We start from the raw sequence: 57,671 nt of genomic DNA on the forward strand, positions 1-57,671 counted from the left end.
CCGGCAGCAAACAGCACCGGCGCCTTGTAGCCGGCCAGCCATTCGACATGCGCCCGGTAACTGTCCGGCGCGAAACGGCCCTCGGCATCGAAATGCGTCACCGGGAAGGAAAGGAGGCCTGAGCCAAGCGCGGCCTTGATCTGTTCGGGGGTCATTTCGTGGGAGCCTCCCTAAAACTCGACGCGCCCTACTAAGCAAGTCATCACACACATGTCAATATCTCATAATATATGTTGTCATATGAGAGATGGATTTGGCTTTCTTCTCGCAAAGACCGAGTTGCATGCGGAATGCATCGCCGCAGAATGCAATGCATGCGCGACGCACCGGTATTGCGCGAAAGATGTATTATATGTTAGCCGATATTGTATGACATGCTGCAAAATGCGAGTGGGACGCCATTTCGCCGGCATGAGGGAGGACAGGCGATGGAACGACTTCTGATCACCGGTGCAGCGGGCCAACTGGGTCGCGTGATGCGTAAAAAGCTCGCGCCACTGGCCAAGACGATCCGTCTGTCTGATCGTGCGCCGCTCGATCCGCCCGCCGAAAACGAAGAATGCACCCAGTGCGATCTCGCCGATGCCAGCGCCGTCAACGAGCTTGTGGCCGGTTGCGATGCGATCGTGCATCTCGGTGGCATCTCCGTCGAGCGGCCCTTCTCGGAGATTCTCGACGCCAACATCCTCGGTCTCTACAACCTCTACGAGGCGGCCCGCGCCCACCATCAGCCACGCATCCTTTTCGCCAGCACCAACCACACGATCGGCTACTACCCGCAGAGCGAACGGCTCGGCCCAGATGCGCCTTACCGGCCGGACGGCCTTTACGGCGTCTCCAAATGCTTCGGCGAAGCGCTTGCCCGGATGTATTTCGACAAGTTCGGGCAGGAGACTGCCCTGCTCCGTATCGGCTCCTGCGTGCCGGAACCGGTCAACTACCGCATGCTCTCCACCTGGCTCTCGCACGACGATTTCGTCTCCCTGACCGAAGCCGTATTCCGCGCGCCCGTTCTCGGCTGCCCGGTCATCTGGGGCGCGTCGGCAAACGACGCCGGCTGGTGGGACAATTCGCACATCGGATGGCTCGGCTGGCGACCGAGGGACAATGCCGAGGTTTTCCGCGACAAGCTTGCCGCCAACACCCCGAAACCGCAGCCGCGCGACTCGCTCGTGCGTTATCAGGGCGGTGCCTTCGTCGATGATCCGATCTTCGAGGAATAGGCCTCAAGCCTTGGCAATGGATTGCGCCGATGATCGGCAATGGCGTATCCAGAAACGCAAACCAAGTTCGAGAAACGGCCACGCCCATGAGCAACGTCACCGCCCCCGACAACACAACGCCACAAGGCAAGACGCTGGTGGCCAAGATGACGGACGCCCTCAGCGGCCAGATCAGCAGCGGGCACTACAAGCCGGGCGATCGCCTGCCTTCGGAGGCGCAGCTTACCCAGGAATTCGGCGTGAGCCGCACGGTCGTGCGCGAAGCAATCGCGGCACTGCGCTCCGGCGGGCTGGTCGAAGCGAGGCACGGCATCGGGGTCTTCGTGCTGGAGCCGGCTCCGACGGCGGCATTGCCGTTCCACGGCATCGATCTGGCACGCGTCTCCTCGCTGATAGAAATGCTGGAGCTCAGAACTGCAGTCGAAGGTGATGCGGCCGCACTGGCCGCCCTTCGTCGCTCGCCGGCGCAGGAAGAAAAAATCGTCGAGGCGTTCGACAGCTTCTGTGCGAGCGCCGCCGAAGGACGCCCGACTGCGGAGGCCGATTTCAACTTCCACCTCGCGATCGCCCAGGCGACCAACAACCCGCGCTTCGGCCAGTTCCTGCAGATGCTGGGCACGGCGCTCATTCCCCGTCGGGCAGTATCGGAGAGCGGCGAAGAAACCGTGCTGGCGTCAGAGGAACTGTCGCGACTGATCGCGGAGCATGAGGCCATCCTCATCGCGATCCAGGACGGCGACGAGGAGCAGGCACGCACCGCCATGCGCCAGCACCTCAAGAACAGCCAGGTTCGTTATCGTTCGATGTTGCGCGCGGCGCGCTGAGCAGCAGGCGATCAGCACACTCAGGCACTGCCGAGCCGGCGTATGTTGCTCGCAAGTTCGGCAGCCAAACGAAGAGCGGCCGCGGTCGCTCCGGCCATCTGCGGCATGATCAGCCATTCGAGCGTCCACGCGGCCCCGGAGCGTTCCTGCTCGTGGACCAGCGCGTGATGCATACCGGAGAGCTGGGTCGCGTTGAACCGCGCCAATGACACCAGAACCTCGGCCGCGACCGGGTTCTGCTTGTGCGCCATCGCCGAGGAAGCACCGCCACCGGCGAGTTCGATTTCGTCGCCCTGCTGCGCCATCAACGCGATATCCTGGCCGAACTTGCCGAGGCTGCCGGTCACCAGCGAAAGCGCATTGGCAAAATCCGCCACCTCGGAACGCTGGCTATGCCATTGCGGAAAATCTGCGAGCCCCAGTTCTTCGGCAAGCGTCGCACGCACGTCGTCGGCCCGGCCCTCAAGTTTATCGAGCGTCCCGGCAACGCCTCCGAACTGGACGGCGAAGAGATCGCGGTCCATCGCCTCAAGACGGTCCTTATGATCGAGCAGCGGCTCGATCCAGCTGCGCAGCCGGTCCGATACCGTGATCGGGATTGCCGCCTGCATCCGGGTCCGCCCCATCAGCGAATGATCGCCCCATTCGCTGTCGCATTCCTCGAGCACCGAGACGACATTGCCGAGGCGGACGGCAAAAAGCTCGGCAACCGCCTTCATCCGCAACATCAGGCTGGTGTCGATGACGTCCTGGCTGGTCGCGCCATAGTGCACATATTCGGCAACTTCGCGACCGACGGCACCGCGCAATTGCCGGACGAGTTCTGGCACGACCACCCCATCCACACCCACGGCGCGCTTCAGCGCGATCACATCGGGCGAGAAAGCGCGGCAGGCCTCGGTAATCCGGTCGGCCGCACTCGCCGGGATGATCCCGTGCACGGCTTCCGCCCGCGCCAGCGCCGCCTCGAAGGCGAGCATTGCGTGGATGTCGGCGGAAGCCGAAAACTCGGCGGCAACCGCCTCATCACCCAGAAGCCCCGAGAGATAAGGATGGTCGAAGGCGGAATAGGTCATGGTTTCCCCGTTTCTGCTTGCCGAACGAAATGCCACCTGCTGCATGAGGGCATCCGAGCCCCCATGTCCAGGCGTGACATTCCTGTTCAGATGTCGAGGAAGACCGTTTCCTTCTCACCCTGCAGGTGAATGTCAAAAACATAATTAGGCGCCGCTCCGGTTGCGACAAGCGTCGCAACGCGATGGCGATGTTCAATCCGCGCAAGGAGCGGATCGAGAGCATTCGCTTCCGTCTCTTCGGGGAAGTACATGCGCGTGTGCAGCCCGATATTGATGCCGCGAGCGACGATCCAGAAGGTGATGTGCGGCGCCATCGGCCGGCCGTCCTTGAACGGCACGCGCCCAGGCTTCACGGTCTCGAAGGTGAAGACGCCGTCTTCGGCGCCGGTCGGACAGCGCCCCCAGCCGGAGAAATTCGGGTCCGCGGAGCCGCGCATTTCGGTTGGCGAGTTATGGAAACCTGCCGCATCCGCCTGCCAGATCTCGACGAGCGCGTCCTTCAGCGGCGCACCGGCGCCATCGATCACGCGGCCGGTTATGGTAATACGCTCGCCAAGCGTCTCATCGTTCACCATCCGTGTGCCGAGGTCGGTTTCATAGACGCCGCCAATGCCGCAGAAATTCGGGGTCAGCCCGATATGCACATAGGGACCGGCCGTCTGCGAGGGCGTCTCCTTGAGATGACCGAGTTGCTGCACCATCAGTTACCCTCCAGCCGGTTCTCGAACAGCGTCGAGCGGCGTCCGCGCAGCACGATGTCGAATTTGTAAGCGCGGGCATCGAACGGGATCGTGTTTGCCCAGTCGAGCGGCGCGATCAGTTGTTCGATCGCCTGGCGATCGGGGATCGTGTTGACGATCGGACACTTCCAGATCATCGGGTCACCCTCGAAATACATCTGGGTGATCAGACGCTGCGCAAAACCGTGGCCGAAGACCGAGAAATGAATGTGGGCCGGACGCCAGTCGTTGACGCCATTCGGCCAGGGATAGGGGCCCGGCTTGATCGTACGGAAGCTGTAAAAGCCGTCTTCATCGGTGATCGTGCGGCCGCAGCCGCCGAAGTTCGGGTCGAGCGGCGCGAGATAGCTTTCCTTCTTGTGGCGGTATCGGCCGCCGGCATTGGCCTGCCAGAATTCCAGCAACGCCCCCGGCACCGCGCGCCCGCGCTCGTCGAGTACCCGGCCATGAACGATGATGCGCTCGCCGATGGCGCTTTCGCCCGCCCGCGCGAAATTGTGGATCAGATCGTTGTCGAGTTCGCCGATCATAGAATGACCGAAGACCGGACCGGTGATTTCCGAGATCGTGCCGTCGAGCGACAGGAGCGCCTTCTGGGGCGAGCGCAGCACCGAGGTCTTGTAGCCCGGCGTCAGCGCCGGCGCGTGCCACCCACGGTCGCGCGGGAAGAAGGCGCCGGTCTCCGGCTTTCCGTTCGTTCTGTCGGACATCATCTTCTCCCGTCAGGCCGCCTTGCCGGCATCGATCTCGGCAAACACCTGCTTGGCGATCTTGATCGCGTGGTTGGCCGCCGGCACGCCGGCATAGATCGCCACATGCAGCAGCGCCTCGCAGATATCCTCGCGGCTTGCGCCGGTGTTGGTCGTCGCCCGCACGTGCATGGCCACCTCGTCGTCCTGGCCGAGGGCGGCGAGCAGGGCGATCGTCACGATCGAGCGCTCGCGCTTCGTCCAGGTCGGCCGGGACCAGACATGGCCCCAGGCCGCTTCGGTGATCAACTCCTGAAAGGGGCGATCGAATTCGGTGGAACCCGACTGCGTCCGATCCACGTGATTGTCGCCGAGCACGGCCCGGCGCGTGGCCATGCCCTGGCGATAGCGGTCGGAGGGCGCAGAAGCGTCACTCATGGGTCTTGTCTCCATGCATTGCGATTTCAAAGAAGGCGCGAAGCACCGCGGTCAAGGTTTCAGGGTTTTCGACGCAGGGAATGTGACCGGCATCGCGGATGACTTCGTAGCGGGCTCCCGGGATGAGGCGGGCAGTCGCAAGCACCACATCCGGCGGCGTCGAGCCGTCCTGGTCGCCGACGACACAGAGCGTGGGCACCGCGATGCGGGCGGCGGCCTCGGTGTAATCGGCATCGCGGATGGCGGCGCAGGTGGCGATGTATCCGGTCACCGGCTGGCGCACTAGCATGTTGCGGTAGCCGGCATAGGCGGTGTTTTCTGGCCGGCGGAAGGCCGGGGTGAACCAGCGTTCGAGCACACCGTCGGCGATCCCTTCGATGCCGTGTTCCTCGATGGCAGCGATGCGCGCCGCCCACATCTCGGCCGTACCGATCTTGTGTGCCGTGTCGCAAAGTACCAGCGCACGCACAAGATCGGGCCGGCGCTGGTAGAGCGACTGCGCAATCAACCCGCCGACCGAAAGACCGCATACGATCGCCTGCTTGACCGAGAGCATATCGAGCAGGCCGGCTAGGTCGTTGGCGTGATCCTCGATCGCGTAAGGGATCGGACCGATATCGGAGAGGCCATGGCCGCGCTTGTCATAGAGGACGATAGCATAATCGCCGGCGAGCCGGACGATGACGTCGCGCCAGATACGAAAATCCGTGCCGAGCGAATTGGCAAAAACCAGCACCGGACGCTCGCCAGTCGCGCCGATCACCTGGTAGTGGATCGTGATGTCGTTGATGCGGGCAAACTGCACGGGCTCTCTCCTCCGCCACCAAATTGGATATTTAATCTGGTTAGGTAAAATGATATTTCATGGCATTTCATTAACTTGAGGGTTATGAATTCCATGATCGACGCCCGGGTCAAGTTTCGCCATCTGCAGACTTTTGTCGAGGTCTCCCGGCAGAAGAGCGTCATGAAGGCGGCCGAACTGCTGCATGTCAGCCAACCGGCCGTAACCAAGACGATCCGCGAGCTCGAAGAGGTACTTGGCGTCGCGGTCTTCGAGCGCGACGGGCGCGGTATCAAGATAACACGTTATGGCGAGGTGTTCCTGCGCCACGCCGGTGCAGCGCTGACGGCCCTGCGGCAGGGGCTCGATTCCGTCTCGCAGGAACGCGACGGCGACGGCGTTCCGGTCAGGGTCGGCGCGCTGCCGACGGTCTCGACACGGATCATGCCGCTCGCCATGACGCTCTTCCTCAAGGAGGATACCGGCGCCCGCATCAAGATCGTCACCGGCGAAAACGCCGTGCTCCTCGAGCAATTGCGCGTCGGCGATCTCGATCTGGTCGTCGGGCGGCTTGCGGCACCGGAGAAAATGACGGGCTTTTCCTTCGAGCACCTCTATTCCGAGCAAGTGGTTTTTGCCGTGCGCGCCGGGCATCCGCTGCTTTCAGGCGCGCATTCCACCTTTGCACGGCTCGCGGATTTTCCGGTGCTGATGCCGACACGCGCCTCGATCATCCGCCCTTTCGTCGAGCGCTTCCTGATCACCAACGGCATCGCCAGCCTGCCGAACCAGATCGAGACCGTGTCCGATGCCTTCGGCCGCGCCTTCGTCCGGGCGAGCGATGCGATCTGGATCATCTCCACCGGCGTGGTCGCCAGCGACGTCGACGATGGCACGATCGCAATCCTGCCCATCGACACCAGCGAGACCAAGGGCCCGGTTGGGCTTACCATGCGCGCCGACGCGGCACCGACGCTGGCCCTGTCCATCCTGATGCAGACCATTCGCGAGGCGGCCACCGACGTCGCCTCCAAACTCTGAGCCGCACGCCCGGAATTCGTGGCTTTACAAGCCCCGGCCGGCGACCGAGATTGCAGGCCCAACAGACTGGTGACCTGATGCCGACCTCTCCCCTCCTCGTTGAACCCTTTTCCCAAAGCCACATTCCCGAAATGCTCGACTGGTTCTCGAACCTCGAAGCGCTGGTGCAATGGGGCGGCCCCGGCCTGTCCTTCCCGCTCGAGGCGGGGCAGCTCGATGCCATGATCGCGGAAACCTTTGGCGCCGAACCCGGGCGGTCCATGTTCGCCGGTCTGGTCGACGACAAGCTTGCCGGCCATGCGCAGGTAGCACTCGATTGGCAGAACGGTCTCGGCCGTCTCAGCCGGGTCGCCATCAATCCGCGCATGCGCGGCCAGGGCCTCGCCCAGCCATTCCTGCGCGAGGTAACCAGCCGCTTCTTCGCCAACCCCGCCTTCGAGCGACTGGAACTCAACGTCTACACGTTCAACGAGGCGGCAATCCGCACCTACCGCAGCCTCGGCTTTCGCGAGGAAGGCGTGCGGCGATCCTCGGCCAAGGTCGGTAACGCCCGTTGGGACACGGCGATCTACGGCCTGCTCAGGAACGAGTGGAACTGACGGCGCGGCGAAACGTCAGTACGGCAGCCCAACATAATTCTCGGCAAGCACCGTCTCGGCGGCAACCGAATGGGTGAGGTAGTCGAGCTCGGCTTCCTGGATGCGCTGGTCGAAATCCCCGGTGTCCGGAAAGCGGTGCAGCATCGTCGTCATCCACCAGGAGAAACGCACCGCCTTCCAGACGCGCGCAAGGGCCCGTGCGGAGTAAGCGTCAACGCCGGCATTCGAGCGGTCCTGATAGTGCTCGAGCAGCCCTTCGAAGAGATAATGCACGTCGCTGGCCGCGAGATTCAGCCCCTTCGCGCCCGTCGGCGGAACGATATGGGCGGCATCGCCGACCAGAAAGAGCCGGCCGAAACGCATCGGCTCGGCGACAAATGATCGGAGCGGCGCGATCGACTTCTCGAAAGACGGTCCGGTCACCATCGCCTCGGCATGATGCTGCGGCAGCCGCCGGCGCAACTCATCCCAGAAGCGGTCGTCGGACCAGTCTTCGATCTTTTCGCTCACCGCGCATTGAATGTAGTAGCGGCTGCGCGTCTGGGAGCGCATCGAGCAAAGCGCAAAGCCACGCGGATGGTTGGCATAAATAAGTTCGTGATCGACCGGCGGCACGTCGGCGAGGATACCAAGCCAGCCGAAGGGGTAGACCTTTTCGAAGGTGTGCAACGCCTTTTCGGGCACTGACTTGCGGCTGACACCGTGAAAGCCGTCGCAGCCAGCGATGAAGTCGCAGTCGATGCGCTGGGTTGCGCCATCCTTCTCAAAGGTGACGTAGGGCAGATGGCCGTCAAAATCATGCGGCTCGACATGGGCGGCCTCATAGATCGTCGTCGCGCCGGATCGCTCGCGATGCTCCATCAGGTCGCGCGTCAGCTCCGTCTGACCATAGACCATCACACGCTTGCCGCCGGTCAAATGCATGAGATCGATACGGTGGTCACGGCCATCGAAGGCGAGCGAGAAGCCGTCATGCGGCAGCCCCTCCTTGTGCATCCGCGCGCCGGCCCTGGCGCGATCCATCAAACCGACCGTCCCTTCCTCCAGCACGCCGGCGCGCACGCGGCCGAGGATATAGTCCTTGCTCACGCGATCGAGGATGACATTGTCGATACCGGCCTCCGTCAGCAATTGCCCAAGCAGCAGCCCCGATGGACCCGACCCGATGATGACGACCTTGGTGCGCATGCTCTCCTCCGGCATTGTCTTTCGGCAGAATTGTCTTTTGACAAAATCTGCGCGCGGCCGGCTTCGCTCTCAATGGACAAAGCCGCCATGAAATTGCACAAATCGAACATGGCTTCAGAGCGCGCGACATGAAGAAGACGGTTCCGACCTACGAGCTCTATGGAGAAAAGACCGGTGAACGGCCGGATTTCTGGCTGCATTGCGAGACCATCCCGTCACGAAGCAGCCTCTACCACTGGGAAATCGGGCTGCACCGGCACGAGAGCTTCTTTCAGATCTTGTACATTGCCGGCGGCTCGGGCGATGCGGTCTTTGGCAGTGGCGTGCACATGATCGAACCGCCTATGGTCATCACCGTTCCGCCGGCGCTTAACCACGGCTTCCGCTTCTCGCGCAACATCGACGGCTTCGTCTTCACCATTCTGGCGTCCCATCTGAAGACGTCGCCCGGCGAGCGCAACCGGCTCGGCTCCTGGCTCGCGGCGCCGCATATGACCCGGCTCGATGACCGCGAGGATGCCGCCTATATCGCAGCGACCCTCACACGTTTGGCCAAGGAATGGGAAACCAGCCGCAGCAATCGCGCGGACCTGCTGGATGCCTACCTCACCTCCGTCCTGACGCTGACGGCGCGCCTCGACGAGGCAAGCGACGAGCGGGACGATACGGCAGACAGTGAAAACGAACGAAGGGTCCAGCGCTTCCAGGCGCTTTTGCAGCAGCACCACCGCTCGCATTGGCCCGCCGCCGCCTATGCCCGCGAGCTCGGCCTGTCGCCGACCCATCTCAACCGGATCACACGCGCGATCGCCGGTCTCAGCGCTCACGAGATGATCGCGCAAAAGCTTGTCGGTGAGGCGAGGCGAGAACTCGTTTTCACCCGCGCCAGCGTCCAGGAAATCAGCTTCCGCCTCGGCTTTGCCGATCCCGCCTATTTCTCCCGCTTCTTCCTGCGCCAGACGGGCGTGACACCCCGCGCCTGGCGGCTGGCAGAGCGGGACAGGCTCGGCGCCTGACCCGCCAACAACACCGCCCTGAGCGGAAATTGCATACAATCCAAAAAGACTTTTGCAACGACTCAAAACGGGAGCAGAATCAAGGCTCGGGTCCGAGGGGGACCCGGAGGATATACGGAGGAAGACATGGCAGTACGCGATCCGTCGCCCTCGTTGTATAACGAGGATCTGGCACCGGCCGAGGAGCGTCGTTGGGGCGCTTTCAGCATCTTCAATGTATGGACATCCGACGTGCATAGCCTGTGGGGCTATTACCTCGCAGCAAGTCTGTTCCTGCTCTGCGGCAGCTTCGTAAACTTCGTCATCGCGATCGGCATCGGATCGCTGGTGATCTTCTTCCTGATGAGCCTCGTCGGCAATGCGGGGGTGCGCACCGGCGTGCCCTTCCCGGTTCTTGCGCGTGCCTCCTTCGGCACCTTCGGCGCAAACGTACCCGCCCTGGTTCGCGCCGTCGTCGCCTGCTTCTGGTATGGCGCGCAGACGGCCGCGGCGTCCGGCGCCATCGTCGCCCTTCTCGTCCGTAACGAAAGCATGCTGGCCTTCCACCAGAACAGCCACATGCTCGGCCACTCGACGCTCGAGGTGATCTGCTACGTTGTCGTCTGGTCGCTGCAGCTGCTGATCATCCAGCGCGGCATGGAGACCGTGCGCAAGTTCCAGGATTGGGCAGGCCCCGCGGTCTGGATCATGATGCTGATCCTTGCCGTCTATCTCATCATCAAATCGGGCACCTTCTCCTTCGGCTCGGAAATTCCGCGCGACGTGCTCATCGAGAAAACCAAGGATGCGGGCGTGCCCTGGGAGCCCGGCAGCTTCCCCGCACTTGCGGCGGTCGCTGCCACCTGGATCACCTATTTCGCAGCTCTCTATCTGAACTTCTGCGACTTCTCGCGTTATGCGACCGACGTAAAGACGCTGCGCAAAGGCAATCTCTGGGGTCTGCCGATCAACCTGCTTGCCTTCTGCCTGGTTGCCGGCGTGACGACGACGGCCGCCTTTGCCGTCTATGGTGAAGTGCTGCTGCACCCGGACCAGATTTCGGCGAAGTTCGACAGCTGGTTCCTGGCGCTGCTTGCGGCGCTCACCTTTGCCGTCGCGACGCTCGGCATCAACGTGGTGGCGAACTTCGTGTCGCCCGCCTTCGATTTCGCCAACGTCTTTCCGCGGCAGATCAACTTCAAGCGCGGCGGCTATATCGCAGCCTTGATTGCCCTCATCCTCTATCCGTTCGCCCCTTGGGAAACGGGTGCGGCGCATTTCGTCAACTTCATCGGATCGACGATGGGGCCTATCTTCGGGGTGATGATGGTCGACTACTATCTCATCCGCAGGGGGCAACTGAACGTCGAAGCGCTCTACCATGAGGACGGCGAGTTCCGCTTCCAGGGCGGGTGGCACGGCAGCGCCTTCGTCGCCTTTGCGATCGGCGCTCTGTTCTCGTCGATCCTGCCGACATTCACCAACATCCTGCCGGCCTGGTGGGGAATCTATGGCTGGTTCTTCGGCGTCGCGATCGGCGGGGCGATCTACTACGTGCTGAGGATCGGCGAACGCAAGCCGGCCTTTGCCTCCTAGCTGTCCAGCGCCGCACCCGGTCAGACGATCGGGTGCGGCCTCCAGGCCATCACGAGCCTCGGCCCGGGCGACCCAGAATCTGGCGGACGCCTTCCTTGGTAAAGGGCTGGGCCAATTGCTTCAGAAAGCCCCTTGCGATCTGCCCCTTGATGCCGATGTCGGTGGAGGATGGGCGGTTGGGATTGTAGTAGGTCCTGAAAATCAGATCCCAGATCACGACGTTCTCGCCGTAGTTCATGTTGCCTTCGCGAAGGTCTTTCGAATGGTGCCAGCGGTGAAGGCGCGGCGTGCTGAAGAAATAGTCGAAGACACCGGTGCGCATATCGACATTGCAATGGGTAAGGATGCCCATGAACGCCGTAACGGCCCCAAGCCACCAGAAAACATGGAGCGGTGCGCCGAGGAAATAAAGTGGGATCTGGCTCATCGCGAGCTTGAAGACCGAATCGGCGACGTGGAAACGGCCGGTATTGATGACCCAGAGCCGCACGACACTGTGATGCAGGGCGTGAAACCGCCAGAAGAACAGCTTTTCATGGGCGATGCGATGCGCCCAATAGAGACCTAGTTCGGCGATCACCACGGCCAGCGCCACCTGAACCACCATCGGCCAATCGGCCGGCCACAGCCCGAACTTCAGCGCGGCAAGCGGCTGCAGGATGTTGGCGGCATACATGGGGAAGACGGCGGCGATCAGGCCCGCCAATTGCAGCAGCCCCTTCGTCGCCAGCGTATGCCCGATGTCGTTCACCGTCTCGCCATCCGATTGCAGCCAGCGCCGCTCGTAGGGGATGTAGCGCTCGAGAAGGAACAGGGCAAAGACTGCGACGGCATAGACCGTCGCGAAAGCGATCATCGGGTGCGTGCTTGCAAAGGCGAAGTAGGAACCCAGCAGGCCAGAGAAGAACACCAGAGGCCAGGACAGATATCGCAACATTCGCTTTAGCAGGTACCCGGCCTTCGCAAGGGCGCGGCGGCGCTCTGAAATCATCAACGACGCTCCATCCAATCCAACAATTCGCGGCATGTGCGCGGGCGGCCGTCGCTGACGCGCCCATCGGAACATGCATCCAGGCGATAGTCCGGCTCGGACCGATCGCCCCACTTCTTGCCGCCATACATGCGCCGGATCTCGGCGCAGGTGCGCGGCGTTCCGTCACTTAACCGACCATCACGACAGGGATCGTACAGATGCTGTGCGGTCCGCTGCGGATCGTCCGCAATCCACAGCCCTTTGTCGTCGGCATGACTCGAGCCCGCACCGAACAGTAGCATCCACATTGGCAAGACGACCAACCGCATCGACAACCGTCCTTGTTTGAAACGTCATTGCCGAACTCTGAGGGGAGCGGATTACACGAGCATTGCGGGAAGCCGGAGGATGCAACCGGACACAGGCCGAAGCATTGACTGCGAAAAGAGAATCTGGAATTCTCTTTTCGCAGTCAGAAGGAGACGCACCGATGCGCCCGATGAACAGCGAAGCCTCGCCGGCCCAATTGGAAAGCCTCGCATCACTGGACGCAACCGACCAGGCCCGACTTGTTTCAACCGGCGCGGTCTCTCCGCTTGAACTCGTCGATGCCGCGATAAAGCGCATCGACCGGCTGAACCCGCACCTCAACGTCCTTGCCTCCGACGACTTCGATCTTGCCCGCAAACACGCCCGGGAGATGCGGCCGACAGCGGGCATGCCTTTTGCCGGCGTGCCGACACTGCTGAAAGACCTGCTCGCCTATCCCGGCCACCAGGCCGGTTTCGGCTCCCGGTTGTTCAAGGGGCAACCCGCTCAAGGCGGATCGGACTATACCGCGGCGATCGACGCGGCCGGCCTGATTGTCCTCGGCAAATCGACGACATCGGAGTTCGGCCTGCTCGGGACCACAGAGACACTCGCCCATGGCGCGACGAAGAACCCCTGGAACCCGTCCCTTTCGACGGGCGGATCGTCGGGGGGCGCCGTCGCGGCCGTCGCCTCCGGCATGGTGCCGATCGCCCACGCGTCCGACGGTGGCGGATCGATCCGTGGGCCTTCCTCCTTCTGTGGGCTCTTCGGCTTCAAGCCGAGCCGCGACCGCACGGTGAATGCCGGCCTGCCGCCGACCATGCCCACGGCGCGGCTGATCGGCGACCATTGCGTCAGTCGATCGGTACGCGACAGCGCCACCTGGCTTGCCGCAACGGAACGCAAGGACGTGCCCCAAGCCCTGCCCTCGATCGACGACCTGAAGCGCGGATCACGGAAGCGGCTGCGCATCGGCGTCTATCGGCGCGATGCCTTCGGGCACGGCGTTTCCGCATCAGCCGAAGACGCGCTGAACACCGCCATTTCGGTCTGCGAGGCGCTCGGCCACGACGTCATCGCGTGCGATGGCCCCGATGTCGACGCGCGGGAAATCAGCCAGGCATTCTTCGCGCTGACCGGCACCGCCCTCGCCGGCCTGTTCGACCAGATCGCGGCCATGATGGGCGGCGCCTTCGACGAAACCCTGTTCGAGCCATATACTGTCGAGCTCGTCCGACGCGCGCGGCGACTGTCGGAGGCAGCCATCGCGGACACCATGAGGGCGACGGCGATCGCCGAAGCACAGGCAAACCGGACGATCGCCGCCTATGACGTGCTACTCTCTCCCACCGTTCCGTTCTCCGCCTTCCCGCTTGGGACGGAGGGCCCGACTGAGGATCCGGACCAACTCATCGCCTTCACCGAACGGCTCGCCGGCTTCACCAATGTGGCTTCCTTCGCCGGATGGCCGGCCATGTCGGTGCCGCTTTGCTGGACGCAGGACGGACTGCCGCTCGGGTGCCACTTCGCCGCTGCAACGGGCGAGGATGCGCTACTCTTCTCGCTTGCCTTCCAGCTGGAAGAAGCTATGCCCTGGCAGCCAAGACTGGTCGCGCTTTCGGAAAGGCTCTCATGCCTCAGCGCCTGAAACAGGAAGTGCGCGAGCGGCTCATTGCGGCCGCGGCTGCGGTATTCGCCGAGCAGGGCTTCGAGAAGGCAAAGCTTGCCGATGTCGCGGAGCGCGCCGGTACGAGCCCCAGCAACATCTACAAATATTTCGCCGACAAGGAGGCTCTGTTCCATGAGGTCGTGACGCCATCTCTTGCCGGGAAATTGCTGCGGCTTTTGCGCGCCCGCGTGCGGGAGCTGCGCTCGATCGGCAACTGGCTGACGGCAGATGCCCGGGGCTCGGTGCCTGCCCGGGCCCTTCTGTCCTTCTGGATCGAACAGCGGTTCGCCGTCCTGATCCTGCTTCGCGGCGCGGACGGCACACGCTTTGCCCATGTCAGAGGCCTGATGGTGCGCGAGATGACCCGGCTTGCGTCGCGATACATGATCGAGACCCAGGGCGAAGCAGCACTTTCGCCGCTGATGCGCTTCATGCTCGAGCGCACCTTCACCAGAACCATAGACACGATCTCCGACACGCTCGGAGCGCACGAGGACGCACCATCCATTCAGGTCGCGATCGATCTCTTCTGGCGCTATCAGCTCGCAGGGCTGCAGTCGCTGATGGCGCCGGCAAAACCTTGAGGCGCGGCGATGCTATCAGTCGCCGGAATAGCGCTCCTCCCGCCACGGATCGCCGCGCATGTGATAGCCGTTCTTCTCCCAGAAACCGGCGGCGTCGCCGGCGCGAAAATCGATCCGCGTCAGCCACTTGGCGCTCTTCCACAAATAGAGGTGCGGAACGATCAGCCGCATCGGCCCGCCGTGGGTTCGGCTGATCGGCTGCCCCTCCCACTCCGTCGCCAGGATCGCATCTTCCGCGGCGAAGTCCTCGAGCGGCAAATTGGTCGTGTAGCCGTCATAGCTCGTCAGCATGACGTGGCTCGCCTCGGGCTTCGGCATCACCTGGTCCAAGAGGTCGCGGGTCGCGACACCCTGCCAGCGATTGTCATAGCGCGACCAGGTGGTGACGCAGTGCATGTCCGAAAGCCTGTCGCTTTGCGGCAGAGCCCTGAAATCAGCCCAGCCGAGCGACAAGGGATGCTCGACCACCCCCCTAACATCCAGCCGCCAGCTTTCCGTTCGAATGATCGGCTGCTGACCGAGGTCGAGCACCGGCCAGTCCTTGACCAGATGCTGGCCCGGCGGCAGCCGTTCGTCTTCCGGCCGGGTGACCCGCCCCGTCAGGAACTTGCCATCGACGGCCCAGCGCCGCTTCGTCGTCGTCAGCTTCGTTTCCGGCGGCTGCGCATCGTCAGTCATGATGGTCCACTCCCAGCACGAATTCACACCCCAGGCGAGATAGAAAGCGCGGTGTCGCGGAACGTCAAGCGCGAACACACGGCGTCGTTGGTTCGGCACCATGCGTACCGCCCCTTTGTGTATCCGTCAGCAACGGCAGATAACGCTCGACCACCTCCGGTGTGCCACATCCATGCGCACGTCAAACCAACCTTGAAACGCCAAACGGCCGCCTGCCAAGGTCACCCATGACCCGGACAAGCGGCCGTTTGGCTCGACTGCGATCAATCAGAACTTGATGTTCAGATTTGCCTTGACGCTCTGGTCGCTGACACCGCCGCCGAATTGGCCTGTATAAGTCAGGCCGAGGGTCGCCTCCGGCGCGACGGTGAAATCAAGGCCGGCTTCGAGCACCGCAGTATTCTCGGCGATCGGGACACCGGCGATGGCAAACGTGCTCGCCGGGGAGAACCCGTTCGACGACAGCGGCAAGGTGTCACCGAAGGCATGTCTCCAGCCGATGGTGCCGCGGGCCGTCGCCAGCACGCCGCCAAGGTCGAAATTGGACGCAGCGCGGAGACCAAGGGTCGTGAACGTCGTGTCCTGCGAGGCGTCCTTGCCAAAGAGAGCGGCAGCGCCACCCCGCTCGACAAAGCCGTCGCGGTTGAGATGCACATAGGCCAGGTTGGCAAACGGCTCCAGATCGACCAACCCGGCCTTGAAGGCATAGGCGAACTCGCCAAAGACCTGGCCCGTTCCGGCGCTGTAGTCGGCATTGAGGCTGTCCGTGAAGCCCGGGAACGAAACGGTGCGGCTGGTCTCGATATCGTGCCAGCTATAGGCGGCGCCGGTTCTCAGCGACGCATCGCCCCAACGTCCACCGGCATAGATCCCGAGATGATAGTTGTCGGAGGTTGCCGACGAGAACCGCGCGTCAATGTCCATCGAGGAACGCGAGTAACCGGCAAGCGCGCCGACGGTCCATTCGTCAACCTGCGTATCGGCACCGACGAAAAAGCCGCCGATGGAGCGATCTGCCTTGGCGGCGTTGCCGTCACCGTCGATCCGCCCCCAGGAACCGAAGCCCTGGCTCCAGACAGCAAGTTCACCGCTGTCGATCGCGCCGGTGATCTCGCTCGATTGCTTCGCCGCCACCGTGCCGAGCACGGTGCGCAGACGATCGTTTGCGGCATCGCGCAGGAACCGGCTGTCCTCGATCAGGATCGACTGGAACGAGCTGTGCACTTCGCCCGAAAGCAGATCGAAGGCCGTGCGCGCCGCTTCTGGCGTTGCGGCAAAGGCGACCGCGTTGAAGATGGGATTGCCCATGCCCAGACGATCGATCCCCCCACTGGTGGCGATCTGGTTGCGGGTCTGACCGACGCTGGCGAAGCTGATATCGTTGCGGGTCAGCTTGAGCGAAAGGTCGTTGCCGTCGCCGCCGGCGTAGTCAACCGTCGAATCAAGGAACACGAGGTTGTCGACGATCGACGCAAAGGTGCCGGTGATTGCCCCCGAACTCGTCTTGTCGATGAGAATGAACGGGCCGTTGATCGGATCCCAGCTCGCCGCCGTGTTGGGTGAAAGCAGGAGATCAAGCGTCGCACCGGAGATATCGACGCTGCCCGACACGATCACCTTGTCGGTGGCTGTGGGCGTACCTTCGATCTGCAGGACACCGTTGTTGGTGTAATTGCCTGCAATCGTCTGCGTACCGATCGAATTGCCCGGAGCATGGACGCCGCCGGCCTGAATGGTCGTGTTGCCAAGCGTGCCGGTGCCGCCGAGACGGGCACCGCGCCGGATCGTGGTCAGGCTGGAGTTTGCCAGCGAGCCGTTGACGATCAGGTTACCCGACGTGATGTCGGTTGCGCCGGTAAAGGTGTTCACGCCCGTCAGGGTGAGCTTGCCCGTGCCCGCCTGGGTCAGCGTGCCGTTGCCCGAGACGGCACCTGCATAGGTCACGTCGTTCGAGCGGTTGTAGATCAGCGCGCCGTTGTTGGTGATCGAGCCGACGAAGTTGCCGGTGCCACCGATCCAGCCGGTCGTGCCGCCATTGCCGAGCTGCAATGTGCTGCCCGCGCCGATCGTTACCGGACCGCGCGTACTGCTGTTGGCCGTCAGCGTCAGCGTGCCCGTGCCGATCTGCGAGAACGAGCCGGGACCTGTGATCGAACCGCCGTAGGTCAAATTGCCCGCGCTGTTGAAGACGAGCGCGCCGAAGTTGGTGACGTTCGATGCGATCGAACCACCGGTGCCGCCATCGCCGATCTGCAGCGTCGCGCCCGAGGAGATGCCCGCACCGCCGGTAAAGGTGTTAGCGCCGGTCAGGACCTGGGTGCCAGCATTGACGGAAATGCCGCCGGTGCCGGTGATTGCGCCCGAGAAGGTGCCCGTGGCGTTGTTGATGATCAGCGTCTTGCTGCCGAGCACCACCTGCCCGCTGCCGGCCAGCGACTTGACCTGTGCGGAGTCCGCCGCCGAGACGTCGAAGGTGCCATCGGCCGTCAGGCCGCTCGAGGCGTTGATCCGCCCCTGGCCGGACAGCGCAAGCGTGCCGCCGGCACCGATGCTGGTCGCACCGGTATAGGTGTTCATGCCCGTCAAGGTCAGCGTGCCGTTGCCGACCTTGTTGAGCCCGGTTCCGGTCCCACCATCCTGCAGCACCGAGCCGATCGTGGTGGCAACGCCGTTGCCGACATTGATCGTCGCCGCCGTGCCGCTCGCCGGATTGAAGGCGAGCACACCGCCGACGATGGTGTAGCCGCTGCCATCGGTCGTGGCGGAAAACTGCAGCGTGTCGAAGCTCTGCGTGCCGACGACATTGACGGTGCCGCCGCTGGCGCCGGCAAACACGCCGACCGATCCACCGTAGGTGCCGTTGACGCCGGCATTCAGCGGGCCGCCGGTCCAGTTGGTGCCGGCAGACGTCCAGGTGCCAGCGCCGCCGTTGACCGCTCCATTGCCGGTCGTGTCCGCACCGTCCCAGAACTGCATCGTCTGGCCGGTGCCGAGCACGGACAGGTTAACCTGCTTGGCGATCCCGGTCTGGAGCTGGTGGCTGGCAACCGTGAAGCCAGGAGCCGTCGATGTCGCAGCCGTCGTCGCAAAACTGCCCGCGAGCGAACCGTCATATTCGAACAGCCGGTAATAGCCCGCCGACGCCACCCGAGCGTCCAGCGCACCGCCGAGCTTCAAGTTGCCGCCGACCTTCACCAGATCGTTGTCGGTGCTGCCGACGAGGCCGGGCGTGTTCAGCTCGAACACCGATGTAGAGCCGGCGCCGAGCGTCAGATCGCCAGCGATCGTCAGCGTGCCCGGACTGTTGCCGGCCGAGAGCGTGCCATCGACGACGACATCGCCTTTGACCTCGCCCGATCCGCCGAGCGTGCCCCCGGTGCCGACATTGACGTTGCCGCCAAGCTGGCTGTTGACGTAGGTCGTGCCCGAGGTCACCGAGGTTGAGCCAGTGAACTGCGAATTGTCGCCCGTCAGCGTCAGCTTGCCCGTGCCGGCCTGGGTCAGCGTGCCGTTGCCCGAGACGACACCGGCGTAGGTCACGTCGTTCGAACGGTTGTAGACGAGCGCGCCGTTGTTGGCGATCGATCCGAGGTAACCGACGGTGCCGCCGATCCAGCCGGTGGTGCCGCCGTTGCCGAGCTGCAAGGTGCTGCCCGTACCGATCGTGACCGCAGCGGCCGTGCTGTGGTCTGTCGTCAGCGTCAGCGTGCCCGCGCCGATCTGCGAGACCGCACCGTCGCCGCTGATCTCGCCGCTATAGGTCAAATTGCCGGCGCGATTGAAAACCAACGCCCCGTGGTTGTTGATATCCGATACGATCGAGCCACCCGCACCGCCGTCGCCGATCTGCAGCTTCGCGCCGATATTGGTGACCGCCGTGCCGGTAAAGGTGTTGGCGCCGGAAAGAACCTGAGTGCCGCCACTGACAAGAACGCCGCCGGTGCCGTTGATCGCCCCGGAGAACGTACCCGCAGCGTTGTTGATGACCAGCGTCTTGCCACCCAGCAACACCTGACCGCTGCCGGCAAGCGAATTGATAATCGGCGCGCCCGCCGCCGAAACGTCCACGGTGCCGTTCGCCGTCAATCCGCTCGAGGCGGTGATCCGCCCCTGGCCCGAAAGCGAGAGCGTACCACCCGCTGCGACCGTGGTCGCGCCGGTATAGCTGCTGGAGGCGGTCAGAACCTGGGCGCCAGCCGCGATATTGACGCCGCCGGTGCCGGCGATCGCGCCCGAGAACGTGCCCGTGGCGTTGTTGATGTTCAAATCATTGCCGCCGAGCACCACCCGGCCGCTGCCGGTCAGCGACTTGACATTCGCCGCTGTCGCCGCGGAGACGTCGAAGGTGCCGTCGCCCGTCACGCCGCTCGAAGTGCCGATGCTGCCTGCGCCGGACAGGGCCAGCGTACCGCCCCCGTTGATGGTCGTCGCACCGGTATAGGTGTTCACGCCAGTCAGCGTCAGCGTGCCGTTGCCGGCCTTTGTGAGCCCGCTACCGGTGCCGCCGTCCTGCAGCACCAAGCTGATCGTGGTTGAAACGCCGCTGTCGACATTGATCGTTGCCGCCGTGCCGCTTGCCGGGTTGAAGGCAAGAAAGCCGCCATTGAGGGTGTAGCCGGTGCCACCGGTCGTGGCCGAAAACTGCAGCGTATCGAAGCTCTGTGTGCCGACAACGTTGACGGCACCGCCGTTCGCACCGGCAAACACGCCGACCGATCCGCCGAAACGGCCGTTGATATTGGAACGCGCCGCCGGGCCGGTCCAGTTGGTCCCTGTCGAAGACCAGATGCCGGCGCCGCCGTTGACCGCACCGTTGCCGGTCGTGTCCGCGCCATCCCAGAAGTGCATCGTCTGGCCGGTGCCCAGCACCGAGAGATTGACCTGCTTGTCGATGCCCGTCTCGACCAGATGGCTGGCAACCGTGAAGCTCGGCGCCGTCGATGTGGCATTCGTCGTCGCAAAATTGCCCGTGAGCGAACCGTCATATTCGAACAGCCGGTAGTAACCGGCCTGCGCCACCTGAGCGTTCAGCACGCCGCCGAGCGTCAGGTTGCCGCCGACCTTCACCAGATCGTTGTTGCCCGCACTGCCGACGAGGCCGCGTGCGTTCAGCTCGAACACCGATGTGGAGCCGGCATTGAGCGTCAGGTCACCGCCAATCGTCAGGGTGCCTGGGCTGTTGCCGGCCGAAAGCGTGCCACTGACGGCAACGGCGCCGCCGATCTGGCCCGATCCGCCAAGCGTACCGCCGGTGCCTACATTGACGTTGCCGCCGAGCTGACCGTTGATTAAGGCCGTGCCCGACGTCACCGACGTTGACCCACCGAACGACGAATTGTTGCCGGTCAGCGTCAGCTTGCCCGTTCCGGCCTGCGTGATCGTGCCGGTTCCGCTGATCGTGCCGGCATGGCTGATGTCGTTCGAGTGGTTGTAGACCAGCGTGCCGTTGTTGGTAATCGGACCGAGGAAATTGCCGGAGCCGCCGATCCAGCCGGTCGTGCCGCCATTGCCGAGCTGCAACGTGCTGCCCGTGCCGATCGTCACCGCACCGGCCGTGCTGTTGTTGGCCGTGAGCGTCAGCGTACCGCTGCCTACCTGCGAAAACGTTCCGTTGCCGGTGATCGAGCCGCCATAGGTCAAATTGCCGGAGCGGTTGAAGACCACCGCGCCAGTATTGCTGATCCCCCCCACAAGCGAGCCGCTGGCTCCGCCATCGCCGATTTGTAGCGTCGCGCCGGTATTTGTGCCGGTTTGACCAGTAAAGGTGTTGGCGCCGGTCAGGACCTGCGTGCCAGCCATGACGCTGATCCCGCCTGTGCCGCTAATCGTGCCGGAGAATGTGCCCGTCGCGTTATTGATGACCAGCGACTTGGTGCCGAGCACCACCTGACCGCTACCAACAAGCGACTTGACCGCCGGCGCGATGGCCCCGGAGACATCGAAGATACCGTCGGCCGTCAAACCGCTTGAGGCGTTGATGCGGCCCTGGCCCGACAGGGCGAGCGTGCCGCCAGCCATAATCGAGGTCGCACCGGTATAGGTGTTCATTCCCTCCAGCGTCAGCGTGCCGCTGCCGGTCTTGGTCAGCGAACCGTTGCCCGTAATCGCATTAGTGAACCGCCCGTTGGCGGTCTGGTCAATCGTCAGGCTGGCGGAATTGTTGAGTGCGACGTTGCCGAAGAGAGCCGGGGTCGCGGTCACGAAGCGGAAGGTGTTGACGCCGCCGTCGAAGATCATGGCGTTGGAACCGCCGACCCCGTTGATGGAGCCGGAAGCGCCGAGGGTTAAATCCACATTGCTGCCAAAGAAACCGGAACCGTTCGTGCCGCCGGTTCCGCCGGTGCCGGCCGATCCGCCCCTGACATTGCCGTTGACGATCACCGTGCCGCCGTTCAGCGCGCTTATACCGTGACCGCCGTCACCATTGCGCTTTGTACCCCCGCCGACGCCGCCGTTGCCGCCATTGCCGCCGGTGACGTCCGTGTTCACTGTCAATGTTCCACCATTGACCAGTGCTGCGCCATCGCCGCCGTCGCCGCCGCTGCCGCCCAGTCCGATGCCGCCGGACCCTGCTCCGCCGTCGCCGCCGTTGCCACCCTGTCCGCCTGTAACGGCCGCTCCCGTTATGGTTTCCGTGCCACCGGCAGCAACGATCCGTCCGTAACCGCCGGCGCCGCCGCCACCACCGTCACCGTTCGACGAGGCGCCGCCATCGCCACCGCGACCGGCGGCAATGCCAACGCTGCCGTGCGCACCGCCGCCCCCACCGCCGCCGCCGCCATAGTTGATGCCGGTGCCGCTGCCGTTTCCACCCGTTGCGCCGTTCGGGCTGCCGCCCGTACCGCCGGCGCCGCCACTGCCGGCAACTCCGGCACCTGCCTGGCTTCCCGTGCCACCGGCCGCACCCGGCCCGCCGCCGCCGCCGCCGTTTCCGTTGCTGGCAGCGTTACCGCCAGGCGTGCCCTGCAGATTTCCGTCGACACTGCCTCCTGCGCCGCCCGAACTGCCGCCGGCGCCGCCCTTGCCACCTGCATTCGCCAGCGGCGCGGCCGCGACCATGCCGAGAGCAATACCGGAGGCTGCAAACAACCACAGAGCGGTGCTGCTCATCAGCGAGCGCTGGCGACCGGCTGCAGCCCGACGCGACGGCGACCGCCGGTCGTTGCGCTCGTCGCTCTCACGACCGCTTCCCAAGCCCTGATTCTGACAATTGATTTTTTTCAAAGGCTTGCCCTCCGCCCGGCACCCTAAAATTCTCCAGGGTGCTGGCTGACACGACAACCCTACGGCGACAACGCCTTATCGACGAAGCAACCTACGGGTTCGACGAAACGACAAACCCCGATTTCAGCCTCTGTGGAAAATCTCAGATGCCGAGACGACTGCGCAATTCCTGCCTGTAGGTGCGGGACACGGTCCAGGTTTCGCCAGCTCTGCGCAGACGCACGACCCATGCCTGTCTGGTCGGACCGGAATGACGGTCGAGCTCGGTCACGTGCGCCAGGTTGATCACCGCCGTCCGATGGATGCGCAGGAAGTTCGCCTTGGGCAGCAAGCCGATCCAGAATGACAGCGGACGAAGATCCAGGACCGCGGCTTCGTCCTTCAGCGAGATCTGGGTGTAGTCCTTGGCAGAGCGAAGCCCGACGATCGCAGACAGCGGCACGCCGCGGGTGCGTCCCGGCATATGCAGATGGACGAGCGGGTCGATCTCGGCAGACGGAGTTGCACCAGCATCGTCCCGGTCGTCATATGTCGGCGTGCGCCGATAGCGCGCGATCCCGATCAGCTTTGCACAACGGACGAGCTGGTGGATTTCTTCGATCGGCCACCGACGCAACGCCCTCGTCGCATCGAAACCGATACAGCCACGCAACGTGCACTCGTGAAAGACGGGGACGCAGAGGACACTCTTGTCGTTCTGCCGAAGCATTTCCGCCTGAAGCGCCCGCGCCGGACGCGGTAGCCTTGCGACATCGTTGATCATGACCGCCTTGCCGGCGACCAGCCACTGATGCAGCCAGCCGATCATCGTCACCGGCGTCTGCTGCAGATCACCGACATGCGACGACACATCGCCTCGCACCCATTCGTCCGTGTTGCGGAAGCGCAGAAGATCATCGCTGTATTCGAACATCCACGCGCGGTCGGCGCCGGCAAGCTTGCCGGTTTCTTCCAGGATCGCGGCGATCGCCGTTTTGGCCGGCGAACCGATGAGGTGGGTGGCAGCCAGATAGGCCCAGTCGTGCGTGGGTTGCCCCACGGCGGGGCAAGGCGGCTCGTTCGTCGCGATCAGTTCGTAGGGCGGCAGGCTTATGGAATGATCGGACGGGTGCAATTGCTCATTCATGACGCTCGATAGGTAAAGGCGAAAAGGAATCGCTTTGTGAAATTTCCGGCTCCCCGGCGATCCGGGTCGTAACAGCGGCAGTAACGCCCAGACGTGACCGAGAGGCGGCGCTGGGCAAAATTCGAGAAAATATCCGGTTCTCGCGGTGCGATGACCCCCTCCATCGTCCAGAGCCCGACGCTCTTTTCCGTCGACATCCGCCCGCGCGGCCACTTGAGTTTGTGGGGAAAACAAATGCAAGTCTAAACTGCATTGCCTCACGGAAACATTTTTGGGTCAGTTTCGCGCCTTCCGGCGTCCCAGACCGGTTCTTCCCGGTGGCATGAGCTCCACCAAACCGTCCACGGCATGAAGAGCAGGGGACCTGCCTGCCCACGAGATACGTGGCCGGCCAAGGGCGCGCGCGTTGAGATCTCCGAGATCCGTCACTGGCCGCTTTGATCACCGGAGTCGGCGCCGGCAAGGCGCGCCAGGCCTTGCGGTGCTGGCGCGTTTCCTACCATTTCCGTATCCACAACGCGCGCGCAAGACATCAAGCGCCGACGCTGAAACAGCTACCTCAGCACCACACGCAGCGCCGCCTGTGTCTCCTTGAGCAACGGCAGATAGCGCTCCACCATCTCGGCTGCGGCCACATGTGCGGCCGGCGCACCGATGTTGAGTGCCGCAACGATCCGGCCACGATCGTTTTCGAGCGGGACCGCGATAGAGCAGAGGCCAAGCTCCAATTCCTGATCGATCAGCGCATAGCCCTGATCGCGCACGCGGCGGAACTCGGCGATCAGATCCTCGGGATCCGTCTTCGTATAGGGCGTGTTCGCCTTGAGGTTCGAACGCGAAAGGATCTCGCGTGCCTCCTGCTCCGGCAAGGCCGCGAGCCACACCCGCCCCATGGACGCGCAATAGGCTGGCAGGCGCGAGCCGGTCGTCAGATTGATCGACATCACCCGCTTCTGCGAGGCGCGAGCGATGTAGACGATTTCGGTTCCATCCAGCACCGAGGCCGAGGCGCTCTGGCCAGCGCGGTCGGACAGTTGGTCGAGATAGGGCTGGATAATCGTCGGCAGCGGTGTCGCCGAGAGATAGGCATGGCCGAGGCGCAGGATCTTCGGCGTCAGCGCGAAGAACTTGCCGTCATAGTCGGCATAGCCGAGCTCGGAGAGGGTCAGCAGCGACCGGCGCACCGTCGCCCGATCAAGCCCGGTGATCTTCGACGCCTCGGCGATCGACAGTTTCGGCCGCGTTTCATCGAAGGCCTCGATCACCGTCAGCCCTCGCGCAAAGCCGCTGACGAAGTCTGTTTCCCGCATCCTTTCCTCCCAAATCACACCGGTCGACTTTGTGCGATATACGAACAAAAGTCAAATATCGCACAAAATATTTGACCGATCCGGACGATCGGCGCTTATTGGCATGCGGAAGAGCTAGTCGCCGCCGCTAGACAGGCCGCAGGCGCCAACACAACAGCAGACGAAGAGAGGAAACATGGCGAAGATCGTTTCGCTCGCCGAGGCCGTCGGCGACAATGTCAGGGATGGCGACACCGTCGCCATGGAAGGCTTCACCCATCTGATCCCCTATGCCGCAGGCCATGAGGTGATCCGCCAGGGTCGCAAGGACCTCTATCTCGTGCGCATGACGCCGGACATTCTCTACGACCAGCTGATCGGCGTGGGTGCGGCGCGCGGCATGAAGTTTTCCTGGGGCGGCAACCCGGGCGTCGGCTCGCTGCATCGCTTCCGCGACGCGGTCGAAAACCAGTGGCCGCGGCGGCTGGAGATCGAGGAACATTCGCACGCGGCCATGGCCAACGCCTATGAGGCGGGTGCCGCCAACCTGCCGTTTGCGACGCTGCGCGGCTATATCGGCGCCGACCTGCCGAAGGTGAACCCCAACATCAAATCGGTCACCTGCCCCTTTACCGGCGAAGTGCTCGCCGCCGTGCCGGCGATCCGCCCTGACGTCACGATCATCCACGCGCAACGCGCCGACAGGAAGGGCAATGTGCTGATCGAAGGCATCGTCGGCGTGCAGAAAGAGGCGGTTCTTGCCGCCAAGCGCTCGATCGTCACGGTCGAGGAGATTGTCGACGAGCTCAACCCGCCGTCGCCCAATTCTCTCGTACTTCCCAGCTGGGCCGTCACATCGGTTGCCCATGTTCCGGGGGGCGCCTTCCCATCCTATGCGCACGGCTACTACCCGCGCTCCAACGCCTTCTACATCGGCTGGGACGAGATCGCCCGCGACCGCGACAGCTTCACCGCCTGGATCAAGGAAAACGTGCTCGACGCCGGGCCGGAAGATTTCGCCAAACATGCTGGCAGCAAGCCGGCAAAAGCGGCTTGAGGGAGGATAGGATGAGCGATTTTACCCCCACCGAAATGATGACGATCGCCGCTTCCCGAGCGCTCTCCAACGATGACGTCTGCTTTGTCGGTATCGGCGCGCCTTCGGCCGCCTGCAACGTCGCGCGACTAACCCACGCGCCTGACATCACGCTGATCTACGAGAGCGGCACGGTCGGCACCAAGCCGGACGTGCTGCCGCTGTCGATCGGCGACGGCGAACTCTGCGACACGGCCCTCTTCACCGTGTCGGTGCCCGAGATGTTCCGCTACTGGCTGCAGGGCGGGCGCATCACCACAGGCTTCCTCGGTGGCGCGCAGATCGACAAGTTCGCCAACCTCAATACCACGGTCGTCGGCCCCTATGACCACCCGAAGGTCCGCCTGCCCGGCGGCGGCGGCGCTCCGGAGATCGCCTCCAATTGCGGCCGCATCTTCATCACCATGGCGCTTTCGAAACGCGGCTTCGTCGAGAAACTGCCCTTCATAACTTCCATGGGTCACGGAGAAGGCGGCGACCACCGCGAACGGCTGGGCATGAAGACCAATGGACCAACCCGGGTCATCACCGACCTCTGCATCCTGGAGCCGGATCCTGAGACCAAGGAATTGACCGTCGTTTCGATTCATCCCGGCGTGACGCGCGAGCAGATCGTCGAGAATTGCGGCTGGGCCATCAAGTTCGCCGAAGAGGTGATCGAGACGCCGGCACCGACGGAACTGGAACTCAAGACCCTTCGTGACATCAACGCTCGCACCAAGAAGGCCCACCAGGGCGACAGGGAGGCTGCGTGATGGCCGAGGCTTTCATCTGCGACTATATCCGCACGCCGATCGGCCGTTTCGGCGGCTCACTCTCTTCGGTCCGGGCCGACGATCTCGGCGCAATTCCACTTCGCGCCCTGATGGAGCGCAACACCGATGTCGACTGGGACGCGGTCGACGACGTGATCTTCGGCTGCGCCAACCAGGCGGGCGAGGACAATCGCAACGTTGCGCGCATGTCGCTGCTTCTGGCCGGCCTGCCGGTCGGCGTCACCGGCACGACGATCAACCGGCTCTGCGGCTCCGGCATGGACGCGGTGATCGCAGCAGCGCGAGCCATCAAGTCCGGAGAGGCCGAGCTGTTGATCGCCGGCGGCGTCGAAAGCATGTCGCGTGCGCCCTTCGTGATACCGAAGGCCGATACCGCCTTTTCGCGCAATGCCGAAATCTATGACACGACCATCGGCTGGCGCTTCATCAACCCCCTGATGAAGAAGCAATACGGCGTCGATTCCATGCCCGAGACCGGCGAGAACGTCGCCGCGGATTTCCATGTCAGCCGCGAGGACCAGGATGCCTTCGCCGTCCGCAGCCAGGCGAAGGCCGCGGCAGCTCAGGGCAACGGCCGGCTGGCAAAAGAGATCGTTGCCGTGACGATCCCGCAGCGGAAGGGTGAGCCTGTTATCGTCGATCGCGACGAGCACCCGCGCGCTACGACGATCGAGGCGCTCGCCAGACTCGGCACGCCCTTCAAAAAGGAAGGCGGCACGGTGACGGCCGGCAACGCCTCCGGCGTCAACGATGGCGCGACGGCGCTGATCATCGCCTCGGAAGCGGCGGCGAAGCAATACGGCCTCAGGCCAATCGCCCGTGTTCTCGGTGGGGCAACCGCCGGCGTACCGCCGCGCATCATGGGCTTCGGCCCGGCTCCGGCATCGAAGAAGCTGATGGCCCGCCTCGGGCTCACGCAGGAGCAGTTTGACGTCATCGAACTCAACGAGGCTTTCGCCTCGCAAGGGCTCGCCACGCTTCGCGACCTCGGCATTGCCGACGACGATCCGCGCGTCAACCGCAACGGCGGCGCGATCGCGCTCGGCCACCCGCTCGGCATGTCCGGCGCCCGCATCACCGGCACGGCAGCACTCGAACTGCACGAGACCGGCGGGCGTTATTCGCTGTCGACCATGTGCATCGGCGTCGGCCAGGGCATCGCGGTGGCGCTGGAACGGGTCTGAGCACGGACGCAAGCCACACGAAAAGCAAAGAGCCCGGCCTTGGAGAAGGCCGGGCTCTTTGCTTCGAGCGATTGAGAAGCTGGGGCAACCAATTTTGCCGTCATTCCTGTGCTTGTCACAGGATTCCAGCGGGCCCAGGTCCTTGCGCCGCGCCACGAAGGCGAGGATGAGGCAGATTGTGGGGCTCTCTAGCCAAACACCACCGTCAGCGTCCGAAGCGGCCACTCGGCCCTGTGCTATTCCGACCAGATCGCGACGTCGACCGGGCCGAGCTTGCGGCTACCGACATGGAAGGTCGCATTGGCAGACGCCGGCACATCGACGGCGGTCTTGCCGTAGTTGAAGGCGAAGGTGAGCTTGCCGCGGCGGGTGATGCGCAGGTCGCCGAGATCGGCCAGCGCCTCGACCGAAGCCCAGCCGAGCGCGTCGCCGATTACCTTGTCCAGCAGTCCGCCGCGGGCGCCGGTTGCCATATAGCGTGCCTTGTCGTTGCCGACGAGCGCCGGAGCGCCATTGCGGTAATCGCCCTCGAAAGTCGCAAGCACGGTTTCGCTGGTGCGAACCGTCTCGCGCCAGACGCCGGCCGGATAGGTCTCGTTGCCGTAGAGTACGCTCTCACCGTGAAACTCCGGCAGCGACTCGACGCGGGCGACGCTGACGTCGATCAGTGCGGCGAGCGGACCCGGCGGCAGGCCCTCCGGAATATGCATGTCCTCGGTCTTGCTGCCGCTGCGCGGACCGAAGAGTACCTTCGCGCCTGAGGCCTCAAGCTTCTGAACGAAGGCCTGGTCGGGAATAACGAGGTCGGGTGCCAGCACCAACTGGTAGCCGTCGAGGTCCGAGTGCTGGCCGATGAAATCGACGTCGACGCCGAGGCGGGCAACGGTCGAATACCAGTCGAGCGCAATCTGCGAGGCCAGATAGGTGCGGCCCTGCGGCAGCGCACGCGTCGCCCAGCGCGAATTATAGTCGAGCAGGATCGCGACCTTGGCCTTCTCGCGGCGCTCACCCTTCGGCAGACGCTTCATCTCTTCGGCCACCTGCGCGACTTCGAGATAGCCCTGGTCCGCCTCGCTGTTCGGAAGCAGCAGGCCGGCATGGAACTGCTCCTGTGCAAACGGCACCTGCCGCCAACGGAAATAGGAGACCATGTCGACGCCGTGAGCGTAAGCGAGCCAGGTCCAGAGCCGGACCATGCCGTCGGCCGGCGACTGGTTGTGCGAGGCCCAGTTCACCGGGCCCGGCTGCTGCTCCATCACCCAGACGCGACCATTACCGACCGCGCGGTAGAGATCGTGGTTGAAGGCCGGCTGGTCCGGATCGCCGACGCGCAGATACCGGCCCTTGTCTTCCGACGAGAGACGGCCGTTGAGCAGACCGCCCATCGGATAGACGTCCCACGACGCGATATCGATGTCCTCGCCGACCTTGTAATGGTCGAAGTCGGTGTTCTGCGACATGAAGTTGTGCGTCACCGGGCGGCCCGGCGAATGCTTGCGGATGATGTCGACCTGCGCCTTGTTGAAGCTCTTCACCTGGTCGGAGGAGAAGCGGATGTAGTCGACGATATGGGTCGGGCTCGGCTCTTCCACGAGATTGTTCGGAAGCTCGACCTCGTCGAAGCTCAGATAGTTCATCGCCCAGAACGCCGTGCCCCAGGCCCGGTTCAGTTCCCCGACCGTGCCATAGCGGGCTTCGAGCCATTCGCGGAAAGCGTGCAACGCCTCGTCGGAATAGCTGTAGATCGTGTCGTGGTCGCCGTACTCGTTATCCGTCTGCCAGGCATGGACGAAAGCGTTCTTGCCATAGCGCTCGGCCATGGCTTCTGAAATGCGTGCCGCCTCGATGCGATAGCGGCGGCTGGAGAAGCAGTAGTGACGGCGGGCGCCGAACTTACGCACCACGCCCTTGACGTCGACCGGCAGGATGTCCGGATAACGATCGATCAGCCACTTCGGCGGCGCGGCGGTCGGCGTTCCCAAAATCACCTTGAGGCCGGCCTTGCCGAGCACCTCGATGGCGTCGTCCAGCCATTCCCAATGGAACTCGCCGGACCGGGGCTCGATCTTCGCCCAGGCGAATTCGCCGATGCGCACCCAGGCAAGGCCGAGCTCGACCATGCGGCGGGCGTCCTCTTCCCATTTTTCGCGCGGCCACTGCTCCGGATAGTAGCAGACGCCGAGTTCCAGCATGTCGGTCTGCTGCTCTTTGGCGTTGAAGCGGTTCGATCTCGTCAGGGGCATGTGCACGGGTCCGGTCCTTCGTCATGTCTTACGGCCGGTTGGGTCCGGCCTCGGGTTTTGTCTGTGCGCCCTTAAATATAAACGTTTATATTCAAGGACATGAAAGGGCGCCCAGATTGGGCGCGAATCTCGTCAACGGTTCGGGTTCAAGCGATCGTCGCAGCGCTCGATCAGGTTCGGCATGAGCAGCGTCTGCAGCGCCTCCGGTGGCTCGCCCTCCATGCGCCTGAGGATATAGGCGCCGAGCAGACTGCTCGGCTCGCTGATCGGCAGGTAGTAGGTGGTGATCGGCGGTGCGAAATACTGGCTGACATTGAGATCGTCAGTGGCGTTGATCACCGCGTCACGCCCATGCACCAACCCGCGCTCGTGAAAACCCGAGAAAGCACCGAGCGCCGAGGCTTCGTTGGCGCAGATATAGGCGGTCGGCGGATTGCTCAGCTCCGACATGGTCAGCACGTTCTCGCGGCCGAAGGCCGGCGTCAGGCGGCCATGGGCGACGAGCGCCGGATCATAGGGGAGGCCTGCAACTTCAAGCGCATGTTTGTAGGCTTCAAGCCGCGTGATGCCGTAGCTCAGGTCCGAGAGCGGGTTGAGCAGCGCGATGCGTCGGTGGCCGCGCTCGACCAAACGCGCCATCGACACCCGGATCATCTGCTCATTGTCGGCATCGACATAGGCATGCGGCGCATTGTGAATGCTGGTGCCGTAGGTGACAAACGGGAAGTCCGCCGCCTGCATGGTGCGGATGCGCGGATCGTCGGCACGCGTGCCGGAGATGATGATGCCATCCGCCTTCTTCAGCGAAACGATCTGCTTGATGACCGCCTGGCTTTCCTCGAAATTCCGGACGGCATAGAGCGAGACGCGATAGGGGCTGTCTTCAAGCGCCCAGGAAATGCCGCTCAGGAGCTGGGCGTATTCGACGCCTTCCCATTCGTTCTGCTTCGGGCCAGGCGCGGTCATGATGGCGGCGACCTGATAGGTCTTGCCGGTGCGCAGCTGCACGCCATGCATGTTGAGCTCATAGCCGACGCGTTCCGCCGCTTCGATCACGATCGCGCGCGTCTCCGGGCGAACCTGAGGCGAATGCTTCAGGGCCTTGGAAACGGTGGCGATGGAAAGCCCCGTCTCCTGCGCAATGGTCTTGATCGTCGGTCTCTGCATGGCGGTTCTGCTCGTCACGGGTTGTCAGCGCTGAGCGATGCTGCCAGCACAAGATAGACTGCGGATGTCCAGGCGAATGCGCGATCGCGAAGGCCCCTCCCCGAGCGCGCGTCGAAGTTTTCGGCCATACCGCTTTTGCTCGCCAGTGAACAGAACTTTTCCGCGACTTCGCGCGCGAGCTCAATCTTCCCTTGCCGGCGTAGGCCGTCCCAGAGAAGCAGCGTGGTCGGCGCCCAGATGGGTCCGCGCCAGTAGCCGTCGTCCTCGTAGAAGGAACTCTTCGGGCTTTCGGTTGCCGGTCCCCATTCGGTGATGAAGCCGCCGGCGACGAGCCGCGCCACAAGCTTCTCGCGCATGTCGGGCGTCAGACGTGCTCCCAGCAGCAGCGGCATGAACTGGATGAGGTTTTCACCCGGCAGTATCCGCTCCGGATCCGCAGCGAGCCGGGCGCCAAAGGTCTCGCCGGTCCACAGACGGTCGAACAGCAACGCCTGCAGGTCGTCAGCTTTCTGCCGCCACATCGTCTGGCGTTCCGTGTCGTCTTCCAGCAGATCCGCCAGCGTCTCGCAGGCAAGGATCAGGAAAACCGGCAGATCCGGCGAGATCACCGGGCCGCCTTCGGCGAAGAAGGTGGCGTTGTCCCAGCCGCTGTCGTTGCCGTGGAAATAGGACGGCAGGCTCGTCGCATCCTTGCGGCCGTAGGTGAGCCAGTATTCGACCTGCTTGCCGATGGCGTCGCGCAGATAGGACTTGCGCTCTGCCGTCAGGAAGCTCGGATCGGCCGCCGCGATCAGCGACACCGCCCAGCCATGCACCGGCGGCTTGGTGAACGCAAAGAGCACGTCGCGGTCGTTGATGTAGTCAGGCAACAGGCCGGAGGCGTCCTGATGGTCGAAGATCGCTGCGAACTGATCGAAGGCGAGATCCGGATCGAAGGCGGCCACGCCAAGCGCGGAAAAGGCGTTGTCCCAGCTCCAGATGTTGATCATGTGGTTCTTCGACATGTAGATCGCCGGCCGCGTCAATGCGCCGCCGGCGGGCACGCCGTTCGCCCAGAGCAGATAGCTCGCCAGCCGGTGTGCCTCGTCCTGGCCATCGACACCGCCGGGAACGCGTGCGTGCCAGGCAGAGAATTCTGCTGCAGAGTTCGAAAGCGCCTCGGCGAACCGGCCGGGCCGAACAGCCGGCGGCACGGTACGGAAAAAATCGACATTGCCTTCGAAGATGTCCCCACCCGAGAAGGCGAAGGACACGTCTTCGGAATGGTCGCGCTGCCAGGCGCCGGTAACTTTCAGTTCGCCGGCAATCGCGCGCGGAATGAACTTGACGTTTTCGACCGCGGCGACGAGGCAATCCTCGCCTTGTGGCGTGCGGTAGACATAGTCGTAACGCGAGCCTTCGAGATGGAAGCGCACGCCGGCCCGTTTGCCGGCAATATGCAGCCGTTCCCCTTCGCCGATGACGAAGGTGACGTCGCCCTCGCCGATGCGAGCATCGAGCCTTTCCGGGGAGAGCACGAGCACCGGCGTCGCGGTCATTCCGGCCGCATCGAGAAATTCGACGCGGCAGAGGCGACCGAGCGATGGCCGCTCGTCACCGCCGGCAACGTGGCGGAGATAAAGCGCCCGCTCGCCGTCGCGGCCCGGCACACGCATCATCGAGAGCGTCAGGAACCGGCCCCTGCGGCTGAAGGGGACAAAGTCGATATCAAACAGCATGCCCTTATCCCTTCACCGACGAGCCGACCGCGCCATCCATGATGTAGCGCTGGGCGACGAAGAAGAGGGCGAGCGGCGGCAGGCAGAGGATGACGGTGATCGCGGCGATAGACGTCACGTCCACCTCGTGCAGACCCTTGAACATCGAAAGCCCGAGCGTCAGCGTGTACTTCGACTGGTCGTTGAGGAAGATCAACGGGCCGAGATAGTCGTTCCAGGCGTTCATGAAGTGGAAGGTGCCGACCAGCACCAGCGCCGGCATCATCAGCGGCAGATGGATGCGCCAGTAGATGTCGAAGGCGTTGGCGCCATCCATGCGTGCGGCTTCGTCGATCTCCATGGGCACCGTCATGATGTACTGGCGCAGCAGGAAGACAAAGAAGGCATCAGCGAAGTAGGCCGGCACGATCAGCGGCTTCAGCGTGTTGATCCAGCCGAGCAGGTTGAACTCCATGTAGAGCGGGATCATCTTCACGTCCCACGGGATCATCATGGTGGCAAGCAGCAGGATGAACAGCGGGTCGCGGCCGGGGAAGCGGAAGCGGGCAAAGCCATAGGCAACCAGCGACGAGGAAATCAGCTGGCCAATGGTCGACAGCACCACCACGATCAGCGAATTGGTGAGGTAGGTGCCGAAGGGCTGCTTGTTCCAGGCGGCGGCAAAGTTCTCCCAGTGCCATTCCGACGGCCAGAAGACCGGCGGGAACTGGTAGAGCTCGGCTGAACTTTTGATCGCCGTCATGAAGGTCCAGTAGAACGGCGCGATGAACAGCGCCGAGAGCAGGATGAGCGCGGAATAGAGCAGCGTCTTACGCATTGTGCTCTCCATCGTTCTGGCGGACTTCGCCTTCGTAATAGACCCAGGCGGCGGACCAGCGCATGACGCCAAGGCTGAGCAGGAGCACGATGATGAACATCACCCAGGAGCCGGCGGCGGCGTAACCCATGTCGAAATACTTGAAGGCGTTGTCGTAGATATACATGGCGAAGAAATACGTGGAGCCGAGCGGCCCGCCCTTGGTCAGAAGCAGAGCGATCGTCAGCTGCTGGAAGGCGGAGATGATCGAGGTGATGAAGGTGAAAAGCAGCATCGGGCCGAGCATCGGTAGCGTGATGAACAGCATCTGCGCCCAGCCGGGAACGCCCGAGACGGTTGCTGCCTCATAGAGTTCCTTCGGGATGGCTTTCAGGCCCGTCAGAAGGATCAGCATGGTGCCGCCGAGGCCCCAGAGGCTGGCGATGATGATCGCGACGATCGCCAGGTTCGGGTCGCCGAGCCAGTTCGGCCCCTCGATGCCGACGAAGGACAGCATGAAATTCAGCAGGCCATATTCCCGGCTGTAGATCCAGCTCCAGATCGTCACCAGCGCGACGCCGGAAATGACGCTCGGCAGGTAGAAGGCAGTGCGGAAGAAGCCGCTGGCAAAGGTGATGTGATGCAGCATCAGCGCCAGCAGGAACGACATGACGATGTTGAACGGCACGTAGATTGCCGCAAACTTCACCGTGATCCAGAGGCTCTCCCAGAACTGCGGGTCCTCGAAGAGCATCGAGCGGTAGTTCTCAAGGCCGACAAACGTGCGTTCGCCGACGACGGGCCAGTCGTAGAAGCTCATCGTCAGCGAGAAGACGAGCGGGCCGAGCGTAAAGAACAGGAACCCGAGGATCCACGGGGAGATGAACAAATAGGCCGCGATGTGGCGCGCGAAGGCCGAGCGCTTGCGCTTGGCCACGGCCGGCACTGCGGCTGTTGCATAGGTCATGTCCATCTCCCCGGGCTCCCTTTTCTTACTTGATCAGCCGCTTCGAGCGGGCAACCGCCTCGTCGAGATGCTGCTTGGCATTGCCCTGGTCGATCATCGTCGCCTCGATGGCGCGGGCGAGATTGTCCTGGACCTTGCCCCAGTTGGCGTTCTTCAGGAACGCATGGGTCTCGGTGTTGGAGGTCGCGAGGATGTCGAAGAAGGGCTTGTAGATCGGGTCCTTGGTCATGCCCTTTTCTTCCGCGACGCTGGTGCGAACCGGCAGGTCGTTGACGCGCATGGCGACCGCTTCCGGCGACGAGAAGAACTTGACGAATTCCCAGGCGAGGTCCGGATGGGCCGCATCCTTGGCGATCGAGATCGCCGAGACGCCGAGCGCCGAATGCGCGGTCTTGTCGCCGAACTTCGGCAGCGGCGCCACGCCATACTTGATGCCGGATGCATCGATGCCGGACTTCGACCACATGGCGCTCTGGAACATGGCGATCTTGCCGCCCTTGAAGAGCGTGCTGCCCGACGTGTCATCGCCGAGGTTCAGCGTGATCGCTTCCTGCTTCTTGGCCATGTCGCCGAACATGTCGAGCACCTGCGCAGCCGCATCGCTGTTCATGTAGCCGTCGATCTGCTTGCCGTCGTCGGAGATGTACTTGGTGCCGTTCGACCAGAGGAACTGCTCGAAGTCGTAAGGATCCGGCTTGGCGTCGACGGCAAAGCCATAGACCTTGTTCGGCTCGTCGCGGAACTTGGCGGCCTTGGCGCGCAGGTCGTCCCAGGTCCAGCCGTCCTTCGGCTCCTCGACACCGGCCTTGGCGAACATGTCCTTGTTGTAGAACACAACCTGCGTGGTGAAGCCCGACGGCATGCCGTAGGTCTTGCCCTCGACACGAACCGTGTTCATCAGGCCCTTCGGGAAATCGTCCGGCTTGATCTCGGCCGCGTCCTTGGCGATCAGATCGTCGATCGGCTTCAGCGACGTGTAGTACTGCGGGAAGTTCCACATATACATGACGTCAGGCGGGTTGCCGGCGCCGAAGGCGGCGATCAGCTTCTGATCGTAGCCGTCTGCATAGGGCTCGACCTGAACCTTCACGCCCGGGTGCTTTTCCTCGAACTTCTTGGCGATTTCCTGCTGGATCGCCAGGCTTTCATCCGTGTCCCAGGTCGCAAAACGCAGCACTTCTTCCGCGCGGGCCGTTGCGGTTCCGGCCATCGCCAGAACCATCAGCGAGCCGATGATCGACTTCCTGTTAAGCATGCTTCTCCTCCTCATACGGGTTACGCGACCCGCTTTGCCTTTTCCTGATTGATGAGCGCCTGCGTCTCGACATCGAGCCTGCGCGCGACCGCCTGCCCCTCGCCATCGAACAGATGGCAATGCTCGGCCGGCAGACGCAGGTGCACGCGCTCGCGGGCGGAAACCGGATGCGTGCCACGCACGACAGCGGTCATGTCGCCGCCGTTTTCAAGGCTGATATGGACGTGACTTTCGGTGCCGAGCCGTTCGACCAGGCGCACATCGCCGACGAGGTGACCTTCCTCGGCCGAAACCAGCTCGATCTTGTCCGGACGAATGCCGAGCGTCACCGACTTGGGCTTGGCGACCGGTGCGGCCGTGAGCATTTCGAGCGTGAGCGGATGAGCAAGACCTCCGCCGGCAAGCGTCACCGAAGTATCGACCTGCGATGTCACTTCGGTCGTCACGAAGTTCATGCGCGGCGAACCGATGAAGCCGGCGACGAACAGGTTGGCCGGCTGGTAGAAGAGTTCGAGCGGCGTGCCAAACTGGCTGACCTTGCCCTTGTCGAGCACGACGACACGATCGGAAAGCGTCATCGCTTCCACCTGGTCGTGGGTGACGTAGATCATCGTCACGCCGAGACGCTCATGCAGTGCCGCCAGTTCGACGCGCATGGTGACACGAAGCCCGGCATCGAGGTTCGACAGCGGCTCGTCGAGCAGAAAGAGTTTCGGTTCACGCACGATCGCGCGGCCGATCGCCACGCGCTGACGCTGGCCGCCGGAAAGCTGGCGCGGCTTGCGGGCGAGCAGTTCCTTGATGCGCAGGATGTCGGCGGCGCTCTCGACGCGGCGATCGATCTCGTCGCGCTTCATGCCGTTCAGCGCCAGACCGAAGGACAGGTTCTTGCGCACGTTCATGTGCGGATAGAGCGCGTAGTTCTGGAAGACCATGGCAATGTCGCGCTTGGCCGAGGCGACGTCGGTGATATCGCGGTCGCCGAGGTGGATCGAGCCACCATCGAGATCCTCGAGACCGGCGATCGAGCGCAGCAGCGTGCTCTTGCCGCAGCCGGACGGGCCGAGGAAGCAGACAAACTCGCCATCGGCGATATCGAGGTTGATACCCTTCAAGACTTCGAGCGAACCAAAGCCTTTGCGCAAATTGTCGATGCGGATCGCTGCCAACGGGCCCTCCCTGCCGGCGGAGCGCTGCTGTGGCCACGGGCCCGAATGCAGCACAAAGTTAAACGTTTATATGAACGATAAAAACGTTTAACTTCGTTGTAAAGCGGAAAATCGCATCGAACCGATTTTGCTGGTGAGAGCAGCGCACAATGACAAAAACGGCCGCCCGGAGGCGGCCGTTTTTGGTCTTTTGTCTCAGATGCTTAGACGCTGAAGTGTATCGTCCAGCGCATCGAGGAAACGGTCGCAGTCCTCGGCGCTGAAGGGCGCCGGCGGCTTCACCTTCAGCACGTTGTGGTGCGGCCCCTCACTGCTTAAGAGAATGTGGTGCTTGCGCTTCATTTCGGCGATGACGAAATCGAGTTCGCGCGCTGCCGGCTCTTGCGTCTCGCGGTTGCGCACCAGCTCGATGCCGTTGAACAGACCGTGGCCTCTGACGTCGCCGATGATCGCATGTTTGCCGGCAAGCACCCGCGCACCATCCATCAACCGGTCACCAGTGACGCGGCAATGATGCACCAGCCGCTCGTCTCGGATGACGTCGAGCACCGCCAGACCGATTTCGGCCGAGACCGGATTGCCGCCGAAGGTGTTGAAATACTCCATGCCGTTGGCAAAGGATGCAGCGATCGCTTCGGTCGTCACGACGGCCGCCATGGGATGGCCGTTGCCGATCGGCTTGCCCATGGTGACGATGTCAGGCACGACACCCTGCAACTCGTGCGCCCACATGTGGCTACCTACACGGCCGAAGCCGACCTGTACCTCGTCGGCAAGGCAAAGGCCTCCGGCGGCGCGAACGTGCGCATAGGCTTCGCGCAGATACCCCTCCGGAAGCGACAATTGCCCACCGGTCCCGAGAATGCCTTCGCTGAAGAACAGCGCCGGGCGGCGACCATCGGCAGCAAGAGCAGCGACCTGATTGCGCACGTCCTCGGCATATTTGCGGCCGGCATCCGCATCGCCGTAGCGATAGCGCCCGCGATAGAGGTTCGGCATTTCGGCGACCTTCACATGCGACGCCTGCCCCTCCCCGCCCTTGCCGGCGAACTTGTAGGGGCTGACGTCGATCAGGCTCGACAGGTGCCCGTGATAGGCGTGGTCCACGGTGATGATATCGCGGTTGCCGGTGTAGGCGCGCGCCAGCCGGATCGCGAGGTCGTTCGCCTCGCTGCCGGAATTGACGAAGAAGCAGACATTGAGCGGGTCCGGAAACTGCGCCGCGAGCCTGCGGGAATATTCGACCAGCGAATCGTGCAGGTAGCGCGAGTTGGTGTTCAGCCGCTGCATCTGCGTCTGCGCAGCCTTGACGACGCGCGGGTGACAATGACCGACGTGACAGACATTGTTGACCATGTCGAGCCAGCGCGTGCCTTTCTCGTCGATCAGATGCGCGCCCTCGCCGCCAACGATCTTCAAGGGGGTGGCGCTATAGGCTATGCTCAGCGAGCGGCCGATACGACGATGGCGCTCACGCACGAGAAAGGCCTTGTCGCGCGGGACGATCACCGAGACCGGGACCGAAAGGCCAAGGACCACGCTCGGGTCCGGGCTCACTTCGCGCCAGACCTGCCACTGGTCGCCGACACCGACGCCATGCATACGGCCGCCAAGGCCGAGATGGTCGGTCACGACCTGGAAATGCAGATGCGGCGCCCAGTTGCCGTTTTCCTCCGCAGCACCGAAGGCCGCGAAGACTTCGCCCTTGGCGATCGCCTGCCCCTCGGAGAGCTCGGCGACGCTTTGGCGCGAAAGATGACCGTAGAGCGTCCAGAAACGCAGACCGCCTTCGATCTCGTGCTCGACAAGCACCGTCGGACCGAAACCATAGGCGACGGCATCGTCGTGGATGAAAGCAACCTTGCCGGCAAAGGGCGCTGAGACCGGCTCACCTGCCGGTGCAAAGATATCGACACCCAGATGGACCGAGCGCCGTGCGCCTTCCACCGATGTCTCGTAAGCGTCACCCTGATAGATCCCGCGACCCTCGCCATAAGGGCCGATGCCGAAGGCGGCCTCTTCGCTGCCGATCTGGGCCATGATACGGGCTTCGGCTTCCGCCGCGTCGAGGTTTGCCCATTGCGCCACCTCCGGTCCGGAGGCGGAGAAATCGAACACCGTCACCTTCGGCTTGCTGATCGCGGGCCGAATGATCGGTGCGAAGTCGTGCGCATTTTTCTCGAGCCAGCGAACCACTGCCGCGGCCTGCGGGATAGGCGCAAGGCCGCAGGCATCACGGATGCGCGCGATGGCGATCACGCGATTTTCGCCTTGCAGGCGGTTCAACTCGCGCCAGACGTCCTCCTGACTGACGAGCAGGTAGGTATTCTCGGGATTGTCGCGGATCTGCTTTGCCGCCATGCACATGCTGACGGCGTAACGGGTCTTGACGAGATCAAAGACCAGCTCGATTTCCGTTTCGCTTAGCGGATTGACCTGATGGTAGGCTCCGGCAAGGGCAGCGATCGTGCCGACCGGATCAACGGCGCCAATCAGCGCGTAGGCCGATGCAACGGCAACCTCGATGACCCGCCAGGTCTCGACCATGTCGCCGAAATCGAGCAGGCCGCTGACCGTTCCGTCCTCGTCGAGCAGCACGTTATAGTCGTTGGCGTCGTTGTGAATGACCTGCATCGGGCAGGTCGCAAGGCGCGGCAAAACCGTTGTGGCGAAATGCTCCAGAATCGCATCGACTGCCGCGCGCTTGTCCGCGCCGTCGATCAATTCCACATGCTTGCGGTGCATGTCGGCGCGTCCGATGTCCCAGGCATAAAGCCGCTTGGCGCCGGCATGGACGAACCCTTCGAGGCTGCGGTCGAGCCCGGCCAGCAGGCGACCGAGGCTCTCGGCGCTGGCGACATTGCGCACCGCCGCCTTGGCCCAGATATCGCCCTGCAGCCAGGAAAGAAGCCGCGCCGTGCGCCGGCCGCGGAGCTCGATCCCGCTTGTGACGCCTCCGGAGCGAGTGCGAAGCGCGCGGGAAATCGACAGATCCGTCGATTTGGCGGCGAGGTGTTCAAGCACGGCCACCTGCATGTCGAGTTCATCCGCATCACCGGCCGCATGCAGCTTCAGCAGGAACTCGCCACCATCGGCGGCAGTGACGCGATAATTGAGATCGTGCTCGCCCGGCAGCGGCGAGAGGCTCGCATCGATGCCGTAGGTCTCCTTGAGCCAGGCACGGATCGTCGCCAGTTCCTGCTCGGTTCTCAAATCACACTCTGCCATTTTGTCTGCCTGTCCTGTCACCACGAAACCCGCCGCCCGTCATAGGCGCGGAAACTGCCGCTGTCGGCCAAACCTGTGCTGTCGATGATCGCCTTCAGCCCGGCCGCGCTCGCTTCCACCGAAACGACGGCCTCGCTGCCGCCCATGTCCGTCTGCACCCAGCCGGGATGCAGCGAGACGACGGAGATCCCGTCGGCCCTCAGATCCTGCGCGAGCTTGACCGTCGCCATGTTCAGTGCCGCCTTGGAACAGCGATAGGCATAGTCGCCGTCGTCATCGTCGAGCGTGCCTTCGGCGAGCGACCCGGCGCGGCTGCTGATATTGGCGACGACGCTATGTTCGCCGGCGCGCAGGTTCCAAAGGAGCGCCCGCGTCACCAGCAGCGGCGCCAGCGCATTGACCCGCATCACATCGAGAAAATCATCCGGCTCCAGCGTCGCAAGGCCCCCGATATCGCCGCGCACAGCCGCATTGTTGATCAAGAGATCGATCGCGACGCCCTGGAGCGATCGCCCCAGAGCGTCGATTGATGCTGCATCGGCAACGTCCAGCGCCAGCCGATCCGCCGTATCATCGGTCGCGAGCCGCTGGCAGGCGATCACACGCCAGCCGTCCTCGGTGTAGAGCCGCGCGAGTTCCGCGCCGAGCCCGCGGGAGGTGCCAGTGATCAGCACCGTGCGGGGTCTAGCGGTGCTTGATGTCATATTTCCGCTCGATCATGTTGACGAGGCTGGCCGCGGCCAGCGTCAGGAAGATGTAGAAGATCGCCGCCGAGTTATAGGGTGCAAACGGCAGAAAGCTTGCCGACTGGAACTCGCGCATGCGCTGGGTGATGTCGCGGATCGACAGGATCGACAGTAGCGACGTGTCCTTGAGGATCGCGATCAGTTCGTTGCCGAGCGGCGGAATGATGATGCGGAAAGCCTGCGGCAGCACGACGAGGCGCGCCGTCTGCCAGCGGTTGAGGCCGATACTGCGTGCCGCTTCGACCTGGCCGACGGGGATGGCGTTGATGCCCGAGCGGAAGATTTCGGCAAGATAGGCCGAATAAGCAAGCGCCATGGCGACGATGCCGCGCATGAGGTTCGGCGGATCGAGAACCCCTTGCGTCGCGTCCTTCAGCGCCCCGCTCAAGGGCAGGCCGACATAGAGCACGATCACCAGCATCGGAATGCCGCGGATCGTGTCGACGATGAACTCCGATCCGATCGCCAGCGGATGGCGCTGATGCAGGTAGCCGCCGAAAGTGAGTAGGCCAAGGATGATCGCAAGGACGGCGACGGTGACGCCGGCGGCACGATCGCGGTCGTTCAGTGCCTCGGTCTTCCAGAGGACGGGCATATCAGCCGGCGCGGAAGCAGCTGGCAGCAGCGCCCCCGAAACGCCCTCGCTCTTGGCTATCGAGGCGAGCGCGTCGGCCGGGCCGACAAAGGTGCGCACCGGCGTTTCCGTCTGCGGCGCGCCGTCATACTGGCCGAAGCGTACGGCGCTGATCAGGCCCGCCGGCGTGTTGGTGACGATGCCGACCTTGCCGTCCAGCGTACCGGCCAGCACGTAGGTATCGCGCGGCTGCATGAGGAACCAGCCGGCAGAAACGGCCAGCACCAGCGTGGCAATCGAGAAATAGAGGCTGGTCCTCACCGTCGAATGCAATTGTAGCAGCCCGACCCAGACGAGCCCCATGAGCGCTGCCAGGAGATAGGCGGCGATCGCCGCACGGATGGTGGTCGCCACACCGGCCGCAAAGGCGATGTGGGCGAAGAAGAAAACGAAGACGAGACCGGCGCCGTTGACCAGACCGATGATCCAGCGGGCGACGCGCCGTGCCTTTCCATCGGAAGGGGCATCGGCACGGCTGCTCAGGAAGTGGAGACCGAGGCCAGCCAGGGTAACGGCGAAGTAGGCAGGAAATAGCCACGCCTCGACGCCCTGCACCATCAGGTCCGCAGCTTCGGTCAGCTGCCGCGGGGTCATGCCCTTGACGATCAGCGTAGACTTGAACGGATCGACGCCATTGGCGACGACGGATGCGATGAAGGGATGGATATTGTGGCCGATGACGAGAACTGCGGCCGCAGCGAGATTGAGCAGCGCCGCCACATTTGCCAGGCGCGGACGCGGCGCTTTCGCGCGCGACAGCACGAGCACGGCGATACCCGAGGTGAACGCGATCGCCAGCGCCAGAAAGCCCGGCACGAAGGCTGACGAGCCGTTCTCGACACCGAGGATCGCCCTCAACGAGCGCTGATAGTCGCCGGAGGAAATGAACAGATAGATGATGAAGGGCAGCGCGGTCAGAATGATCAGATTGCTCGGACGCACGCTTCTCAGGAACGACATTCATTCCTCCGGGGGCATGAAACAGTGAGGCGCCGGCTCCGGAGCGCAGACACGCTCCGGAGCGAAGGCTGCGACGTTTTCGTCGCCCTTGCGGAAGACGAGGCCGAGCGGATCGGATTCCAGGTCCTTGATGGCAACGACGAGCTCGCCTGCAAACTCGCGCTCGTAGGCGGCCGCATTGGCGCCGTTAATGACGACGCCGTCGACGTCCTTGTTCTTGAGCGCGATGATGGCGGCGCTGAATGTATCGTAAGCGGCGACGTTTTCCTTGCCGACGACACTCTCGGCAACCTGGGCATCGGTCGTGTTCGCCTGGGCGGAGAGCTTTCTGCCGGCCTCCTTGAAGGCTGTAAGCGTGATGCCCTGATCGTCAGCCCGCATCAGCACGGCCTGGCTGTTGACGATGTAGGGATCGGAAAAATCCATCGCCTTCTTGCGCTCCTCGGTGATCGAGACGCCCGATGCGACGAGATCGAAGCTACCCTGGTCGAGGGCTGCGAAGATGCCATCCCAGCCGGTCGTGATGAACTCTGCCTGGCAGTTGATCTTGGCGCAGACGGCGTTGACCACATCAACGTCGAAGCCGACGACCTGTCCGGTGGCCGGATCGATGCTCTCCATCGGCGGCGAGGTGGTGTCGGATCCGACCTTCAGCAGCTTGCCGCCGAGATCGGCGGCATGGGACACGCTCGAAGCAAGGGCCGCAATGGCCAGGGCAATCATCAGTTTCTTCATGGTTCTCCTCCTTGGATGATTAACTTTGGATCAGGCGGCCGCCGAGATTGTCGGGCTGCCGTGCGATCAGCGTCGGCCTGAACACCTGCCGCAGCGCCACGGGGTCGTCCCCCTCCATCCGGCGCAACAGGAACTGCCCGAGCGTGCGGCCGAGCACCTCGATCGGCTGATAGAAGGTGGTAATCGGCGGCGTGAAATAGGCACTGACATTGATGTCGTCATAGGCGATGACGTCGACATCGACGCCGATCTGGCGCCCAAGACTGCCGAGCCCCGAGAGCACGCCGAGCGTGGTGGATTCGTTGATGCAGACAAAGGCGGTCGGAGCATTCTCAACCTGCAGGAAGTCAATGACTGCTTGCCGGCCGAAATGGGTCGAGAGATCGCCCTCGGCGATCAGTTCCATCGGCGCGTCGAGACCCGCCTCGCGAAACGCCCGAACGAAACCGTCGATCCTGTCGAGCGCATAGGACAGCCGCCGCTCCGGATTGACGAGCGCAATCCGACGGTGTCCGCCGGCGATCAGCCGCGCGGTTGCCGCATGCGCGGCCCATTCGTTGTCGATGTCGACATGGGCATAGTCGAGATCCTTGCGGCAGCGGCCCATAGAGACGAAAGGGAAATGCTCGGCAACAAGCAGATCGATGCGTGGATCTTCGGCGAGAATGCCGGAGAAGATCAGCCCGTCGGCAAGCCCCTGGTCGACGATGCGGCGCGCCGCTTCGGCGCCGTCGGCGGCGTCGCGGATGACATGCACCGACATGCGAAAGTCCGTGCCTTCGAGCGCCTGGCTGATGCCGCTCAAGGTCTGGGTGTATTCGACGCCGTCCCATTCATAATCGCGCGCGGCAGTCACCGGCATCAGCACGGCGGCTTGAAAACTCTTGCCGGTGCGCAGCGCCATGCCACGGGCGTTTGCCTGGTAGCCGACCTCCCGTGCCGCCTTGTAGATGATGTCTCTTGTCGCCGGTGCGACCACGGGGGACTCGCGCAACGCCTTCGAGATCGTGGCGATGGAATAGCCCGTCATCTCGGCCAAGGTCTTGATCGTCGGCGTCGGTGTGCGCCGCGCCCTGTGCATCTCTGTCGCCATGCACCCTCCCAGGCGTCAGCATCTCCTTGACCATAGAGGTAACAGCCAATAAAAACGTTTTCAAGAAAAATAAAAACGTTTTTATTTTAAAGGAGAGAACGTGAACGCGGGGTTGTTTCGCTCTCAATGCGCTTCAGGAGAACAGAAACCGCGGCCGTGTCGAGCAAAGTCAGGCGACGATCCTGGCTTCCATTTGAAGAGCCGTCCGTTTCAGAAGAACTTGCAGACCTTCGCAATCCGATATCTGTTGCCGCCTATCGCGCAACCGGATCTGACCGCCATGCTTCATCACATTTCCTTCGGCGTCGCCGACATCGAGCGCGCGGCCCGGTTCTACGATACCGCATTGGCTCCGCTTGGCTATGTGCGGGTCTGGGACGACATTCGGCCAGGCGAGCCCGACCAGGCCGTCGGCTATGGCGCTCCAGGAGGCGGAGACAAGCTGGCGATCAAGCTCCGTCCGGAGGGACAAAGGGCACCGGGGCCTGGCTTCCACCTTGCCCTTGCGGCACCGGACCGACTGGCCGTCGACAAATTCCATCAAGCCGCCCTGTCTTGCGGCGGCCGGGACAACGGCGCGCCCGGCCTGCGGCTCCACTACGGGCCCGCCTACTACGCCGCCTTCGTCATCGATCCGGATGGCCACGCGCTCGAAGCCGTCTTCAACGCGCCGGAAAGCTGCTGATCGCCCCGACACCTGACGGTTTTGTTCGACGCACGTGATGGCCGGAATGAAGATACGATCGATCAGCGCTTCAATCGGACCAATCCGATCTCTCTTCGCATCGAGTTCTCCGACCGGTCGACGGCCGCCCTCTTGAGGGTCCATATGGCATGGCGGAATGGGGGGCCGTTGAGGTCCACCAGTTGCTCGACCGGTTCCCCGCCACAGAACGAACGATCGAGGCGACAAGCAAGATCATCGATGCGAATGGTACCGTCGTCGGTCCCGCTCTCGTTGGCGGCAACGTTCCGATTCTCTGCGTCTGGAACTGCGGTGACGAGCTATACTCCGGCAGTTTTGATGCCATGACCGAGCAGGATTGGGGAGCCCGACCCAGAATTTCAGACGCTGCGTTCGCGGTGAAGTAGGTCACGCTCGCACCATATGTTGCGCCGTCACTGCCGTCTCTGCAGCTTCCAAGCAAACAAAAGGCCGCGAAGCGCGGGCTTCGCGGCCGGTTTTTGATCAAGCCTGAGGTTCGCCCAAGGGCGGCTTGCCTCAATCCATGTCGTCGTTGTCGGGCGCGCTCACGTGATCGCGGTTGCCGTAGATGATCTCGCGCTTGCCGACATGGTTTGCCGGGCCGACGAGGCCTTCCTTCTCCATGCGCTCGACCAGCGAGGCGGCACGGTTGTAACCGACGCCGAGGCGCCGCTGGATGTAGGACGTCGAGCACTTCTTGTCGCGCAAGACCACTTTGACCGCCTGGTCGTAGAGCTCGTTGCCGTCTTCGGAGGCAAGCGCGCTCTTGTCGAAGACCGGCGTCTCTTCCTCGGGCTCCTCTTCCTCCTCGTCGGCCGTGACGGTCTCGAGGTATTCCGGACGCCCCTGGGTCTTCAGATGCGCGACCACGTGTTCGACCTCGAGGTCGGAAACGAAGGGACCGTGGACACGGGCGATGCGTCCACCGCCTTGCATGTGCAGCATGTCGCCCTGGCCGAGCAGCTGTTCGGCGCCCTGTTCGCCAAGGATCGTGCGGCTGTCGATCTTCGAGGTCACCTGGAACGAGATGCGGGTCGGGAAGTTCGCCTTGATCGTGCCGGTAATGACGTCGACCGAAGGACGCTGCGTCGCCATGATCAGGTGGATACCGGCCGCACGCGCCATCTGCGCCAGGCGCTGGATCGCGCCTTCGATCTCCTTGCCGGCGACCATCATCAGGTCGGCCATCTCGTCGACGATGACGACGATGTAGGGCATCGGCGCCAGATCCATTTCCTGCTGTTCGAACAACGGCTCGCCGGTGCCCTTCTCAAAGCCGGTCTGGACCGTGCACATGACCGGCTCGCCCTTTTCGCGGGCGGCGGCGGCGCGCTGGTTGTAGCCGTCGATGTTGCGGACACCGAGCCGCGACATCTTGCGATAACGATCCTCCATCTCGCGCACAGCCCATTTCAGCGCCATCACGGCCTTCTTCGGGTCGGTAACGACAGGGGTGAGCAGATGCGGGATGCCGTCATAGACGGAGAGTTCGAGCATCTTCGGATCGACCATGATCAGGCGGCACTGGTCCGGGCTCAGCCGATAGAGTAGCGACAGGATCATGGTGTTGATCGCCACCGACTTGCCCGAGCCGGTGGTGCCGGCGACGAGCAGGTGCGGCATCTTCGCAAGCTCGGCAATGACAGGCTCGCCGCCGATCGTCTTGCCAAGGCAAAGCGCCAGCTTGTAGCCGGTCTTGCGGAAATCGACGGATTCGATCAGCTCGCGGAAATAGACCGTCTCGCGGGTCGCATTCGGCAGTTCGATACCGATGACGTTGCGGCCGGGAACGACCGCGACACGGGCCGAAAGCGCCGACATGGAGCGGGCGATATCGTCGGCAAGGTTGATGACGCGTGACGACTTCACGCCCGGCGCCGGCTCGAACTCATAGAGCGTGACGACCGGACCGGGACGCACATGGATGATCTCACCCTTGACGCCGAAATCTTCGAGCACGCTTTCAAGCAGGCCGGCATTCTGTTCCAGCTGCTCCTGCGTCATGAAGAAGCCCTGGCCGACGGGCGCTTCCTGGAGAAGTTCCTCGGACGGGAACTCGTAGCCGTCGGCGCTCGGCGCGCGGTCGGTCGAACCGATGGCCGGCATATTGCTGGGCGCGCGGGTGACCTGCGCCGGCATGGTGATCGCCGCCTTCGTGGCAACCGGCGCCGGCTGATCGATCTCGACCGGTTCGGCGTTGATGATTTCCGCAGCGGCTGCGGACACAGGCTCCACGGCAACAGGTGCCGGCGCAACCTCGGCAACGGCCTCAGCGGTGACAGCAAGCGGTTGCTGTGCTGGCATATCCTCTGGCTTTGCGCCGCGGACGTCGACGACGCGGAACAGCGAGGTGATCGCCGTCGGCGGCATACGGCGGATTTCAACCGGGCGCACGGGCGCCGGCGGCGTGACCAAGGCGGGCGCAACGGCGGCGGGAGCGACGACGGGTGTCATCGGTGTCGGGGCGGTCGTCTCGACAAACGGCTTCGGATGCGCGGCTTCCGCGCCGGCAACCTCGGCATCATCGGCAGGGCCGAATTCGAAGAAGGCGAAATCCGACAGGAAGGCAGAATGCGCAGCGCTCTGATCGACGGGAGCGTCGGCTGTGGCCCGAGCGGGCGCGGGCTGCACCTTCGCGACCGGCACCGAAACGGCGAGCGGCGGCGTCAGAACCGGCGCAAGTACTGCACCGTCATCGGTCGGAGCTTCGACACGCTCGAGCATCGCCGGTTCGATCGTGTTTTGCGCCGCGGTCCAGGTCGGCAGCTGGTTCGTCAGCATCCGCAACAGTTCGGACGGACTATAGGATGGCAGCGTGACTTCGGGCTGCGGCGCATCTTCGGCGGCAGTCGCGGGCACTTCCATTTGCGTCGGCTCGACCGGAGCCGCCATGGCGGGCTCGACGGCTTCCACGGAAACCGGCGCAGGCTCGACCGTCACCTCGACGGTTACCGCTTCGACTTCGGTTGCCGAGGCTTCTTCGCTCGCCGCTTCGCTTTCCTCGACCTGCGGTGCGCGCCGCTTCATGAATTCGCGCTCCGGCGTACGGGTGAAACGCACGTTCGGCGCCAGGAAGAAATGGCTCTCCCACGTCGAATCGCCGTAGTGGCCGGCGATCTCGGAAAGAGTCGGCAGGGGTTCGCTCGTCATCGTCGTCACCTGTGCCGGCGCATAGGCCGATCCCTGCCCGTAAAGACGGACAGCACGGTTTACGGTTTCGGTTTGCTGGTTGGCTGGCCTGCGGGGGGCGGCCGGCGCCTCATACAACTGATAGGGGTCGGCGGAGTCCGCCTCATGGGTGGGCATACCGCTCAACGCATCGTCATGCGGACCATCGAAATAATCCGCCTGGTTTGCATCATGCAAAGCAGCCTGTGAGAAGTTTGTCCTGGGAATACGCATGGGTCCTGGAAGAGCTAGAGACATCGCCGCGGGGCCTCCTAAGCGATAGGAAATGAAGGTTAACAACTCCCTTCCAACGCCCCGTTTCGGACCGTCACCCGCCATCGATTGTTGCCGCGCTGTGGGCCAGAAGCCACGCCAAGGCCCGGCCCGCCAAGGCGGGCGCGACGGACAGTCGCCAACGCCGCGCGGTCGAAAATATTTCTTTGGGAACGGCGCCGTCACCGTCTTCGACCGGCCACCTGTGGTGGCAGACTACCAGCCTCGCTGTGAAAACGAATCGGGCCGGCGTGAGAGCATCACGCCGGCCCGACTAGACCCGGAAATAACGGCAGCCGGTCAGCCTTCGCGGCCGGACGCAAACATCGCATGATGCCTGGCAAGCAACTCGGCCACTTCGTCGATGAAGGCCGGATCGACGTCGGCGGCAAACTCGATGCGGACATTCTTGCCGTCGCGCTTGAGCTTGGCAAAGGCCCGCCCGCCGGCATCGACCAGCGTTTCCGGTTTTACCGTTTCCGGCTTCGGCTTGCGCGACAGCCGGGTGAAGAGGATCTGGAAACGGTGATCGCTTTCCGCTTCGAGGAAGCGGCGGGAGCGGCACTCCTCCTGCGCGACCTGAACGGCGGCCTCGTCTTCAAGCAGTGCCCCGAACGCCATCCAGCGCTCGCGGCCGACCTTGGGCGCCGGGCCGATGGCGCGGGCGATGACCGGCGGCACGCCTTCGGCCACCTGGATCAGACGCGACAACTCGCTCTTCTGCACGGCAAGCGCCTCGCCGATCACCTTGCGATCGAAACCGCGGTCGGCAAGTGCCGAGGCAAACATCGCCCGCTCGATGAAGGAGAGATTGCGCCGCTCGGCGTTCTCCTTGCCCTGCGCGAGCACCAGCTCGTCGTCTGTCAGCGGCCGGACGATCGCCTTGACCTTGATGCCGAGGCTGCGGACCGCGTTGAGGCGCCGGTGGCCATAGGCCGTCTGGTAGCGGCCCTGCTTCTCCGGATGCGGGCGCACAAGGATCGGCGACTGCTGTCCGCTGTCGCGAATGCTGTCGGCAAGGGCCAGGAAGTCCGGATCATCGGTTTCGCCGTCGGTCAGACGGTCCTCGACGAAGGAAGCATCGATCAGGTCCGGATCGAGTTCGACCACGCGCTCGCCCTGGTGCAAGGCTTCGCGCAGTGCACGCGCCTCTTCCGCCTCACGGGTGATGCTGCCGAGCGAAAGACCCATGGCCTTGATCGCGCCGGAGGCCGCGCGGGGAACTTCGGCAAGCGGTGCCTTGGTCGTCGCGGGGTTGCCGGGCTGGGCGTTCGTTGCTGCAGCAGATTGCGTGTCGTCAGCCGGTCCTGCCGGCGGAACGTTGCCGGAGAACAGGGCGCGCAGTTCGTTCTTGCGGTTACCAGCCATACCGATCAGCGCCCCCATGCCGCATGAATGAGTGCTTCGATCTCGCCGTTGACGGCGTTCAGCGATTCGACCGCGCGGTCGTAGGTGGCGCGCGTGAAATTCTCGCGCCCGACCTCGTACAGCGTCTGCTTCGTCAGGCCGGCATCAGAGACCGCCGTCGACTTCACCATGGCCGAGGTCAGTACGCGCTCACCGAAAAGCGAGCGCATGAAGCCGACGATCTGTGCCTGCGGTCCGTCGTTCGGCTCGAAGCGGGTGACGAGATAGCGCAGGAAGTCGAAGTTCAGTTCACCGCCGGCTTCGCGCACGACACTGAGAAGGTCCGACGTCATATAGAGGAACTGGTTCATCGACGCGACGTCGAGCATCTGCGGATGCACGGTGACGATGACGGAGGTCGACGCGCAAAGGGCCGAGAGCGTCAGATAACCGAGCTGCGGCGGGCAATCGATGATGACGACATCGTAGTCGTCGGCGACGCTGGCGAGCGCCGTCTGCACGCGGGCAAAGAACAGCGGGCCGGCATCGCTGCCGTTGTGGCGGGCGCTGAGTGCCTGCGGCGTCGTGTGTTCGAATTCCTGAAGCTCGAGATTGCCGGGAACGAGATCGAGACCGTCGAAGTAGGTCTTGCGGATGATGTCCTTGAGCGGGCGGGCTTCGGCATCGTAGCGGATCGCGCCATAGAGCGTGTCGTTGCCGGTGAGATCGAGCTCCGGCTGGTAGCCGAAGAGGGCCGAAAGCGACGCCTGCGGGTCGAGGTCGACGGCAAGCACCCGGTGACCGGTCATGGCCAGATATTGCGCTATGTGGACCGACGAGGTCGTCTTGCCGGAGCCACCCTTGAAGTTGGTGACCGAGATCACCTGCAGATGCTCGCCGGCTTCAGCGTCGCGCCATTTCAGATAGCTGCGCGCCTTGGCGGCGTTGCCCTTGGCAAGCGCCTGTTCGGCCAAGTGCCGGCGGAGCGCGTTGATATCGGACAGCGAATAGGAGCGGCGACCGCCGAGGCCCGTGTCCGGCTGCGGACCTTCTCCGGCAAGCGAAAGCTGGCGCAGATAGCCGTCCGAAACGCCGATCAGCTTGGCCGCCTCGCCGGAGGTGAAGCTTCGAAGCGTCTTCATCGCCGTCGGCGGGAAAAGCCGTTCGCGCATCGCCTTCAACTGTTCGGAAAGAGCGCGCGCATCCGCCGCGATCGCTTCGTCGGCCGGACGGCGGGCCTGGGAGTGATCCGCGCCCTGCCTTGCCTGGGTTGCCGTCATATTCATTCCGCCCTACTCCTTGCATGCACCTGACGGTCCGACGCGACCGAAGGGCATTAACAGAGATTATATTCAAATACGGCCAATCAGCACTTATTCGAAAAACTCCGTAACAGAGATGCCCGAGCTTATGATTCGCGTCAAGAGTCGGGCCGCGATCGGAGGCGGATGCGAGCGATGTGCCGAAGGTGCCAATCTCGCAAAAGAAAACGCCCGCGACTGCGGCGCGGGCGTTCGATAAAGCCGTCAAATTAGCAATCAGAGCTTGGGACCGATGTGGGCCGGGATCGGGCACTGATAGGGTTTATCCTCCGTTTTTTCGCGCCACTCCGCCTTTGCACGTGCCAGCAGGTCGGCATCGAGGATCAGGTCGAGACCCGTGGCCGCCAATGACTTCGCGGCGTGGGCGAATGCCTTGTGTGCGGCCGGGCTCTTGCCCTGCGCGACGACCTGCCAGGTGTGCGGCGCAGTGCCGATCGCCCAGGCGGGCGCCCAGCACTGTGCGGTCGGGGTATTCCAGCTGACATCGCCGACATCGGTCGAGCCGGCGCGAAAATGCGACTGCCCCTCGAAGTCGCGCAACCCGAGGTGCAGGCCTGTCGAGCCGTCGAGACGGCTGTTGGCAAAGACGTCGCCCTTGATCTGGTAGAGGCGGATGCTGCTCGAGATCGCCTCCTGGGTCAGCGTCTTCTGGATTTCCTTGGCAAACGCGATATCCGCCTCGTCGAAGGGAACCGGGCCCAGCGCCACCATGTTCTCGTGGATCGCCGTTTCCAGGGCAATGTTGGGCAGGAGGTTCGTCGCCGCCCGGTCGAAGACGATCTCAACCTCGGTCTCGGTCATCATCGCCGCCCCCTTGGCGATCTTGTCGATGCGGGCGGCAAGCGCCAAGGCCTCCGGCATCTGCGGCGCGCGTACGAGATAGAGCGCCTCGGCGCGGGCCTGAACGACGTTTGCAGCCTTGCCGCCGGCATCGGTGATCGCATAGTGCACGCGGCAATCCTGCGGCATGTGCTCCCTTAGGAAGTTGACGCCGACATTCATCAGTTCCAGGGCATCGAGCGCGCTGCGGCCGAGATGGGCGCCATTCGATGCGTGCGCGGCCACGCCCTTGAAGCGGTAGTAGATTTCGAGGACGGCGAGATTGTTGGTCGAGCGAACGCCATTGAAGGGCGCCGGATGCCAGGTCAACGCCGTGTCGACATCGGCAAAGACGCCGGCGCGCGCCATGAAGGTCTTGCCGGAACCACCCTCTTCGCCGGGGCAACCGTAATAGCGYATCGTGCCCGGCAGCCTGTTCTGCTTGAGGTAGCGGGCAAGCGCGACGGCAGCGAGCAGCGAGCCGGTGCCAAGCAGATTGTGGCCGCAACCATGACCCGTGCCACCCTCGACCGCCGCCTGCGCCTCGGCAACGCCCGCCACCTGGCTAAGCCCGGCCAGCGCATCGAACTCGCCGAGGAAGGCGATCACCGGGCCGCCCTCACCGATCTCGCCGACGAAGGCGGTGGCGATTTCGGCGAGCCCGCGCGTCAGGCGAAACCCGTACTTCTCCAGCATGGCGGTCTGGACCGCTGCGGACTGTTCCTCGTGGAAGCTCAGCTCCGCATGGTCCCATATGGCATCGCTCATGGCGGCGAATTCGGGCTTCAGCGCCTCGACGGTTTCGACAAGGGCAGTCAGGGCGGATGATTTTGGCATGAATCTTCCTTTTGCAACGGCGCGGGGCGCGGTCGCATCAGTTTTGCTATCGGTGGATCGAAGATGGCGACCGAGCGGCCGCCATCTCATTGGTCGGATCGGACCGAGGCCGGATCAGTCGTCGAGGGTCACTTCCCAAAGGCGGGTGTTGGACTGCCACACGGGCTCACCATGCAGCTTCTTGGTGGCGCCCCAGATATCGACCATGTCGTACATGAAGATCCCCGGGACTTCCTCGAGCATCAGCTTGTGGAATTCGTCGAAGATCGCCTGACGCTTGGCCTGGTCGGCCTCGACGTAAGCCGCCTTCATCAGTTCGATCGCCTTCGGATTGTCCCACATCAGCGATGCGTTCTTGTCCTTGTTTCCGACGTAGAAGCTGTACATCAGTGCCGGGTCGAGGCGCGGGGCGACCGACTGCGAAATCACCTGATAGTTGCCGGAACGACGGCGATCGACCTGGGTCGCGTAGTCGAGCACTTCGATCTGCACGTTGAGGCCGACCTGCTGCATCATCGCCTGGGCGACGACGGCAGCTGGGAAGCTCGGCACGTTGCCGCGCTTGTTGGCGATGATGGTGATCTGCTCGCCCTTGTAGCCGGCGTCGGCGAGGTTCTTCTTCGCCTTTTCAAGATCCATCGGGATCTTGGTTTTCTGGACGTCCGAATAGAAGATCGAGTCCGCGGAGACCATCGACGCGTTGGCTTCGCCAGTGCCGTTGGAGACGGCGGCAACGAGCTGGTCGAGATCGAGCGCCTCGGCCATGGCACGGCGCACCGCCACATTGCTCAGCACCTTGTCGCGGGTCTGGAAGTAGAGCAGGTTCTTGCCGTTGTTGCGCTTGACGATGAGCTGCATCGTGTCGCTGTCCTTGAACTCGGCAATCAGATCAGCCGAGACTTCAGCGGTATCCAGCGCGCCGGAGAGCAGGCCCGTCTTTACCGTCGAAGCGTCCGGGATCACCATGAACTTGATACCATCCACCAGCGGCCGCTTCGAGCCGACCATGCCGTCCGGCTTGCCGTCATTGGCGGGCGAGACGTAGTCGGCGTACTTTTCGAGCCGCACATACTCGCCCTTCTTCCACTCGGCCCACTTGAACGGTCCGGTTCCGATGGGCGCAGCAAAGGCGCCGTCGGCGCCGACGGAATCCTTCGAGACGATGCCGGTGTAACCGCATTCCGGCCGCGCCATCAGGCCGAGGAAGACGGCGGACGGCTTCTCGATGCTCATGGTGACGGTGGACGCATCGGCTGCGGCGACGTTGGTCACCTTGATCGACTTGCTGCCGTCGAAGTCGCCGGCACAGGTCCACTTGGTCTCCGGCTTCATGTAGCGGTTCCAGTTCCAGACCACGTCTTCCGCGGTCAGCGGCTTGCCGTTGTGAAACTTGACGTCGTCGCGCAGCTTGAACGTATAGGTCAGGCCATCGGCGGAAACCTCGAAGCCCTTTGCGAGCAGCGGCTTCACTTCGCCGTTTTCGGCGTAGCCGACGAGACCTTCAACGATGTGGAAGATCACCGAGTCAGTGTTGCCGTCGCGGTTGACGCCGGGCTCGTTGCTGCGGATGTCCGAGCTCTGGGCGACCGTCAGGTCGCGTGCGTGGCCGAGCGCGATCGCGCTCATCAGCATGGTTCCGGCCAAAAGTATGGTCTTCATGGTTCCTCTCTCTTTTCTGATTGTTGGTGTGGTTCAAAAAGCGCGCCAGCAGGCCTGTGACAGCTTGCCGATCGTTTCGAGCGCGATGGTGTAGCCGGGCGTGCCGTCGGACATCAGCGCAGGCACGCCGTCTGTAAAGGCGGCGATGGCATAGAGCGGCTTGCCGTCGCGATAGACGACGCCGGCATCCATGCGGCCGCGTTTGCCGCGACCACCCTTGCAGGCGGCGACCGTATCGAAGGGCAGTCGCGAACGGATGCCGTAGCGCAGCACCTGGTTCTTCAGCGTCTGCACGGCAAAGGCGGCGAGTTCGACCGTAATGCCAAGCCTGGCGGCAGCCGTGGCATCATGCTCAGCGGCGAGGATCAGTTCCAGGAGCATCACCTGGTCGGCGGCCGTCGTCGTGGTGACGTCGGCCAGCGAATGGTCGGGCTTCAACGCCAACGGCGGAATGAGGAAACGGTGGTGCGTGCCCACCATGCCGAGCGCCTTGCAGTAGCCGTCGACCTCTTCGAGCGTCAGGCGCTCGAACACCATTTTGGTACAGACATTGTCGCTCAGCACCATCATGCCGACGATGGCATCGCGCAGCGAAATGACGATGCCGGGCGTCAGGTAGCGGAACATGCCGCTCGCCACTTCCTTGCTGAGACGTGCTTCGTAAGTGATCGGCTCATCGAGGCTAAGCCGCCCTTCGGCCACCGCCTTCAGCGCTGCCATCATGATCGAGGTCTTGCGGGTGCTGGCCGATGGCGTCTCCTCATGCTCGCCGCGACCGATGGTTTCGCCGGTCTGAAGGTTGCGCACCAGGAAACGGGTGACGAAGGGTTCGGCAGCGGCGATGGCGTTGAGCTCGGCCGCAAGCGCGCCAGACTTGAGTTCGTTGCTCATCTCAGGCCTCCAGACGCCATTTGAGGGTGACACCGCCGGTCTCGTTGAGATCGAGCGCCGGGATCGCAGACAGAAGCTTGCGGGTATAGGGCTCCTTGGGCGCGTCGAAGATCCGGTCGCGGTCGCCCTCCTCGATGATGCGCCCGTCCTGCATGACGATGACCCGGTCGGCCACCTGCTCGACGACGCCGAGGTCGTGGCTGATGAACAGGCACGAGAAGCCGTAGCGCTTCTGCAGGTTCGAGAAGAGTTCCAGCACCTGGGCCCGGACCGTAACATCGAGCGCGGAAACCGGCTCGTCGGCGATCAGGAATTTTGGCCGCCGCGCAATCGCACGGGCGATCGCCACACGCTGGCGCTGGCCCCCCGAGAGCTCATGGGGATAACGATTGGCGAAATCGGCGCTGAGTCCGACTTCCTCAAGCGTTTCGAGTGCACGGCGACGCTTGGCCGGCGTGTCGAGATCCGGCACCAGCCGCAGCGCCTCTTCGACCAGCGCCTGAATGGTCATGCGTGGATCGAGCGAGGAATAGGGATCCTGGAAGACCATCTGGCAGTTGAGCCGATAGTCGCGCCAATCGGCGCTGCGCTCGCGTCCCTGGAACAGGATCTCGCCTTCCGTCTGCTGGACGAGGCCGGCGATCGTGCGGCCGAGCGTCGTCTTGCCGGAGCCGGAGCCGCCGACAAGCGCCACGACCTCACCGACATGGATATCGACGCTGACGCCGTGCAGCGCACGCTTCGGCTCGTGCTTGCGAAACAGCCCCTTGCGGCCGGGATATTCGACCACGATGTTGCGCGCCGAAACCATCGGCGTGCGGGTCATGTCGAGCTCACGCGCCGCGCCGCGGTACGGCAGCGACGAAAGCAGCTTGCGGGTATAGGGATGCTGTGGTGCCTGCAGGATCTCTTCCGTCAGCCCCTGCTCGACGACGACGCCCTTTTCCATCACCACGAAGCGGTGTGTGTAGCGGGCGACCATCGGCAGGTCATGGCTGATCAAAAGCACCGCCGTGCCCTCGGCCTGGGTCAATTCGACCATAAGCTCCATGACGTCGCGCTGGACGACCGCATCGAGCGCGGTGGTCGGCTCGTCGGCGATCAGCAAAGCCGGCTTCAAGAGCATGACCGAGGCCAGCATGATGCGCTGGCGCATACCGCCGGAGAACTCGTGCGGATAGGCGGTCAACGCCCGCTCCGGCTCGCGGATGCCGACGCGACCAAGCATCGAGAGGATCGCGGTGCGGCGTTCCTCGACCGACATCTTGGTGTGCAGGATCAACCCTTCTTCGAGCTGCCGGCCGATGGTCATCGAGGGATTGAGCGAGGTCATCGGCTCCTGGAAGACGACGCCGACCTCGCCGCCGCGAAGCTCGCGGAGATCCCGGTCCTTCATGCCGAGCACGTCGTTGCCCCGATAGAGGACCTTTCCGCCGACATGGCGCACCGCCGGCGGGATGAGGCCGATGATCGCCCGTGTCGCGAGCGTCTTGCCGGAGCCGCTTTCCCCGACGATGCCGACGATCTCGCCGGGAGCGACGTCGAAGCTGACGCTCTTGACCACATGGTTGCCGGTATGGGTGACGGCCAGCGAGAGGCCTTCAACGCTTAAGAGGGTCTTGCCGGTCATTTCAGGCCTCGCATGCGGGGGTCGAGCTTGTCGCGCAGAGCATCACCGAGGAGGTTGATGCCGAGCAGGGTGAGAGCGATGCAGAGACCAGGGAAGAAGCCAAGCCAGACGGCCTGTTCGATGAACGGGCGGCCGGCAGCGAGCATGTTGCCCCAGGTGGGCGCCGGTGGCGGCACCCCGAGCCCGAGGAAGGAAAGCGCACTT

44 protein-coding genes and 1 pseudogene (1 of these 45 running past the window's edge) are annotated in these 57,671 nt (G+C 63.6%); 12 read left to right on the forward strand and 33 right to left on the reverse strand.

The window, feature by feature from the left end; all coding sequences use genetic code 11:
- Positions 1-155: pseudogene (locus tag AB4Z53_RS24310) on the reverse strand (5-dehydro-4-deoxyglucarate dehydratase); the annotation flags it as partial.
- Between the two features lie 273 nt (positions 156-428).
- Here AB4Z53_RS24310 and AB4Z53_RS24315 point away from each other — a divergent pair.
- Positions 429-1,223 carry an NAD-dependent epimerase/dehydratase family protein gene (locus tag AB4Z53_RS24315; protein ID WP_441598033.1) on the forward strand — a complete coding sequence of 265 codons (795 nt, stop codon included), beginning with the start codon at positions 429-431 and terminating at the stop codon, positions 1,221-1,223.
- Between the two features lie 86 nt (positions 1,224-1,309).
- Entirely contained in the window at positions 1,310-2,047 is a 738-nt protein-coding gene (locus tag AB4Z53_RS24320; protein WP_441598034.1) for a FadR/GntR family transcriptional regulator, read from the forward strand.
- Positions 2,048-2,067: 20 nt separating this feature from the next.
- On the opposite strand, the gene AB4Z53_RS24325 is transcribed toward AB4Z53_RS24320, so the two are convergent.
- The 5 genes from AB4Z53_RS24325 to pcaD form a co-directional block, all read right to left on the reverse strand.
- Entirely contained in the window at positions 2,068-3,123 is a 1,056-nt protein-coding gene (locus AB4Z53_RS24325) for a 3-carboxy-cis,cis-muconate cycloisomerase (protein WP_441598035.1), read from the reverse strand.
- Positions 3,124-3,209: 86 nt separating this feature from the next.
- Positions 3,210-3,824 (reverse strand): protocatechuate 3,4-dioxygenase subunit alpha, encoded by a 615-nt coding sequence (gene pcaG, locus AB4Z53_RS24330; protein WP_441598036.1) that lies wholly within the window; start codon positions 3,822-3,824, stop codon positions 3,210-3,212.
- On the reverse strand, positions 3,824-4,573 hold the full coding sequence (gene pcaH, locus AB4Z53_RS24335) for a protocatechuate 3,4-dioxygenase subunit beta (protein WP_441598038.1): 750 nt from the start codon (positions 4,571-4,573) through the stop codon (positions 3,824-3,826). Before pcaH ends, pcaG begins: the two co-directional genes overlap by 1 nt.
- 12 nt (positions 4,574-4,585) lie before the next feature.
- Positions 4,586-4,990: a 4-carboxymuconolactone decarboxylase gene (pcaC, locus tag AB4Z53_RS24340; RefSeq protein WP_113539561.1), complete on the reverse strand. Its 405-nt coding sequence runs from the start codon at positions 4,988-4,990 to the stop codon at positions 4,586-4,588.
- Positions 4,983-5,795 (reverse strand): 3-oxoadipate enol-lactonase, encoded by an 813-nt coding sequence (pcaD, locus tag AB4Z53_RS24345; RefSeq protein ID WP_113539560.1) that lies wholly within the window; start codon positions 5,793-5,795, stop codon positions 4,983-4,985. Before pcaD ends, pcaC begins: the two co-directional genes overlap by 8 nt.
- A gap of 93 nt (positions 5,796-5,888) precedes the next feature.
- Here pcaD and pcaQ point away from each other — a divergent pair, with 93 nt between their 5' ends.
- Together pcaQ and AB4Z53_RS24355 are read left to right on the forward strand one after the other, a co-directional pair.
- Complete coding sequence (gene pcaQ / locus AB4Z53_RS24350) at positions 5,889-6,815, forward strand: pca operon transcription factor PcaQ (protein WP_113539580.1); 927 nt, start codon at positions 5,889-5,891, stop codon at positions 6,813-6,815.
- A gap of 77 nt (positions 6,816-6,892) precedes the next feature.
- On the forward strand, positions 6,893-7,414 hold the full coding sequence (locus AB4Z53_RS24355) for a GNAT family N-acetyltransferase (RefSeq protein ID WP_113539559.1): 522 nt from the start codon (positions 6,893-6,895) through the stop codon (positions 7,412-7,414).
- A gap of 15 nt (positions 7,415-7,429) precedes the next feature.
- On the opposite strand, the gene pobA is transcribed toward AB4Z53_RS24355, so the two are convergent.
- The gene (gene pobA, locus AB4Z53_RS24360) at positions 7,430-8,602 is read right to left on the reverse strand and encodes a 4-hydroxybenzoate 3-monooxygenase (protein WP_441598041.1); all 1,173 of its coding nucleotides are present in this window, start codon (positions 8,600-8,602) and stop codon (positions 7,430-7,432) included.
- Between the two features lie 128 nt (positions 8,603-8,730).
- Between pobA and AB4Z53_RS24365 the strand changes: the two genes are divergently transcribed.
- On the forward strand, positions 8,731-9,618 hold the full coding sequence (locus AB4Z53_RS24365; protein ID WP_113539557.1) for a helix-turn-helix domain-containing protein: 888 nt from the start codon (positions 8,731-8,733) through the stop codon (positions 9,616-9,618).
- Positions 9,619-9,744: 126 nt separating this feature from the next.
- Positions 9,745-11,193: an NCS1 family nucleobase:cation symporter-1 gene (locus AB4Z53_RS24370; RefSeq protein ID WP_113539556.1), complete on the forward strand. Its 1,449-nt coding sequence runs from the start codon at positions 9,745-9,747 to the stop codon at positions 11,191-11,193.
- Positions 11,194-11,242: 49 nt separating this feature from the next.
- Here the strand turns inward: AB4Z53_RS24370 and AB4Z53_RS24375 are convergent, their stop codons facing one another.
- Both AB4Z53_RS24375 and AB4Z53_RS24380 read right to left on the reverse strand, forming a co-directional pair.
- Positions 11,243-12,184, reverse strand: a complete 942-nt coding sequence (locus AB4Z53_RS24375; protein WP_441598043.1) for a sterol desaturase family protein — start codon at positions 12,182-12,184, stop codon at positions 11,243-11,245.
- A complete protein-coding gene (locus AB4Z53_RS24380; RefSeq protein WP_441598045.1) occupies positions 12,184-12,495 on the reverse strand; it encodes a hypothetical protein in 312 nt (103 codons plus the stop codon). The genes AB4Z53_RS24375 and AB4Z53_RS24380 overlap by 1 nt, the downstream gene beginning before the upstream one ends.
- Before the next feature lie 161 nt (positions 12,496-12,656).
- On the opposite strand from AB4Z53_RS24380, the gene AB4Z53_RS24385 reads away from it, so the two are divergent.
- Both AB4Z53_RS24385 and AB4Z53_RS24390 read left to right on the forward strand, forming a co-directional pair.
- A complete protein-coding gene (locus AB4Z53_RS24385; protein ID WP_441598047.1) occupies positions 12,657-14,126 on the forward strand; it encodes an amidase in 1,470 nt (489 codons plus the stop codon).
- Positions 14,111-14,731 (forward strand): TetR/AcrR family transcriptional regulator, encoded by a 621-nt coding sequence (locus tag AB4Z53_RS24390; protein WP_441598049.1) that lies wholly within the window; start codon positions 14,111-14,113, stop codon positions 14,729-14,731. Before AB4Z53_RS24385 ends, AB4Z53_RS24390 begins: the two co-directional genes overlap by 16 nt.
- 15 nt (positions 14,732-14,746) lie before the next feature.
- On the opposite strand, the gene AB4Z53_RS24395 is transcribed toward AB4Z53_RS24390, so the two are convergent.
- The 4 genes from AB4Z53_RS24395 to AB4Z53_RS24410 form a co-directional block, all read right to left on the reverse strand.
- Positions 14,747-15,409: a sulfite oxidase-like oxidoreductase gene (locus tag AB4Z53_RS24395; protein WP_441598051.1), complete on the reverse strand. Its 663-nt coding sequence runs from the start codon at positions 15,407-15,409 to the stop codon at positions 14,747-14,749.
- 267 nt (positions 15,410-15,676) lie between these two features.
- Positions 15,677-22,603 (reverse strand): autotransporter-associated beta strand repeat-containing protein, encoded by a 6,927-nt coding sequence (locus AB4Z53_RS24400; RefSeq protein WP_441598053.1) that lies wholly within the window; start codon positions 22,601-22,603, stop codon positions 15,677-15,679.
- Positions 22,604-22,775: 172 nt separating this feature from the next.
- The gene (locus tag AB4Z53_RS24405; RefSeq protein ID WP_441598055.1) at positions 22,776-23,759 is read right to left on the reverse strand and encodes a GAF domain-containing DNA-binding protein; all 984 of its coding nucleotides are present in this window, start codon (positions 23,757-23,759) and stop codon (positions 22,776-22,778) included.
- Between the two features lie 554 nt (positions 23,760-24,313).
- Positions 24,314-25,069 (reverse strand): IclR family transcriptional regulator, encoded by a 756-nt coding sequence (locus AB4Z53_RS24410; protein WP_291156276.1) that lies wholly within the window; start codon positions 25,067-25,069, stop codon positions 24,314-24,316.
- A 175-nt stretch (positions 25,070-25,244) separates the two neighbouring features.
- Between AB4Z53_RS24410 and AB4Z53_RS24415 the strand changes: the two genes are divergently transcribed.
- Genes AB4Z53_RS24415 through pcaF form a run of 3 tightly spaced genes read left to right on the forward strand, consistent with a single transcriptional unit; the run spans position 25,245 to position 28,104 of the window.
- Positions 25,245-26,105: a CoA transferase subunit A gene (locus AB4Z53_RS24415; protein ID WP_441598057.1), complete on the forward strand. Its 861-nt coding sequence runs from the start codon at positions 25,245-25,247 to the stop codon at positions 26,103-26,105.
- 11 nt (positions 26,106-26,116) lie between these two features.
- The gene (locus tag AB4Z53_RS24420) at positions 26,117-26,899 is read left to right on the forward strand and encodes a CoA-transferase subunit beta (protein WP_113539549.1); all 783 of its coding nucleotides are present in this window, start codon (positions 26,117-26,119) and stop codon (positions 26,897-26,899) included.
- Positions 26,899-28,104, forward strand: a complete 1,206-nt coding sequence (gene pcaF / locus AB4Z53_RS24425; RefSeq protein ID WP_441598059.1) for a 3-oxoadipyl-CoA thiolase — start codon at positions 26,899-26,901, stop codon at positions 28,102-28,104. The genes AB4Z53_RS24420 and pcaF overlap by 1 nt, the downstream gene beginning before the upstream one ends.
- Positions 28,105-28,340: 236 nt before the next feature.
- Here the strand turns inward: pcaF and AB4Z53_RS24430 are convergent, their stop codons facing one another.
- The 12 genes from AB4Z53_RS24430 to AB4Z53_RS24485 all read right to left on the reverse strand — a co-directional run bounded on the left by AB4Z53_RS24430 (position 28,341) and on the right by AB4Z53_RS24485 (position 44,815).
- Positions 28,341-30,353: a beta-galactosidase gene (locus AB4Z53_RS24430; protein ID WP_441598061.1), complete on the reverse strand. Its 2,013-nt coding sequence runs from the start codon at positions 30,351-30,353 to the stop codon at positions 28,341-28,343.
- 126 nt (positions 30,354-30,479) lie between these two features.
- Positions 30,480-31,514, reverse strand: coding sequence for a LacI family DNA-binding transcriptional regulator (locus AB4Z53_RS24435; RefSeq protein WP_291156291.1), 1,035 nt, complete (start codon positions 31,512-31,514; stop codon positions 30,480-30,482).
- Positions 31,515-31,528: 14 nt separating this feature from the next.
- On the reverse strand, positions 31,529-33,232 hold the full coding sequence (locus AB4Z53_RS24440; RefSeq protein WP_441598064.1) for an amylo-alpha-1,6-glucosidase: 1,704 nt from the start codon (positions 33,230-33,232) through the stop codon (positions 31,529-31,531).
- A gap of 4 nt (positions 33,233-33,236) precedes the next feature.
- Positions 33,237-34,049, reverse strand: a complete 813-nt coding sequence (locus AB4Z53_RS24445; protein ID WP_043625687.1) for a carbohydrate ABC transporter permease — start codon at positions 34,047-34,049, stop codon at positions 33,237-33,239.
- Complete coding sequence (locus AB4Z53_RS24450; RefSeq protein WP_291156300.1) at positions 34,042-34,995, reverse strand: carbohydrate ABC transporter permease; 954 nt, start codon at positions 34,993-34,995, stop codon at positions 34,042-34,044. Before AB4Z53_RS24450 ends, AB4Z53_RS24445 begins: the two co-directional genes overlap by 8 nt.
- A gap of 25 nt (positions 34,996-35,020) precedes the next feature.
- Positions 35,021-36,250, reverse strand: a complete 1,230-nt coding sequence (locus tag AB4Z53_RS24455) for an ABC transporter substrate-binding protein (RefSeq protein ID WP_113539544.1) — start codon at positions 36,248-36,250, stop codon at positions 35,021-35,023.
- 20 nt (positions 36,251-36,270) lie between these two features.
- Positions 36,271-37,419: an ABC transporter ATP-binding protein gene (locus AB4Z53_RS24460; protein WP_441598067.1), complete on the reverse strand. Its 1,149-nt coding sequence runs from the start codon at positions 37,417-37,419 to the stop codon at positions 36,271-36,273.
- A gap of 195 nt (positions 37,420-37,614) precedes the next feature.
- A complete protein-coding gene (locus AB4Z53_RS24465) occupies positions 37,615-40,647 on the reverse strand; it encodes an aminotransferase class III-fold pyridoxal phosphate-dependent enzyme (RefSeq protein WP_441598069.1) in 3,033 nt (1,010 codons plus the stop codon).
- A 17-nt stretch (positions 40,648-40,664) separates the two neighbouring features.
- Positions 40,665-41,321, reverse strand: coding sequence for an SDR family oxidoreductase (locus AB4Z53_RS24470; protein WP_162768861.1), 657 nt, complete (start codon positions 41,319-41,321; stop codon positions 40,665-40,667).
- Positions 41,322-41,331: 10 nt separating this feature from the next.
- Entirely contained in the window at positions 41,332-42,987 is a 1,656-nt protein-coding gene (locus tag AB4Z53_RS24475; RefSeq protein WP_441598071.1) for an amino acid ABC transporter permease, read from the reverse strand.
- The gene (locus AB4Z53_RS24480; RefSeq protein WP_441598073.1) at positions 42,988-43,722 is read right to left on the reverse strand and encodes a transporter substrate-binding domain-containing protein; all 735 of its coding nucleotides are present in this window, start codon (positions 43,720-43,722) and stop codon (positions 42,988-42,990) included.
- Between the two features lie 19 nt (positions 43,723-43,741).
- Positions 43,742-44,815 (reverse strand): LacI family DNA-binding transcriptional regulator, encoded by a 1,074-nt coding sequence (locus AB4Z53_RS24485; RefSeq protein ID WP_441598074.1) that lies wholly within the window; start codon positions 44,813-44,815, stop codon positions 43,742-43,744.
- A 280-nt stretch (positions 44,816-45,095) separates the two neighbouring features.
- Between AB4Z53_RS24485 and AB4Z53_RS24490 the strand changes: the two genes are divergently transcribed.
- The gene (locus AB4Z53_RS24490) at positions 45,096-45,500 is read left to right on the forward strand and encodes a VOC family protein (RefSeq protein ID WP_441598076.1); all 405 of its coding nucleotides are present in this window, start codon (positions 45,096-45,098) and stop codon (positions 45,498-45,500) included.
- 537 nt (positions 45,501-46,037) lie between these two features.
- On the opposite strand, the gene AB4Z53_RS24495 is transcribed toward AB4Z53_RS24490, so the two are convergent.
- The 8 genes from AB4Z53_RS24495 to AB4Z53_RS24530 form a co-directional block, all read right to left on the reverse strand.
- Positions 46,038-48,923: a DNA translocase FtsK gene (locus AB4Z53_RS24495; RefSeq protein WP_441598078.1), complete on the reverse strand. Its 2,886-nt coding sequence runs from the start codon at positions 48,921-48,923 to the stop codon at positions 46,038-46,040.
- Between the two features lie 339 nt (positions 48,924-49,262).
- Positions 49,263-50,330, reverse strand: a complete 1,068-nt coding sequence (gene repB / locus AB4Z53_RS24500; RefSeq protein WP_441598080.1) for a plasmid partitioning protein RepB — start codon at positions 50,328-50,330, stop codon at positions 49,263-49,265.
- Between the two features lie 5 nt (positions 50,331-50,335).
- Positions 50,336-51,589, reverse strand: coding sequence for a plasmid partitioning protein RepA (repA, locus tag AB4Z53_RS24505; protein ID WP_113539573.1), 1,254 nt, complete (start codon positions 51,587-51,589; stop codon positions 50,336-50,338).
- A gap of 258 nt (positions 51,590-51,847) precedes the next feature.
- Positions 51,848-53,287 (reverse strand): M20 family metallopeptidase, encoded by a 1,440-nt coding sequence (locus AB4Z53_RS24510; RefSeq protein ID WP_441598082.1) that lies wholly within the window; start codon positions 53,285-53,287, stop codon positions 51,848-51,850.
- A 114-nt stretch (positions 53,288-53,401) separates the two neighbouring features.
- Positions 53,402-54,946, reverse strand: coding sequence for an ABC transporter substrate-binding protein (locus AB4Z53_RS24515; RefSeq protein WP_441598084.1), 1,545 nt, complete (start codon positions 54,944-54,946; stop codon positions 53,402-53,404).
- Between the two features lie 33 nt (positions 54,947-54,979).
- The gene (locus tag AB4Z53_RS24520) at positions 54,980-55,837 is read right to left on the reverse strand and encodes a serine hydrolase (RefSeq protein WP_113539533.1); all 858 of its coding nucleotides are present in this window, start codon (positions 55,835-55,837) and stop codon (positions 54,980-54,982) included.
- A 1-nt stretch (position 55,838) separates the two neighbouring features.
- Positions 55,839-57,467: an ABC transporter ATP-binding protein gene (locus AB4Z53_RS24525; RefSeq protein WP_441598086.1), complete on the reverse strand. Its 1,629-nt coding sequence runs from the start codon at positions 57,465-57,467 to the stop codon at positions 55,839-55,841.
- Positions 57,464-57,671, reverse strand: the end of a protein-coding gene (locus AB4Z53_RS24530; RefSeq protein ID WP_223729687.1) for an ABC transporter permease. The gene runs 611 nt beyond the window's last position; 208 of the gene's 819 nt are visible here — the last part of the coding sequence; the start codon falls outside the window, past its right edge — the gene reads right to left on this strand; its stop codon occupies positions 57,464-57,466. The genes AB4Z53_RS24525 and AB4Z53_RS24530 overlap by 4 nt, the downstream gene beginning before the upstream one ends.

The sequence above is a fragment of the Ensifer sp. 2TAB8 genome (assembly GCF_052115125.1).
Taxonomy (GTDB): domain Bacteria; phylum Pseudomonadota; class Alphaproteobacteria; order Rhizobiales; family Rhizobiaceae; genus Ensifer.

What these genes read in the sequence shown, in the direction of transcription:
- AB4Z53_RS24455 (WP_113539544.1), bottom strand. Translation starts at nt 36,250, where the DNA reads ATGCTTAACAGGAAGTCGATCATCGGCTCGCTGATGGTTCTGGCGATG.
- AB4Z53_RS24380 (WP_441598045.1), bottom strand. Translation starts at nt 12,495, where the DNA reads ATGCGGTTGGTCGTCTTGCCAATGTGGATGCTACTGTTCGGTGCGGGC.
- pobA (WP_441598041.1), bottom strand. Translation starts at nt 8,602, where the DNA reads ATGCGCACCAAGGTCGTCATCATCGGGTCGGGTCCATCGGGGCTGCTG.
- AB4Z53_RS24370 (WP_113539556.1), top strand. Translation starts at nt 9,745, where the DNA reads ATGGCAGTACGCGATCCGTCGCCCTCGTTGTATAACGAGGATCTGGCA.
- AB4Z53_RS24445 (WP_043625687.1), bottom strand. Translation starts at nt 34,049, where the DNA reads ATGCGTAAGACGCTGCTCTATTCCGCGCTCATCCTGCTCTCGGCGCTG.
- AB4Z53_RS24490 (WP_441598076.1), top strand. Translation starts at nt 45,096, where the DNA reads ATGCTTCATCACATTTCCTTCGGCGTCGCCGACATCGAGCGCGCGGCC.
- AB4Z53_RS24320 (WP_441598034.1), top strand. Translation starts at nt 1,310, where the DNA reads ATGAGCAACGTCACCGCCCCCGACAACACAACGCCACAAGGCAAGACG.
- AB4Z53_RS24375 (WP_441598043.1), bottom strand. Translation starts at nt 12,184, where the DNA reads ATGATTTCAGAGCGCCGCCGCGCCCTTGCGAAGGCCGGGTACCTGCTA.
- AB4Z53_RS24405 (WP_441598055.1), bottom strand. Translation starts at nt 23,759, where the DNA reads ATGAATGAGCAATTGCACCCGTCCGATCATTCCATAAGCCTGCCGCCC.
- pcaG (WP_441598036.1), bottom strand. Translation starts at nt 3,824, where the DNA reads ATGGTGCAGCAACTCGGTCATCTCAAGGAGACGCCCTCGCAGACGGCC.
- AB4Z53_RS24480 (WP_441598073.1), bottom strand. Translation starts at nt 43,722, where the DNA reads ATGAAGAAACTGATGATTGCCCTGGCCATTGCGGCCCTTGCTTCGAGC.
- AB4Z53_RS24395 (WP_441598051.1), bottom strand. Translation starts at nt 15,409, where the DNA reads ATGACTGACGATGCGCAGCCGCCGGAAACGAAGCTGACGACGACGAAG.
- AB4Z53_RS24515 (WP_441598084.1), bottom strand. Translation starts at nt 54,946, where the DNA reads ATGAAGACCATACTTTTGGCCGGAACCATGCTGATGAGCGCGATCGCG.
- AB4Z53_RS24365 (WP_113539557.1), top strand. Translation starts at nt 8,731, where the DNA reads ATGAAGAAGACGGTTCCGACCTACGAGCTCTATGGAGAAAAGACCGGT.
- AB4Z53_RS24420 (WP_113539549.1), top strand. Translation starts at nt 26,117, where the DNA reads ATGAGCGATTTTACCCCCACCGAAATGATGACGATCGCCGCTTCCCGA.
- pcaH (WP_441598038.1), bottom strand. Translation starts at nt 4,573, where the DNA reads ATGTCCGACAGAACGAACGGAAAGCCGGAGACCGGCGCCTTCTTCCCG.
- AB4Z53_RS24520 (WP_113539533.1), bottom strand. Translation starts at nt 55,837, where the DNA reads ATGAGCAACGAACTCAAGTCTGGCGCGCTTGCGGCCGAGCTCAACGCC.
- AB4Z53_RS24415 (WP_441598057.1), top strand. Translation starts at nt 25,245, where the DNA reads ATGGCGAAGATCGTTTCGCTCGCCGAGGCCGTCGGCGACAATGTCAGG.
- AB4Z53_RS24410 (WP_291156276.1), bottom strand. Translation starts at nt 25,069, where the DNA reads ATGCGGGAAACAGACTTCGTCAGCGGCTTTGCGCGAGGGCTGACGGTG.
- AB4Z53_RS24465 (WP_441598069.1), bottom strand. Translation starts at nt 40,647, where the DNA reads ATGGCAGAGTGTGATTTGAGAACCGAGCAGGAACTGGCGACGATCCGT.
- pcaC (WP_113539561.1), bottom strand. Translation starts at nt 4,990, where the DNA reads ATGAGTGACGCTTCTGCGCCCTCCGACCGCTATCGCCAGGGCATGGCC.
- AB4Z53_RS24440 (WP_441598064.1), bottom strand. Translation starts at nt 33,232, where the DNA reads ATGCTGTTTGATATCGACTTTGTCCCCTTCAGCCGCAGGGGCCGGTTC.
- repA (WP_113539573.1), bottom strand. Translation starts at nt 51,589, where the DNA reads ATGACGGCAACCCAGGCAAGGCAGGGCGCGGATCACTCCCAGGCCCGC.
- AB4Z53_RS24450 (WP_291156300.1), bottom strand. Translation starts at nt 34,995, where the DNA reads ATGACCTATGCAACAGCCGCAGTGCCGGCCGTGGCCAAGCGCAAGCGC.
- pcaF (WP_441598059.1), top strand. Translation starts at nt 26,899, where the DNA reads ATGGCCGAGGCTTTCATCTGCGACTATATCCGCACGCCGATCGGCCGT.
- AB4Z53_RS24435 (WP_291156291.1), bottom strand. Translation starts at nt 31,514, where the DNA reads ATGCAGAGACCGACGATCAAGACCATTGCGCAGGAGACGGGGCTTTCC.
- AB4Z53_RS24355 (WP_113539559.1), top strand. Translation starts at nt 6,893, where the DNA reads ATGCCGACCTCTCCCCTCCTCGTTGAACCCTTTTCCCAAAGCCACATT.
- repB (WP_441598080.1), bottom strand. Translation starts at nt 50,330, where the DNA reads ATGGCTGGTAACCGCAAGAACGAACTGCGCGCCCTGTTCTCCGGCAAC.
- AB4Z53_RS24495 (WP_441598078.1), bottom strand. Translation starts at nt 48,923, where the DNA reads ATGCGTATTCCCAGGACAAACTTCTCACAGGCTGCTTTGCATGATGCA.
- AB4Z53_RS24315 (WP_441598033.1), top strand. Translation starts at nt 429, where the DNA reads ATGGAACGACTTCTGATCACCGGTGCAGCGGGCCAACTGGGTCGCGTG.
- AB4Z53_RS24485 (WP_441598074.1), bottom strand. Translation starts at nt 44,815, where the DNA reads ATGGCGACAGAGATGCACAGGGCGCGGCGCACACCGACGCCGACGATC.
- AB4Z53_RS24525 (WP_441598086.1), bottom strand. Translation starts at nt 57,467, where the DNA reads ATGACCGGCAAGACCCTCTTAAGCGTTGAAGGCCTCTCGCTGGCCGTC.
- AB4Z53_RS24385 (WP_441598047.1), top strand. Translation starts at nt 12,657, where the DNA reads ATGCGCCCGATGAACAGCGAAGCCTCGCCGGCCCAATTGGAAAGCCTC.
- AB4Z53_RS24475 (WP_441598071.1), bottom strand. Translation starts at nt 42,987, where the DNA reads ATGTCGTTCCTGAGAAGCGTGCGTCCGAGCAATCTGATCATTCTGACC.
- AB4Z53_RS24325 (WP_441598035.1), bottom strand. Translation starts at nt 3,123, where the DNA reads ATGACCTATTCCGCCTTCGACCATCCTTATCTCTCGGGGCTTCTGGGT.
- AB4Z53_RS24390 (WP_441598049.1), top strand. Translation starts at nt 14,111, where the DNA reads ATGCCTCAGCGCCTGAAACAGGAAGTGCGCGAGCGGCTCATTGCGGCC.
- pcaQ (WP_113539580.1), top strand. Translation starts at nt 5,889, where the DNA reads ATGATCGACGCCCGGGTCAAGTTTCGCCATCTGCAGACTTTTGTCGAG.